We start from the raw sequence: 44,078 nt of genomic DNA, 5'->3' as shown, positions 1-44,078 counted from the left end.
GGCCTCGTCTTCGTACGGGTTGCTCATGGGGTGAGTTCTAGCCGATGACGAGCAGAATGGAAGCGGCGGAGCGGCGCAGGGGCAGGCCGCCGCAGGCTTTTCCACGCCCGGTCAGCCGGGCTTGCCTCCCCCCGGCATCTCCTGTATAGCCCCGCCGAACCCGGAATTCGGAAGTCCCTGTGCGGGGCGTTTCCCGCCATCGAGAGAGTATTCGCCATGAAGCAAGGCATCCATCCCGACTACCACATGATCAACGTCGTCATGACCGACGGCTCGACCTTCAAGACCCGCACCACCTGGGGCAAGGAAGGCGACACCATGAACCTCGACATCGACCCGAAGTCGCATCCGGCATGGACCGGCGGCCAGCAGACGCTGCTCGACCGCGGCGGTCGCGTGTCCAAGTTCAACCAGAAGTTCTCGTTCCTCAACAAGTAACTTCGGCTTCAGCGGATTTTGGAAGCCCGGCCCCGGTGGCCGGGCTTTTTCGTTTGCCCGGAAGCGCCTGCCACAATGCAAAAGAGCGCCCGTTCGGGGCGCTCTTGGATGTTTGGGCCGTGGCTCAGGCTCAGTTGCTGCTGACCTGGCTGCCGCCTTCATTGCTGGCCATGGTGTTGCCGCCCGTGCTGGGGCCGTCATAGGTCGGCAGCGGCGGATCTTCGATCTTGGGCTCGTTGGACGAAGCGCCCTTCGGTCCGCGCTTGGAGGTGCCAACCGAGACGAAGGCCGACTTCACCGATGTGGTGTTGCCAGCGCGCTTGCCGCTGTCCTTGGAGCTCTCGCTCAGGGGCACGAGGCCATAGACGACGTAGGAGGAGTTGTGCAGGCGCTCTTCAGCGGCCTTTGCAGGGGTCGCACCAGAAATGAGAAGTATCGACACACCGTTGACTGCGCTCAGCAGCGCCGCAACTCGAAATGTCTTCAGTTTCTTTTCCACTTGCCGGCCCCTCACTGCGGTGGGCGTCTGCCCGCCACTAGTAACCTTGATATATGAATTACTAGCTTTCAATGACAGCGATGCACGTAAAATGCAAGAAAAAAGCTTAAACCGGCTTTAAGTATCCTCTCACAGGTGTCGGTAACTCTCGCTGGTTGTAGGTAAAACCACTTATTCACAGATCAAGCGGCAGCCGGGCCCTTTCCTATTGGGCGGTGCCCTGTTCCAGCTTGGTGAGTCTCTGGCGGATCATTTCGGCGCTTGTGGCCGGCGGGTTGCGGTCCAGGGCGGCCTTGAAATCGGCGATTGCCGCCTTGGTGTCCTTCTTCTGGGCCTCGACCATGGCGCGGAGCGAGTAAAGTCCCCAACGTTCCGGCGCAAGCTCGATCGCCATGGTGAGGTCGGCGATGGCCTTGTCATATTGCATGGCGCGGTTGTAGCCGAGGGCCCGGAAGGCATAGGCCTCCATCAGCTTCGGATCGAGTTCGATGGCCTTGGAAACATCCGCCATGACGAGTGCCTGGTCGGCCTTCGGGTTGGCGGAGCCGACCATGGCCCGCTTGTAGTAGGCGTAGGCCGTGTCGGTGGTGCTCGTCTGCTTGCCGTCGATCACGGCGGTGCAGGCCTTGAGGCGGGCCTCGTTGGGGACCTGCTCCTTGCTGCGGCAGTCATCGATGTCGCCGGCATGGGCCAGTGCGGGAATCGCAAACAGGAACAGGGCCGTGGCCATGGTTTTGAAGGTGGTGCTGGTCGTCACGGGCTGCCTCTTCATCAAATCACTGCGGTTGCGCACTAGACCATAGGCGCGGAAGCGACGCAAACCGGCGTGGTTCAGTTCCGCGCCACGAGACAAGTGCCGCCACGCGCCGTGAGATCACGGCAGAGCTTCTGCGCTTCCGCACGGCTGTCACGGCCGATCATCACGCGCACCATCTTGCGGCGACCCATCGAGCGATTGAGTTTCCTCACCACCAGCGGGTCTTCGTCCTTGATGATGTCAAAGCGGTTGCGGATGACGCGAAAGGCCTGCAGCGCGCGGGCCTGTGAAAAGCCTGCCGTCAGCACGACGCCCCATGGCTTCCAGTTCGCCTGCTTCACCTCGACCGCTTGCGGTGAAAGCTCGCGCATCACCAGACTCTTGCACTGGTCGGTGAAGCTTCCGTCCTTGCCCAGCGCCGGGATGTCGAAGCTGGCAGTCTCGACCTTCCAGTCTTCATGGCCGTGGCCGGTGATGGAGTAGACATAGTCCTGCGTTTCGTATGGCAGGCTGCCCTTGCCGGCGAGCCACTTGCGCACGCGGTCCTCGCCCGCATTGTAAGCTGCTGCGGCCAGCCCGAGATTGCCGAAGGTGGTGCGCAGCTCGGCGAGATAGCTGGTGGAGGCGGCGAGCGCCTTCTTCGCATCGAAGGGGTCATCCAGGCCGCGGAGCTTTGCGGTGCCGGGCATGAACTGCGCAATACCCTGCGCCCCCTTGGGGCTGACGGCGCCGGGATCGAACAGGCTCTCCTTCCAGATCAATCGGGCGATGAAGGATTGCGGCAGGCCATGCTCGGTGGCGCGCGTGTCGATCTCGGTACACACGGTCTCGGCGAAGGCCTTGCGGTCATCCTCGCTCTGCGGCAGCGGCGGCGGCGTGTTGGCGCCTGCTGCGAGGGGCAGCAGGAACAACAGGGCGGCAAGAATGGTCAGTCGCTGGCGCAAGGGCATATCCGGGCATTGGGCAGACTGCTTCTGCCGGTTACGCGCGGATGAGGCAACAGCTGGAAAAAATTCAGGAGCGGGCGCCGAATACCGCGTTCAGGCGGTCCATCTGGCTCGACACCGGGCTGGGGGCAGGCGGCGACACCTCGGCCTTGGCCTGCATGTTGAGCATGGCATCGAACTTCAGGACGCGCTGGTGCAGCGAAAGGGAACGCTCGACAATGTCGTTGAGGGCGACGGGAAGCTGCTCGGAACCATTCAGCGGCTTGCCACGACCGATGTCGGCGAGGCTGATGCGATGGCGCTCCTTCCTGACGTCGTCCTGGGTCATCTCTCCCGCACCGATGGCGCGCTGCAGCAGAAGCCACGAGGCCAGCTGCATCAGGCGCGTGGTGAGCCGCATGCTTTCGGTGGCGTAGGCCACGGCACCATGGCGGTCGAGCAGGCGGGCATCCTGGCGGCCGGGACCATCCAGGTAATTGGCGGTTTCCTCGACGAGGCCCATGCCTTCCTTGAACACCTTGTCGAATTGCTCGGACGCCGTGAAGCGTGACATGAAATCGACAGTGACGGGGGAGGCTTTGGCAGGCGGCATTACGGGCATTTCCTCGGGGCTCTCGTTTATCTCGGTACGGAGCTTCGCTGGATCATGAACCGGGTTCCACCCGAGGTCAATGATCGAGCGCCACCCCCGAAATCCCTAAGCAAGAGCGATGCCAGAGCGCGACCCAAAAAAAGCCGCGCAGTAGTCGCGCGGCTTGAAAGTTTCAAACAGGGAGGCGTCAAACAGAGTGGTGGAGTACCACTCGGAGCAATCCGGTCAAGGATTACACTTCCACAAATATCGTTAATTCCTTACTCAATCCTTAACACGCGCAACCGCAGGGCTTGGGTTGTGCCAAATTGAGCGGCCTAACTGCGAAAAAATGCGTCCGCGGCGCTTTTCGATGCCTGCTTGGACTGGATTGCCGCCTTTACCCGCAGGATTTCCGACTCGAGCTGGCTGACCCGGTGTTCCAATTCGGACACCGACAGCAGGTCGAGGTTCTCGCCCAGCGCGACACCGGCTGGCTTCTTCGGCAGGTCTTCGAAACTCATGGCGGTGCTCCTTCACTGACGGTAGCCATTTTGTCATTGCGGGGCCATGGGGTTCAACACAAACTGCAAACTCCCAAAGTGCCTCAGAGGACGTGCCCATGAAGAACATGACCGCCATTGCCATCACCACCCCGGGTGGGCCCGAGGTGCTGAAGCCGGTGACCATCCCCGTGCCGGTGCCGAAGCCGGGGGAAATCCTGGTCAAGGTGAAGGCGGCTGGCGTCAACCGCCCAGATGTGCTGCAGCGCCAGGGGGGCTATCCCCCGCCGCCCGGCGCCCCTGATACGCCCGGCCTCGAGATTGCCGGCGAGGTGGTGGCGCTGGGCGACGGCGTGAAGCGCTATGAGGTGGGTGACCGGGTTTGCGCGCTCGTTCCCGGCGGTGGCTATGCCCAATATGCGGTGGTGCATGAGGATAACGCGCTGCCGGTTCCGCCCGGCCTGTCCTTCACCGAGGCGGCGGCCATCCCCGAGACCTTCTTCACGGTGTGGACGAATGTGTTCGACCGCGGTCGGTTGAAAGAGGGCGAAACGCTGCTGGTGCATGGCGGGTCATCCGGCATCGGCACCACGGCCATCATGCTGGGCAAGGCCTTCGGCGCGATCGTGGTGGTGACGGCGGGCTCCGAGGACAAGTGCCAGGCGTGCCGTGACCTCGGCGCCGACCTTGCCATCAACTACCGCGACCAGGACTTCGTGACGGTGCTGGCCGAGAAGGGCATCAAGCCCGACGTGATCCTCGACATGGTTGGCGGCGACTATGTTGCGAAAAACCTGAAGGCGGTGGCGATGCATGGCCGCATCGTGATGATCGCCTTCCAGAAGGGCTCGCGTGTCGACGTGGACTGGATGCCGATCATGATGAAGCGGCTGACCTTCACCGGCTCCACCCTGCGCGCCCGCAGCGTTGCCGAGAAGGCGGAGATCGCCCGCGCGCTCGAACGCAACGTCTGGCCGCTGTTCGGGGCGGAGACGCTGAAGCCCATCATCTTCCGCACCTTCCGGCTGAAGGAGGCCGCGGCGGCGCATGCGCTGATGGAGTCGAGCGAGCACATCGGCAAGATCGTGCTGGTGAATGATTAGGGGATTGCTCCCACCACGGAAGGAGTGTGCTTCCCGGCCGGCCGATGATTTCTTGCGCGGCGTTGCCTAGATAGATGTGATCACAAGGAACACGCTCATGACGCTGCCCGTCCTGTTCATCGCCCATGGGGCACCCGACCTGCCGCTGTCGCGCACGCCGGCCCGCGCCTTCACCGAGGGCCTCGGTCAGCGCCTTCCGGGCGTGAAGGCGATCCTCGTCATTTCCGCCCATTGGGAGGCGCGTGTGCCCACCATTGGCACCGCTCCCGCGCCCGAGACAATCCATGACTTCGGCGGCTTCGACGACCGGCTTTATTCCATGCGCTATCCGGCGCGGACGTCTGCCGACGTCGTTTCGGAGGTTGCCGCCGCGCTGAAGGCCGCCGGCATCGCCTATGCCGAGGATGCGCAGCGTGGCTATGACCATGGGGTGTGGATCCCGCTGATGCTGGCCTTTCCCAAGGCGGATGTGCCGGTCGTTCAGCTGTCGCTGCGCCATGGCGCGTCGGCGGCGGAGAATGTGGCACTCGGCAAGGCGCTGGCGCCGCTGCGTGACAAGGGCGTGCTGATCGTCGGCTCCGGGGCCATCGTCCACAACCTGCGCGCCATCGCCCGCGAGGGGACGCCTGCACCCGACTGGGCCAAGGCCCTCGACGATGCGATCGTCACCGCCGTCGAGACGGGCGACGAGGCCTCGCTGCTCAAGGTGCCGGAGACACAGGCCGGGCGCATCGCCCATCCGACGCCGGAGCATCTGATGCCGCTTTATGTGGCGCTGGGTGCGGGCGGCGGCACGGGCCATGCCATCCACCGCAGCTTCTCCTGGGGCTCGATCAGCATGACGAGCTTCGCCTTCGGCGAAGCGCAGAAGGAGGCCGCGTGACTTAGCTGGCGTGCGGGGCTGCCTGCTTTGGCGGCGCGCCCAGCTTCACGAAGAGATAGCCCTTGGCCTGGAGCGCCACGATGCCCTGCACCACGCCTGCACCCGATGTGCGGTCCGGCTTGTTCACATGGGCGATGATCACGTCGCCGTCTTTCGCGGCAGCGATGCGCCGGGCTACGGCGGCAGCAGGCAGCGTGGCGCCGTCATCGGCGCGGATCGAGTAGCCGGCGATGGCCTCGCCCGAGCCCCGGATCTGCGCCATGGCGGTCGTGTCATAGCGGCCCGTTGCGCCGCGAAACCACAAGGGCGCGCGACCGGTGGCGGCGATGATCGCAGTCTTGCCGCCCTCGACCTCGGCCTTGACCGCATCCGGCGAGCCAGCCGTGGCGATGCCATAGACCTTCATCGGCACATCCACCGCCGGCACGTGCTTCGCGCCGTGGTTCTCGATCTGGAAGAGGTCGGGGTGGGCGAGCATCAGCTTTACCGTGTCGCCATTGCGCCGCAGCCAGCGGGCGGTGACGAAGACCGTGGCAGGAATCTTGCTGGCGACGAGCGCCTGGAAGATGCGCTGATCGGCCTTGCCGCTGCAGGCATCGAGCGTGAGCGCCACATGCGGCTGCTGGTGTGCCACCGCATGGGGTAGCGTCAGCCGGGGTTCGCTCAACGGCGTTCCTGCCGCCACGGGCAAGGCGGAGGACAGGAGAATCAATCCGGCAGCGAAAGCAGTTCGGGTCATGGGCCCATTTGCACCTGCCGCGTGCCCCAGGCAAGCGCCCGGAACGGCTCCCGCAGGTGCTGAAATTCGGGGATTGCACCGGGCGGCGGCCCCCTCTATATCAGGGATATCCCAAACAAGCTGTCGTAAAGACAGGGAACCTGAAACACCGGTTCTCAAGGAGTTGAAAGCCATGTCCCGCATACCGCTGATGCCCAAGGCCACCGCCGTCTGGCTCGTCGAGAACACCGGGCTGACCTTCCGCCAGATCGCCGAATTCTGTCACCTCCATGAGCTTGAGGTGAAGGGCATCGCCGATGGCGACGTGGCGGCCGGCATCAAGGGCATGGACCCGATCACCGGCGGCCAGCTGACCCGCGAGGAAATCGAGAAGGCGGAAAAGGATTCCGACTATCGCCTCAAGATCCTCGAATCCAAGGTCAACATCCAGGTGCAGAAGTCGACCGCCGGCCCGCGCTACACGCCGGTGTCGCGCCGTGGCGACCGCCCGGACGCCATCGCCTGGCTGCTGCGCTATCACCCGGAACTGTCGGACTCGGCCGTCATGAAGCTCGTCGGCACGACCAAGTCGACGATCGCCTCGGTGCGCGACCGCAGCCACTGGAACGCTGGCAACATCAAGCCGGTGGACCCGGTGTCGCTCGGCATCTGCTCGCAGCTCGACCTTGACTTCGCGGTGCAGAAGGCCGCCCGCAAGGCTGGCAAGCCTGCCAATGAAGCCGTGCCCGTGCGAACGCTGATCCCGGCGTCGGAAGTCGAGGGCACGGCGGCTCACGCCGCCTCGCAGGTTGACGAGACGCAGCCGACCTTCGCGCCCTCCGAGCCCAAGGCCCGTGAGGCAGAGCCCCGCTATGACGCCGACTCGGTGTTCGCCAAGCTGAAGCCGCTCCGCCGCGGCCAGGAAGACGAGGAATAAGATGCGCATTCTCATCGTTGGTGGATCGGGAACGGTCGGCAAGGCCGCGGCAGCGGAACTGGGCCGCCGCCACGAGATCATCCGCGCGGGCCGCACCTCGGGTGACCTCACGGTCGACGTGATGAGCGAGGACTCGGTGAAGGCCATGTATGCCAAGCTCGGCAAGGTGGACGCCGTCGTCACCTGCGTGGGCCACGTGCATTTCGGCCCCGTCGCCAGCATGACGCCGGAGCAGTTCCGGAAAGGTCTCAACGACAAGCTGATGGGCCAGGTGAACCTGGTGCTTCTCGGCATGGACAATGTGAACGACAATGGTTCCTTCACGCTGACCAGCGGCGTCCTTGACCGTGACCCGGTGCGGGCCGGCGCCAATGCCGCTGCCGTCAACGGCGCCATCGGCGCTTTCGTGAAGGGTGCGGCGATCGAGATGCCGCGTGGCATCCGCATCAATGCGGTGAGCCCTGGCCTGCTCGAGGATTCCGTCGCGAAATATGACGGCTTCTTCCCCGGCCACGAACCCGTTTCGGCGGCGCGCGTCGGCCTCGCCTATGCCAAGAGTGTGGATGGTGCGCTCACCGGCCAGGTGATCTGCGCCGGCTGATTGCCTGAACGCTGCGAAGACTGTTAGCCTCTCCCCAAAAGGGAGAGGCTTTTTCATGCCCCGTGACAGCCGTTTCGACATTCTCTTCGAGCCCGTGAAGATCGGGCCCGTGACTGCGCCCAACCGCTTCTATCAGGTGCCGCATTGCACCGGCATGGGATACCAGCTGCCTGACACGCTGGCCATCATGCGCGGCGTGAAGGCAGAGGGTGGCTGGGGCGTGGTCAATACCGAGTATTGCTCCATTCATCCGTCATCTGACGATATTCCCCATCCCTTTGCCAGCCTGTGGGACGAGGGCGACGTGCGCAACATGGCGGCGATGGCGGATGCGGTGCATGCGCACGGCAGCCTGGCTGGCACCGAGCTGTGGTATGGAGGCGTCCGCTCCTCCAACCATCTCTCGCGCGAGGTGGCGCTGGCACCGTCGAGCTATCCCGCCGCCGAGTCGCCTTGGCAATGTGCGAAGATGGATCTGGATGACATCCGGACCTTCCGCGGCTGGCACCGCGCGGCGGCGCTGAGGGCGAGGCAGGCGGGCCTCGACATCGTCTATGTCTATGCCGCGCACACCTATCTCCTGGCGCAATTTCTCGACGCCGACATGAACACGCGCACGGATGAATATGGCGGCACGCTCCAGCAGCGTGCAACGCTATTGCGCGAGGTTCTGTCCGAGACGCGCGATGCCATCGGCGACAAGTGCGCCGTTGCCCTCAGGATCGAGGTGGACAACGAGGATGGCGGCGGCTTCGAGGAACGTTCCGAACTGCTCGCCTCGCTGGCGCCGATGGTCGATCTCTTCGACGTCACCATCGCGGACTATTCGCAGGAGATGGGCGGCTCGCGTTTCGTGAAGGAAGCCTCGCTGGAGCCGTCCATCGCACATGTTCGGAAAATCACCGGCAAACCCGTGGTGAGTGTGGGCCGCTTCACGTCACCCGAGACCATGCTGTCGCAGGTCAAGCGTGGCGTGGTTGACTTCATTGGCGCGGCACGGCCGTCGATTGCCGATCCCTTCCTGCCTGCCAAGATCAGGGATGGCCACGAGGACGACATCCGCGAGTGCATCGGCTGCAACATCTGCTATGCGCACAACAGCCGGGCGGCCGCCATCCGCTGCACCCAGAACCCGACAATGGGCGAGGAATGGCGGCGCGGCTGGCACCCGGAGAGGATCGCGCTGGCAAGGCAGCGCGAGCAGGTGCTGGTGGTGGGGGCGGGGCCAGCAGGTCTCGAGGCTGGCCTGATGCTGGCGAAGCGCGGGCATGAGGTGAAGATCGCCGATGCCGGCAAATCCCCCGGCGGGCGCCTGCAGTGGGAGACGACGCTTCCCGGCCTTGCCGAGTGGGCGCGCGTGCGCGACTGGCGCCTGCACCAGATTTCCAAGCTCTCCAACGTCGAGATCTTTCGCGACAGCCGCATGAAGGCGGATGACGTGATGGAGCTCGGCATCGCCAATGTCGTGTTGGCAACGGGTAGCCACTGGCGGACCGACGGGCGTGGGCGCAGCATCCGAGCGCCGATTGAATCCTTCGCCGACCCGCGCACGCTGGCGCCGGAGTCGGTGCTGACGGCCGAGGTGAAGGGGCCTGCCGTCATCTTCGACGATGATCACTATTACCTCGGCGCCGCCATCGCGGAACAGCTGGTGCAACGCGGCGTGCCCGTCACCTATGTGACAAGTGGCGGCAAGGTGGCCGAGTGGTCGGACCTTACCGCCGAGCAACCGCGCACCCATGCCCGCCTGCTGGAGCTTGGCGTGACGGTGATCGTCAATTCGCTGGTTTCGAACCTCAGGCCCGGCGGTGTCGTATTGCGCTGCGTCTACTCAGGTGCGGAGCGGGAGATCGCGGCGGGCTGCTTCGTGCCCATCACATCGCGCGATGGCGATGATGCGCTGTATCATGCGCTGAAGGGCAGGGGACTGGCCACGCTGTCACTGATCGGCGATGCGCGCGCGCCGGGCCTGATCGTGCATGCCGTCTATGCCGGTCACAAGCTGGCGCGCGAGTTCGGCGAGGATGAGGTGATGGTCAGGCGCGAACGTCCCCTCGCCTGACACACGCTATCAATTGAGGTTCGCGCTTCCCGACTGGACGGACGTGGCGAAAGCAACCACCGCGCCGGTCGCGGCGGCGATACGCGCAGGTGGCATGGCATGAGCGGCTGTGTAGCGAACCCGGCTGACGTTGGTGTGACGGGTCGTTGTGCTGCTCGTGAACAGCAGCAGGTTCGCGGGCTGAGCCTGTGTGGAAGGGCATTTGCCGCTGGCCGTGCCATCATCGCTCAATGCCGCGCCAGCCGACAGAATCAGAGCCGAGGCACCCAATGCAATGCGGATCACTGTCACGTTCATGACCGGGTTCTCCAAGGGTGAGAGGTACGGGCGGCAGGGGAACCTAAGGCGAAGGATGCCCGGGCGTCTGTGAGATTCGCCACACAGGCCGGGCTGAATCTCACAGCGCATGGTGGTGCGTCAGGCGTTAGAGCCCCTTCCTGAGCACGGCGTCCTCAGCGAAATGCCCGGCCGTCTCGTCCGTCTCCTGCCAGCCCCGGCGGCGGTAGAAGGCGAAGGCCTTGGTGTCACGCCCTGTGGTGAGGCGTGCCTTGGCGTGGCCCTGCTCCCTGAACCACGTCTCGCAAGCGGCCAGTAGCGCGCTGCCATGGCCCTTGCCCTCGTGGGCGGCATCCATGAACAGCGCGAAGATGCTGCCGTCGCGCCGGTCGGCCATGGAGAAGCCGGTGACCTCGCCGCCATCTATGGCAACCCAGCAGCCAAGGTCGCCTTCGGTCATCTCGGTGGCAATCGAGTTCTCGGTGATGCCGATCTCCGCCATCTGCTCAACCGACAGATGGTTCTCGGTCACCGCCGTGCGGATGCGCATGATGGCGGGAAGATCGGCGACCTGTCCGGGCCGGATCATCCCTTGACGGGCACGGTATAGTTCAGCGGCATGCGACCACCATCGACATAGATCGTCTCGCCCGTCACATAGCTTGCGTCGTCGGACACCAGGAAGGCGGCGATGGCGGCGACTTCCGATGGCAGTCCCGCGCGGCCAAGGGGCGTGCGCGACATGGCACGGTCCATCGCCGCCTTGTCCGCGAGCACGCCACGCGCCATGTCGGTGTCGATGGTGCCGGGGCCGATGGCATTGACGCGGATGCCATGAGGCGCGAGTGCGATGGAGGTGGCGGCCGTCAGCTGCGAGACGCCGCCCTTCGACATGCAGTAGGTGACGATGCCGGGAATGGCGAGCTTATCATTGACCGACGACATGTTGACGATGGCACCGGGCTTCCGGCCTGCCTGCGCCTGCTTTACCATGTGGCGCGCGCAGGCCTGCAGCATGAGGAAGGAACCTTTGAGGTTGATGTCAATGACGCGGTCGAACTCGGCTTCCGTGACATCGAGGAAGTCGTTGTTGGCGGAAACGGCGGCGTTGTTGACGAGGATGTCGATGGCACCAAATTTCCGGACCGTGAAGGCGACGAGCGCCTTGACGTCGGCAGTCTTCGAGACGTCACAGTGCTTGAAGGCGCCGCCAAGCCTCTTCGCCGAGGCCTTGCCGTCCTTGTCGAGCACGTCGGCGAGCACCACCGTGGCACCATCCTTCGTCAGCCTTTCGGCGATGGCAAGCCCGATGCCGCGGGCCGCTCCGGTGACGATGGCGATGCGCTTCTTCAGTTTCAATGTGTCAGCTCCTACTGGCGGGCTCAGGTGAGGCCGCCGTTATCGGGGTCGATAATGATCGAGGCAAGCGTCACGTGGCGCGGGCGCTCGAGGGCGAAGAGGATGGTGTCGACGATGTCGCGGTTGGTGACCGCCGAATTGGCATCGCGGGCTGTGTTCCATGCAGGGTCCAGCGGCGACAGGTCTTCGATGTAGGGCGGGAAGACGGCCTGCACGCGGACCGGGCGGCCCTTCAGTTCCTGCCGCAGCCCATCGCTGATCGCGGCCTGCGCATGCTTGCTGGCGGCATAGGCCACCGAGGCCGTCTGCAGCCTGGCATTGGGCAGGCCGGAGATCGAGACGACCGTCATGATGTCGCCCGCGCCCGAGGCTTCGAGCAGCGGCACGAGGCCGCGCGTCAGCAGCATGGTGCCGGTGACGTTGGCGGCGATGGTCTGGCTGATCGAAAGTGCGTCATGCTCAGTCATGAGGCCCGGCAGCCATTGCGCGGCATTGTTGATGAGGATGTCAACAGGCTTTCCCAGGTCGCGCAGCGCCTTGGCGAAGAGTGTCACCTCGGAGGCATCGGCCATGTCGAGGAGCTGCATGTCCGGTTTGCGGCCGGTGCGCTGCTTGATTGCTTCAGCAATGGCGGTGAGGTTCTCGCGGCTGCGGCCGGTGAGCAGCAGGTTCGCTCCCTTGTCCGCCAGCACGATCGCCAGTGCCGCGCCGAGGCCCCGGCCGGCTCCCGTGATAATGATCCGCTTGCCGTCGAATGTCATGGCCGTCTCTCCCTCAATAGGTGTCAGCTGCCTTCACTGCGCGTGCAAACACGGCGATGATAAGCGCTGCGACGACGGTGAGGAAGAGGGCTGTGTTGAGGTTCGTTACCTGGGCTGCAAGGCCGATCAGGGGCGGGCCGGAGAGGAAGCCTGTATAGCCGAGCGTCGTCACCGCGGCGATGCCGCGGCCAGGTGCCGTGGGCTCCAGCCTGCCACCGCCGGCAAACATGACGGGCGCGATATTGCCGATGCCGATGCCGGCGAAGGTGAAGGCGACGATGGCGAGGGTGGGCGAGGGGGCGACAAGGCCGAGCGTCGTGCCCAGTGCCGTCAACAGCGCGCTGACGAACACCATGGGGACTGCACCCACCTTCAATCGGATCCAGTCGCCGGTGAAGCGTGACAGCGCCATGCCGCCCTGGTAGGTGGCGAAGCACATGGCGGCGACGCCGGCCTCGACCAGGAATTTCTCGCGCATCAGGATCGCCGCCCAGTCGATGACCGAGCCCTCGATCATCAGGGCGAGGTAGCAGAGCAGGCCCAGCCCGATGGTGGCGCGGGTTGGCCACGCGAAGTGCGAGCCTGAGAGCCCCTTGTCGACGCTGCCCGGCAGGAAGAACCGCGCGGCGGCAAGGTGCAGTACCAGGCAGAGTGCCGCCATGATGAAGGCCTGGTTGCGCCCGCCAAGCGCCTCGATCAGGTATCCGCCAAGGAAGGCGCCGAACACGCAGCCAAGGCTGTAGACGCCGTGCAGCATGGAGAGCACCGGGCGGCGCAGCGCCTTTTCGATGGCGATGGCATGGGCGTTCATCGACACGTCCATGCTGCCAATGCACATGCCCATGAGCGCGCCACCGATGACGAAGGCGACAAGGTTGGGCGCCAGCACCGGACCGAGGAAGGCCGCGCAGAACAGGACGCCGGTGATCCGTGTCATCACCGCACTTCCGAGGCGGTTGATCAGCACTCCGGCAATGGGCATGGCCACCACGGCGCCACCCGCAATCGACAGCAGTGCCAGGCCGAAGATTCCGGGCCCCACGGCGAGCCGCTCCTTGATGAGGGGCACATGCGGAACCCAGGCGCCAATCACCAGGCCCATGACCAGAAAGGGAGCAATAATGGCCCAACGGGCGCGGACCAGGGAGGCGGGAGACATCGATTCAGCATCTTATGTTGCGCTGCATCCCTAGCGGATTGCGGCGTGGGCCGCCATACGGCATTCTCCTGCCATCGCGCGTCGAGGTTGGGGAACGGCGGCGTGCGGATGGGGCGAGGCGGCCGCCCATGGGAGAAGGCATGAACAGCGTCACCGAAGACACCACTGTGTCCCCGCGGCCTCCGGCCGTGAAGATCAACACCATCGGTTTCGCGGATGTGCGGGCGGCACTTGCCGCAGGCTGGCGGGACTTCCTCAAGGCGCCGCTGATCGGGCTGTTCTTCGGCGGCATCTATGCCGCCGGCGGCATCGCCATCTTCCTGCTGCTGAAGGTCTATCACGAGCCGTGGTGGATCATTCCCATTGCCGTGGGTTTTCCGCTTATCGGCCCCTTCGTGGCGGTTGGTCTTTATGAGACGAGCCGCCGCATCGCGGCGGGACAACCCCTGAAGCTCAGTGAAATCCTCCTGGTGATTTTCGCGCAACGCAAGCGGCAGGTGGCATGGATGGCCTTCGCCGTGCTGTTCATCTTCTGGATGTGGCTCTACGAGGTGCGGATGCTGCTGGCTGTCTTCCTTGGCTTCAAGTCGTTCTCGTCGGTGGAGGCCTTCATCAACGTCATCACGACGACACCGGAGGGAATTGGCTTCCTTTGCGTGGGCACTGCGGTGGGTGCCGGCATTTCTTTCGTGCTGTTCTGCACCACGGTTGTCGGCATCCCATTGTTGCTGGACCGCGAGATCGACCTCATCACGGCTTCCATCTACAGCTTCAAGGCGGTGTTCCAGAACCCCGTGCCGATGATCGGCTTCGGCATCATTGTTGTGGTGCTTACCTTCCTGGCTTTCTTGCCGATGTTCTTGGGCTTGCTGGTGGTGCTTCCGGTGCTTGGTCACGCAACGTGGCACCTCTACAAGGCGGTGGTGGCGCCGGAGAGGTGAGGTGGCCGTCCGATCACTACCCTCCATTCATCATCGCCGGGTCAAGCCCGGCGATGATGAATGAGGGAGTTGCGGGAACGCGTCCCTAGACCCCGATTCCCTTCGCTCCCAGCGCGGCGCGGATCTCATCCAGAATGACCGGATCATCGATCGTCGCCGGCGTCTTGAACTCTTCCTTGTCGGCGATCTTGCGCATGGTGGCGCGCAAGATCTTGCCCGACCGCGTCTTGGGCAGGCGCGGCACGACGACGACGGTCTTGAGGGCTGCCACGGCGCCGATCTTCTCGCGGATGCGCTTCACGCATTCGGCCTCGATGTCGGCGGCGGGACGGTCGACGCCGGACTTCAGAACGACGAAGCCGACCGGCACCTGGCCCTTGAGCTGATCGGCAATGCCGATCACGGCCGTCTCGGCGACGTTCGGATGGCCGGCGAGCACTTCCTCCATGCCGCCCGTGGAGAGGCGGTGGCCGGCGACGTTGATGATGTCGTCGGTGCGGGCCATGATGTAGAGGTAGCCATCCTCGTCCATGTAGCCCGCGTCCGCCGTCTCGTAATAACCGGGGAAGTGCGAGAGGTAGCTCTTGCGGAAGCGCTCGTCGTTGTTCCACAGCGTGGGCAGGCATGAAGGCGGCAGCGGCAGCTTCACGCAGATGGCGCCCAGCGTGCCGCGCGGCACTTCGTGGCCGCCTTCGTCCAGCACCTGAACGTCGTAGCCCGGCATCGCCACGGTGGGCGAGCCGTGCTTCACCGGCAGCATGCCGAGACCCAGCGGATTGCCTGCGATCGTCCAGCCGGTTTCGGTCTGCCACCAATGGTCGATGACAGGAACCTTCAGCATCTCCTCGGCCCACTTCACCGTGTCCGGGTCGGCGCGCTCGCCGGCGAGGAACAGGGTGCGCAAGGCGGTGAGATCATATTTGCGGATGAAGTTTCCTTCCGGGTCTTCCTTGCGGATGGCGCGGAAGGCGGTGGGGGCGGTGAACAGTGCGGAGACGCCGTATTCCGAGATGATGCGCCAGAAGGTTCCCGGATCGGGCGTGCCGACGGGCTTTCCTTCGAACACAATGGTGGTGGCCCCGTGCAGCAGCGGCGCATAGACGATGTAGGAGTGTCCCACCACCCAGCCCACGTCGGACGCCGCCCAGAATACTTCGCCCGGCTTGATGTCGTAGATGTTGTCCATCGACCACTTCATCGCAACCATGTGGCCGCCGTTGTCACGCACCACGCCCTTGGGCTGGCCTGTCGTGCCCGACGTGTAGAGGATGTAGAGCGGGTCGGTGGCCTTGACGCTCACGCAGTCCGCCTTGCGCCCGAAGCCCCTGGCGACATGGCAGATGCCCTCCCAGTCATGGTCGCGACCGGTCTTCAGTTCGGCTGCCACCTGTTCGCGCTGGAAGATGACGCAGGCCTCAACCTTGTGCGCGGCGATGTCGAGTGCCTGGTCGAGCAGCGGCTTGTAGGGGATGACGCGGTTGGGCTCGATGCCGCAGGAGGCGGTCATGATGACCTTGGGCTTGGCATCGTTGATGCGGGTGGCGAGTTCCGGCGGCGCGAAGCCGCCGAAGACGACGGAATGAATGGCGCCGAGGCGGGCGCAGGCCAGCATGGCGAACAGCGCCTGCGGGATCATCGCCATGTAGAGGATGACGCGGTCGCCCTTGCGGACCCCTAAGTCCTCCAGCGCCGCGGCAAGCGTCGCCACCTCGTCGAGGAGCTGGTTGTAGGTATAGCTGGCCTTGGCGCCGGTGATCGGGCTGTCATAGATGACGGCGAGGCGCTCGCCGTGGCCGGCCTTCACGTGGCGGTCCACCGCGTTCCAGCAGGTGTTGCATTCGGCATTGACGAACCAGCGGTCGAGCCCGTCGACCCGGGCATAGACGTCGCTCCATGGCTTGATCCAGTCGACGCCCCTTGCGGCCTCGGCCCAGAAGCGGTCGGGGTCCTGTTTCCAGGCGGCATAGGTCTGGTGATAGCGGCTCATGGCGGCGGCCTTTCGCAACAATTGTGAGGGGGTTATCTCCATCCTGCCCCGCTTCTGGCAAGGGGCGCCGCCTCGTCTTTTGGTATGGGTCGGCGTAATCCATTTCCACGTTCCGGCGGCAAGCTCCGCTAAAACTCTGGGTCGTATCATGGCTCCGCTTTGGAGGGGGTATGGGCGCGGGCTTGTGGATTCTGCTGTGGCTGAGCACGCGGGCGCAGGCCCCGCTTCTGGGGCTCGCCCTGCTGTTCGCCGCAGCACAGCTGTTGCTGGGCAGCTACTATCCGGACATGGACATGCCGGCGGAAAGCGCAGTGCTGCTGGTACTGATCTCGACGCTGCTGACAGTGGCCATCGTGCTTGTCGCCACGCTCTTCGTGCAGATGGCGATGACGGAACGGCCAAAGCACCCGACATTGCATCTCCTCGGCATGATCTGGCGCTTCCTGCGCGACGCGCGAACGACGGCACTGGGGCTGCCGGTGTTCGCGAGCCTTGTGGTGTTCATCTATGCCTTCTCGAATGTGAAGGGCAACATTCCGGTGCTCCAGCCCTTTGCCTGGGACTCCACGCTCGACCACCTGGACATGGTGCTGCATTTCGGGCGGCGGCCATGGGAGTGGCTGCAGCCGCTGCTCGGCCACTGGCCCATCACCTTCGTCCTAAACGTGCTCTATAACCTGTGGTTCGTCGTGATGTTCAGCGTATGGCTGCACTACGCCTTCAGGACCGCGCCCGGCGCTCCACGCACCCGGTTCTTCTTCGCCTTCATGCTGCTGTGGATGGTGGGTGGCGGACTGTGCGCGGTGCTCTTCTCCTCCGCCGGCCCCTGCTTCTACGGGCCTGGCTATCTCGGCCTCACGCCCGACCCCTACGCGGCGCTCATGACCTATCTGCACCGCGCCAATGATATCGTGCCGATCTGGGCAGTGAGCACCCAGGAAGAGCTGTGGCGACTCCATGCCGAGGGCTCGGCGGAAGCGAGCGTCTCTGCCATGCCCAGCATGCACAATGGCACGACGCTGCTGTTTGCGCTGGCGAGTGCCGGATGGCCCGCCTGGATCAGGCGCGTGCTGTGGGCCTATGTGGGGGTGATCTTCGTCGGCTCCGTGCATCTTGCCTATCATTATGCGGTGGATGCTTATGCAGGCTGGGCGCTGGCGCTTGCCATGTGGTGGGCCGCGGGCCGGCTCGCCCGGCGCTGGGAGACGACAGCTGCCGCCACGCGCTTCCGCAACGCCTTCGCCCAAAGTTCGGCTTCGCTTTGACGGCGGAATGGTGTGGGCTAGAACAACCGCACAAGAACCAAAGGGTGCCCGGATGTCCGTCTACGAGACCGATCTCGACAAGAATGCCGCCAATTATCAGCCGTTGACGCCGCTCACCTTTCTGGCGCGCTCCGCCGCCGTCTATCCGGACCAGGCGGCGATCATCCATGGCAAACAGCGCACCACCTATGCGCAATTCTATGCGCGCTGCCGGCAACTGGCCTCGTCGCTCGCCAAGGCGGGGATCCGGAAGGGCGAGACGGTGTCGGTGCTGCTCGCCAACACGCCTGCCATGCTGGAGTGCCACTACGGCGTGCCGATGACGGGGGCCGTGCTCAACACGCTCAATACGCGCCTCGATGCCGCGACCATCGCCTTCTCGCTCGCCCATGCGGAAACCAGGATCCTGATCGTCGACAAGGAATTCTCGAAGCTCGCCAAGGATGCATTGGCGCTGATGCAGGGGCACCACCCCATCGTCATCGACTATGTCGACCCGGAGTTCGCGGTTGAAGGCGAGCGCGTTGGCTCCATCGACTATGAGACGTTCGTGGCGAGCGGTGATGCGGCGTTCGAATGGTTGTGGCCAGTGGATGAGTGGGAGGCGATCTCGCTCAACTATACCTCCGGCACCACGGGAAACCCGAAGGGCGTCGTCTATCATCATCGCGGCGCCTAACTGCTGGCCCAGGGCAATGTGCTGACAGCTTCGATGCCGAAGCATCCGGTCTATCTCTGGACGTTGCCGATGTTCCATTGCAATGGCTGGTGCTTCCCATGGTCGATGTCGGTGGTGGGCGGCACGCATGTGACGCTGCGCTGGGTGCGCCCCAAGCTGATCTGGGAAGCGCTCTCTGAGCACAAGGTCACGCATCTCTGCGGTGCACCCATCGTCATATCGACCATCCTCAACGCACTGGCGGAAGACAAGAAACAGCTGACGCAGAAGGTGGACTTCTTCACCGCCGCGGCACCCCCGCCGGAACCGGTGCTGGCAGCCATGTCGGAGGCGGGTTTCAACGTCACCCATCTCTATGGCCTCACCGAAACCTATGGCCCCGCGGTGGTGAATGACTGGAAGCAGGACTGGGACCTGCTCGATGGCCCGCAGCGCGCGCAGAAGAAGGCGCGGCAGGGCGTGCGCTACCACGCGCTGGAAGACCTGACCGTGATGGACCCTGACACCATGCAGCGCGTGCCAGCCGATGGCGAGACGATGGGCGAGGTCATGTTCCGCGGAACCATCGTGATGAAGGGCTATCTCAAGAACCCCAAGGCCAGTGGAGAAGCTTTCCGCGGCGGCTGGTTCCACTCAGGCGATCTGGGCGTGCTGCACCCGGATGGCTACATCCAGCTCAAGGACCGATCCAAGGACATCATCATCTCGGGCGGCGAGAACATCTCCTCGATCGAGGTCGAGGACATTCTCTACTAGCACCCGGCGATCCAGGCGGCCGCCGTGGTGGCGCGGCCTGACGAGAAGTGGGGCGAGACGCCCTGCGCCTTCGTCGAGTTGCGGCCCGGCAAGAGCGCGACGTCGGAAGACATCTTCACGTGGTGCCGCGAGGGTCTGGCGCATTTCAAGGCGCCGAAGCACGTGGTGTTCACCGAGCTTCCGAAGACGAGCACCGGCAAGATCCAGAAGTTCAAGCTGAGGGACTTTCCAAAGGAGGTTTGAGGGGCGCTGGACCACCGCGCCACTTCTTGAACACTCATCATGCGCGAGCTTGACCCGCGCATCTTCTTTTGTGGCGACGACAAAGGATGGCCGGGTCTCGCCCGGCCATGATGATGAATTGGGTCTTCCGCTGACCTACTTCACCGCCACCGGCTTGAAGGCGTCAGCCCTGGCCTGGGCCTCCTGCTTCTGGGCATCGGTGAGCTTCGCCAGCATCGAGTCGAGTTCCGCATCGGCGCGGCCTGCCTTGCCGGCAAGGATGTTCCACTTCATGGCTTCAACCGGGTCCTGCTCCACGCCCTTGCCGAAGACATAGAGCCGCGCGACGCGGTTCTGGGCAATGGGGTTGCCGCGCTTCGCTGCGAGGATCAGCCATTGCGCGCCGATCTTCTCGTTCTGCTGCACGCCTTCGCCGCGGAAGACCAGCACGCCATAGTCCAGCATGGCATCCGGGTTGCCTTTGTCGGCGGCTACCCCAATGAGCTCTGCCGCCTTCACCGGATCCTTGGGAACGCCCTGGCCCTCGAGATAGAGCACGCCGAGGTTATATTGCGCGGCAACCTGGCCCTGGGCCGCCGCCTTCTGCAGCCAGTCGGCGGCATTCACGTAGTCGGGCGCGTCACCGAAGGCGCCGGAGGCGAGCAGGCCCATGTTGTATTGCGCATCCGCAAGGCCCGCTTCGGCAGCCTGGCGCATCAGCCCCAGTCCCTTGGCATAATCGTAGCGCGCGTCCTTCTGGTTCAGCCAGATGAGGCCAAGGGCATATTGCGCCTCGGCATCGCCCTTGTCGGCGGCGGGTTTCAGCCAGGTGATGGCCGTGTCGGTGTCAGCTGCCACGCCCTGGCCCTGACGGTACATGAGGCCGAGCAATCGCATGGCGGTGACGTCGCCTGCTTCGGCAAGAGGCTTCACCTCTGTCAGGGCCGTGGCAAAGTCACCCGCGTCATAGGCCTTCTGGACATCGGCGATGGTGGCCGCTCCGGCCGGCGTGGCGAGGAGCAGAAGGGCGAGGGCGGCGGCCGTGCGTTTCATGTTTATCCGAGACGTTGCGACAGCGCCGAGACGATGCGGCGGGCATCATCCGCCCCTTGCCACATCGCGTCGGACGGACGGATGAAGTCCGGCTTCTGCGGCAGCAATATGTCGAGGTCTTCAGGCTCCACCGGCGTGAAGGCGACGCAGGGGATTTCCATCATGTCGGACCACCAGCGGATGATCGGCTCGCCGCCGATCGAGGCGGCCTTCTGGTCGAAGGCGACGTAGTCGGCCCCGGCCTCGGCGGCCTCCATGGCGAAATGGCGTGAGCCACCGGCATGGGCGCCGACGAAACGGTCCTTGCCCACCTGCTCGCGCGCGGCGGCCACGGCCTCGGTGTCGGCTTCGACCTGGATGCCATCGGCTCCGGCACGTGCTGCATCGCGGGCCTCGCCCGAGACCAGCACGGCAACGCCGAGTTCCTGCGCCACGGCTGTCACATCCTTGGCGACGGATGCCGGCACCAGCAGGCTCGCCACGTCGCCCGCTTCGCAGGCGGCCTTGAGACAGGCGAGAAGTGCGGGCGCCGTGATGCCCTCCGGTGCGGCGAGGAAGAAGCGGGGTGCCATCACTTACTCTCCAGCGCCTTGACGCCCGGCAGCGGCTTTCCTTCAAGCCATTCGAGGAAGGCGCCACCAGCGGTGGAGATGTAGGTGAAGTCCTGCGCGACGCCAGCGTGGTTCAGTGCCGCCACCGTGTCGCCGCCACCTGCCACCGAAACGAGCTTGCCCGCCTTGGTGCGCTTGGCGGCATGTTTCGCGGCCGCAACCGTCGCCTGGTCGAATGGGTCGATCTCGAAGGCGCCGAGCGGGCCGTTCCAGACCAGCGTATGGGCGTCGTCGATCGCCGAATTGATGCGGTCGACCGACATCGGGCCGACATCGAGGATCATGCCGTCGGCGGGAATGGCGTCGACGCCATAATCATGCGAGGCGGCACCTGCCTTGAACTCCTTCGCCACGATGCCGTCGACGGGCAGGATGATGGCGCACTTGGCATTTTCGGCAGCCTGCAGGATGTGGCGCGCGGTATCGACGAGGTCACGCTCCGCGAGCGACCTGCCCACGCCGTGGCCATAGGCCAGCAGGAAGGTGTTGGCCATGGCGCCGCCGATCACCAGCGCATCGACCTTCTTCACCAGGTTGCCGAGCAGGTCGAGCTTGGTCGACACCTTGGCACCGCCGACGATGGCGATCACCGGGCGCTTCGGTGTTTCGAGCGCCAGCTGCAGCGCCTTGAGCTCTGCTTCCATCGCACGGCCCGCGTAGGCGGGAATGAAGTGGGCGATGCCCTCGGTCGAGGAGTGCGCACGGTGTGCGGCCGAGAAGGCGTCGTTCACGTAGATGTCGCCGAGCGAGGCGAGCATCTTGGAGAAGCCCTCGTCGTTCTTCTCTTCGCCCGCATGGTAGCGGGTGTTTTCCATCAGCACGCATTCGCCGGGCTTCACGTCAAGCTTCGGTGCCGTCTGCCAGTCGGTGAACACGAACTTCACCGGCACGCCGAGGTGCTTCTCCAGTTCCGCCGCGACGGGCTTGAGCGACATCTCGGGCACCACCTTGCCCTTGGGCCGGTCGAAGTGGGCGAGCACGATGAGGGCACCGCCCTTGTTCATGATCTCGCGCAGGGTGGGCACCACACGCTCGATGCGCGTGGCGTCCGTCACCTTGCCGTCGGCAATGGGAACGTTGAGATCGACCCGGCAGAGCACGCGCTTGCCGGAAACATTAACGTCGTCGAGCGTGCGGAAACCGGGCATGTGATCCCTCCCTTAGCTTGCTGCCTTCACCGCCGCGTCGGCGGTGATGCCGAAATGCTCGTAAAGCTGCTCGGCGGGTGCGGAGGCACCGAAGCCGGTCATGCCGATGAAGGTGCCATCGACGCCGATGAAGCGGTCCCAGCCGGTGCGCACGCCCGCCTCGATGGCGATGCGGTGCTTCTCGGTGCCCAGCACCTTCGCCTGGTAGGCCCTGTCCTGTGCAGCGAAGTTTTCCATCGACGGCACGGAGACGACGCGGGTGGGCTTGCCCGCCGCATCGAGCTTTGCCTTGGCGGCGATGGCGATCTCGACCTCGGAACCCGAGGCGAAGATCACGACGTCCGTCTTCCTGTCCGACGAAGCGATCTCATAGGCGCCCTTGGCGCAGAGGTTCTCTGCCGTGTAGGCGATGCGTGCGGGCTTCAGCTTCTGGCGGGTCAGCGCCAGCACCGAGGGGCGGGTCTCGTCCTTCAGGGCCAGCTGCCAGCACTCGGCAGTCTCCACCGCGTCGCAGGGGCGATAGACGGCGAGGTTGGGGATGACGCGAAGTGCGGCCACATGCTCCACCGGCTGGTGGGTCGGGCCGTCCTCGCCGAGGCCGATCGAGTCATGCGTCATCACGTAGATGACGCGCGTGCCCATCAGGGCCGAGAGGCGGATCGAGGGGCGGCAATAGTCGGTGAAGACGAGGAAGGTGCCGCCATAGGGGATGACGCCGCCATGCAGCGCCAAGCCGTTCATCGCCGCGGCCATGCCATGCTCGCGGATGCCGTAGTAGATGTAGCGGCCGCCATAATTGTGGGCGTCCAGCGGCTTCATCTCCTTCGACTTGGTGTTGTTGGAGCCGGTGAGGTCGGCCGAGCCGCCAACCGTCTCCGGCACGGCGGCGTTGATCACGTCGAGGGCGTTCTGCGATGAATTGCGGGTGGCAAGCGCTGGTGGGTTCTTGGCCAGCTCCTGCTTGTAGCCGGCGATCACCGCGTCGAAATCGGCGGGCAGCTTGCCAGACATGCGGCGGGTGAACTCTTGCTTCTTCGGGCTGGCGGCAAGGCGTGCGGCCCAGGCGGCGCGCTCGGTAGCACCGCGCGAACCGGCCTTGCGCCAGGCGTCCATCAGGTCATTCGGAATCACGAAGGGCTCGTAGTTCCAGCCCAGCGCCTTGCGGGCGCCGGCGATCTCGTCGGGCCCCAGCGGCGAGCCGTGGCTTCCGGACGTGCCCGCCTTGGTCGGCGCGCCATATCCGATGGTGGTCTTGCAGGCGATGAGCACCGGGCGGTCGGCGTGCTGTGCTGCCGACAGGCAGGCGGAGATTTCACCCGCGTTGTGGCCGTCGCAGGCCGAAACCGTCCAGCCGGATGCCGCGAAGCGGGCAAGCTGGTTGGTCGAATCCGACATCGACACCTTGCCGTCGATGGTGATGCCGTTGTCGTCCCACAGCACGATGAGGTTCTTGAGATTCAGGTGGCCAGCGAGCGCAATCGCCTCCTGGCTGATGCCCTCCATCAGGCAGCCGTCACCGGCCAGCACATAGGTCTTGTGGTTGACGACGTCGTCACCGAACTCGGCATTGAGGTGGCGTTCGGCGATGGCGAAGCCAACCGCGTTGGCAATGCCCTGGCCGAGCGGGCCGGTCGTCGTCTCGATGCCGGTGGCGTGGCCGAACTCTGGGTGGCCCGCAGTCTTGGCGCCCATCTGGCGGAAGTTCTTCACCTCATCCAGCGTCATGTCGGCGTAGCCGGTGAGGTGGAGCAGCGAATAGAGCAGCATGGAGCCGTGGCCGGCGGAGAGGATGAAGCGGTCACGGTCCGCCCAGTGCGGGTCAGACGCGTCAAACTTCAGGAACTGCGTGAACAGAACGGTCGCAACATCTGCCGCACCCATCGGCAGGCCAGGGTGGCCGGAGTTGGCCTTCTGCACGGCGTCCATGGACAGGGCGCGGATGGCGTTGGCCATGTGGCGGGTCTGTTCGGCGGTGTAATGGGTCATGGCCTGGGCGGGTCCCTCTGGAGCGCTGAAAGATGGGCGAGGTGATAGCGCCTTGGCCTCTCAAGTCAATTGGAACCATGGCTTGTGCATGGCTTGTGCCCCGGCCTATCGGGGGCGTTGCGTGAGTCGCTCATTCGGCATATGGTGCGTGACGGTAACGGGCGTCAAATTCCGCAATTATACCAGAGGCTTTGATGTCGGACATTCAGAAACTGGATGAGGCGTTCCAGCGGTTCGAGGCGGCCCTCGGCCGTGTCGAACAGGCGGTCGGCAACAAGTCTGACGGGCGGGTGCGCATCGTCGAACTGGAGAGCGAGGCCGAATCCCTGAAGCGTGACCGGGCGCGCCTTGCGCATGAGCTTGATCTGGTGCGCAGCAAGGCCGGGGAGCTCGTCGACACGTCCAAGACGGCGGCCGGAAAGATCGATGCCGCGATGTCCCGCATCCGTGCAGTTCTGCACTCAAACACGCCGGAGTGATTGAATGGCGCATGTCATCGTCCAGGTGAACGGCCGTCCCTACACCATGCAGTGCCCTGAAGGTGAGGAGCCGCATCTCCGGGACCTGGCCGAACTTCTCGACAACGAGGTGCAGCGCGTAAAGTCGACTGTCGGCAATGTGGGCGACATCCGCATGCTGGTGATGGCGGGGCTGATGGTCGCCGACCGCCTGTCCGAGGCGATCTCGAAGATACAAACCCTCGAAGAGCAGGTGAACGGCCTGCGCGAGGCGAAGAACAACGCCCAGCTGGAAGCACTCGAAGTGCAGGCGGCACTGGGGGAGCGGCTGATGCTCGCCTCCGAGCGGCTCGAGGTCCTGGCGCAGGCGCTGGGGAAGTAGAAACCTCCAATTCTGCTTCCGCCGTGCTCTTTCATGGACATCCAGCCCCATCGCACCTAAATAAGACCCCGGCGGGCTGCCCGGTGCGTGAGCTGACATTTTTTCCCTGGGGCCTATGCGATTCTGAATGGGAGCTGTCCCTGGGCTTGGCCGTGGCCTTGCTCACACGGCGCCCACCTACACTTGTAGGGACCCGGGATCGTTAGTCACTCACGGCCCATGGTGGCTCGCCACAGTTTTCGTCCCTGGCCTGAGGATTTGATGGATATCGCCGAAGTGAAGCGCAAGGCGCGCACCGCCGCATCGAAGCGCCGCGCGGAGGCCCACGAGGCCCTGAAGGATACCGCCGGCGTGATGATGGCCGAACGCGGCCTGCCACCGGAGATCGGCATCACCTCCGGCATCGTTTCCGGCTTCATTCCTTACAAGAGCGAGATCACCACGGTGCCGATGCTGAACCGGCTGCGCCGCGACGGCTGGCAGACCTGCCTGCCCATCGTCATCGCGCAGGAGGAGCCGCTGATGTTCCGCGCCTGGGCACCCGGTGACCCGCTGGTGCCCGGAGCCTGGGACATTCCCGTTCCACTCGAGACGGCGCCCGAGCTTGTGCCCGACGTGCTGCTGGTGCCGATGCTGGCCTTCGACCACAAGGGCTTCCGGCTGGGCTATGGCGGCGGCTTCTACGACCGCACGCTGGAAAAGCTCCGTATGCTGAAGAAAGTCGTGGCGATCGGCGTCGCCTATCATGCGCAGATGGTGGATGAGGTTCCGGTCGGCATCCATGATGCGCCGCTCGACTATGTGATGACCGAGCGGGAAAGCTTCGCATGCGCCTGATCTTCCTGGGTGACGTGGTGGGCCGGGCCGGGCGCGATGCCATCACGCGCGAACTCCCAGTGATCAGGGAACGCTACAGGCCCGACCTCGTCGTGGTGAACGGCGAGAACGCGGCGCATGGCTTCGGCATCACAGAGGAAATCTTCCTCGGCTTCCTCGCGGCGGGGGCAGATGCGGTGACGCTGGGCAACCACTCCTTCGACCAGCGCGAGGCGCTGATCTTCATTGAGCGCTACCCCAACCTGCTCCGGCCGGTGAACTGGCCCAAGGGCTGCCCGGGCCGTGGCTCGGCGCTGATCGATAGCCAGAGCGGCAAGCGCGTGCTGGTGATGCAGGCGATGGGCCGGGTGATGATCGAGCCAATGCTGGATGACCCCTTCCCGGTGGTTGACCGCGAACTCGAGGCCTGCCCGCTGGGCACCGCCTGCGACGCGGTGCTGATCGACTTCCATGCCGAGGCCACCTCCGAGAAGATGGCCTTCGGCCATTTCTGCGATGGCCGCGCCAGCCTCGTCGTCGGCACCCACACCCATGTGCCCACCGCCGACCACCAGATCCTATCGGGCGGCACCGCCTACATGTCCGACGCCGGCATGTGCGGCGACTATGACTCGGTCATCGGCATGGGCAAGGAAGAGCCGTTGCAGCGCTTCCTGCGCAAGCTGCCGGTGGAGCGCATGCGCCCCGCCGAAGGGCCCGCAACCGTGGCGGGCGTTGCGGTGGAAACCGATGACCGCACTGGCCTTGCGACCATGATTGCCCCCATCCGCATCGGCGGGCGCTTGTCTCCCGCGATGGTTTCCGCATGGGAAGGCTGATGGATGACGGAATTTCCCGGTTGCTAGTAGAAAAACTCTAGTGACGCGCCGCAAAAAACCGTTAGTATCTGTTGCAGCGCTTATAAAAAAACGGGTCGGCCGGCGTTCCGCACAGCGTTGCGATCAGCGTCTCCTCACCGATAACAAGCGTATAAATGGGGAGGAATTTGAAGCTTTGACACGCGCCATGCGTTTGCGCGCCAACGAGCGCTTATCCTCCCCCGATGTCAACAAGCCGGGCTGACCGGCACACTGGAGGAAGCTCTCGTATGAAGAAATTTGCTACTTTGTTCGGCGCGGCCCTGATGGCCGGTTCGGCGCTTTGCGCCTCGCAGGCCTATGCGGCTGACGAACTGACCATCACCTCCTGGGGCGGTGCCTATCAGGAAAGCCAGCGCAATGCCTTCTTCACCCCCTTTGTCGCTGCCGGCAACAAGGTGACGGAAGCCGAATACAACGGTGAAATCGCCAAGATCCGCGCCATGGTCGAAGCCAAGGCCGTGACCTGGGACGTCGTCGACGTCGACACGCAGACGGCTCTCGCTGGTTGCGCCGAAGGCACCTTCGAGACCATCGACTGGGCCAAGCTCGGCCTCGACAAGACCAAGTTCATTGGCGGCGACGTGACCGAATGCGCCGTGCCGAACATCCTTTACTCGACGGTCGCTGCCTATGACACGACCAAGACCAAGGACCCGGCCAACCTCTTCGAGGCGCTGTTCGACACCGCCAAGTTCCCCGGCAAGCGCGCCCTGCAGAAGAGCCCCTTCGTGAACCTCGAATGGGCGCTGATGGCTGACGGCGTTGCTCCGGAAGACGTCTACAAGGTGCTCGGCACCGATGAGGGCGTTGCCCGCGCCTTCAAGAAGCTCGACACCATCAAGAAGGACGTCGTCTGGTGGGAATCGGGCGCCCAGGGCCCGCAGCTCTTGGCTGACGGCCAGGTGGTGTTCGCCACCTCGTGGAACGGCCGCTTCTATAATGCCATCAAGACCGACAAGAAGCCCTTCAAGATCATCTGGGACCGCCAGGCTCCGGATTGGGACTGGTGGGCGATCCCGAAGGGCACGCCGAAGCTCGATGGCGCTTACCGCTTCATCACCTTCGCGTCGGACCCGCAGCGCATGGCTGACCAGACCAAGTGGATCTCCTATGGCCCGGCCAACAAGGACTCTGCTCCGCTGATCGACCCGGCCATCCTGCCGGACCTGCCGTCGGCTCCCGACAACCTCAAGACCGTGTTCTATCCGGACCCGCAGTTCTGGGGTGACAAGGGCGACGAGCTGCGTGAGCGCTTCAACGCCTGGCTCGCCCAGTAAGCATCAGAACCAAGGCCGGGGAGGGAGATCTCCCTCCCCGGTATTCGTGATTTCGTGATCGAAGGCGTTCCGACATGGCCATGGCCCAGGCACTCCCAAATGATGGCGTGATGCGCGCTGCGGACGGCACGCCGCTGAAGGTGGCGCTGGCCCGCGCCGAGCGCCGCGAGAAGCTCAAGGCAATGGCCCTCGTGCTACCGCTCTTCGCCTTCATCATCTTCTCCTTCGTCGTTCCGATCATCCTCATGCTCTACAACGCCGTCTATGATCCGGACGTGGCCGAGAACATGCCGCAGACGGTCGTTGCCCTGAAAACCTGGGACGGCAAGGATGTGCCCTCCGAGGAGGTGTTCGCCGCCTTCGTCGCCGACATGAAGGAGGCCCAGAAGAACAAGCAGACGGCGCTGATCGGCAAGCGCCTGAACTATGAGATGTCAGGCATCCGTTCAAAGGTGGTTGCCACCGGCCGCAAGGTGGCCGCGGTTGATCAGCCGCCCTATCGCGATGCGGTGATCGGCATCGACAAGGTGTGGGGCGACCCCGAAACCTGGGCCACCATCAAGCGCTCGTCCTCGGACTATACGCCTTTCTACATCCTCTCCATGCTGGACCTGCGCCAGAGCCCCGACGGCTCGATCGAAAACGTGCCGGCCGACCGCGCCATCTACAAGAGCATCCTGGTGCGCACGCTTGGCATCTCGCTGTTCGTCACCGTGCTCACCCTGGTGCTGGGCTATCCGGTGGCCTATCTGCTCGCCACCTCGCCGCAGAAGACGGCATCGATCCTGATGATCTTCGTGCTGCTGCCATTCTGGACCTCGCTTCTCGTGCGCACCACCGCCTGGATGGTGCTGATGACGGATGGCGGCGTGTTCGCCGGCCTCATGCATTTCACCGGCATCACCTGGTTCCTCAATCTCGTGGGACTGCTCAACGGCGAGCCGGAGCTGTTCAAGACGCGCTTTGCCACCATCGTGGCGATGACGCACATCCAGCTGCCCTTCACGCTGCTGCCGATCTATTCGGTGATGAAGACCATCTCGCCCACCTACATGCGCGCCGCGAAATCGCTGGGCGGCACGCCGTTCTATTCATTCCTGCGTGTCTACGTGCCGCAAACACTGCCCGGCGTGGCAGCAGGTTGCCTTCTCACCTTCATCCTATGTCTCGGTTACTACATCACGCCTGCCATCGTCGGCGGCCCGACCGACCAGATGATCTCCGGTTTCATCGAGCGCGCGATCAATTCCGAAAACAACTGGGGCAAGGCCTCGGCGCTAGGCGTCATCCTGCTCACCGCCACGCTGATCCTCTATTATGTCTACAACAAGCTGGTCGGCATCGACCGCATGAAGCTGGGTTAAGCGCCATGGCCGTTCCTGCCTATTACACCCGCGGCGAAACCGTCATGTATTACGCAGTGCGCGTCTTCGTGGCGCTGGTGCTGCTGTTCCTGATAGCACCCATCCTCGCGGTGATGCCGCTGTCCTTCAACTCGGAGAGCTTCTTCACCTATCCGATGCCGGGCTTCTCGCTCAAATGGTATGAGGACTTCTTCTTCAATCCGCGCTGGTCGGGGGCAGTGAAGATGAGCTTCCTCGTCGCCATCGCCACTACCATCCTGGCGACGGCCCTCGGCACGCTCGCGGCACTGGGCCTCGCCCGCACCAACTTCCCGGCCAAGGCCACCATCATGGCAATCCTCATCTCGCCGATGATCGTGCCGGTCATCATCTCCGCCGTCGGCATGTTCAAGTTCTATGCCTCGATGGACCTTGTGGGCACCCGGCTCGGCATCATCCTCGCGCACACTGCCCTCGCCACGCCCTTCGTGGTCATCACGGTGACGGCAACACTGTCGAGCTTCGACAAGACGCTGATGCGCGCCGGCGCGTCCTGTGGCGCTGCTCCCCACACCGTGTTCTTCAAGGTGGTGATGCCGCTCATCCTGCCGGGCATGATCTCGGGTGCGCTCTTCGCCTTCGTCACCTCTTTCGACGAAGTCGTGGTGGTGCTCTTCCTCGCCAGCCCCGAAGATCGCACGCTTCCCTTGCAGATGTTCTCAGGTATCCGCGAGATGATCTCGCCGACGATTACCGCCGCAGCCACCGTGCTGGTTCTGATCTCCACGGCGATGCTGGTCACGCTGGAACTGCTGCGCCGGAGGTCCGAGCGTCTGAGGGGCGTGGCGCCGATCTGAGGCTTACGCGAAGATGGCCTTGCGCCGGCCATGATGCACGGCAGGAACTGGATGACACGCAAGGATGATCGCAACCCTGCCATGAAGCGGATCGGTTGATTTTCCCGCCCGGCAAGCCGATGAGGATTGGCATGCAGGAACCGCGCCCTTGACCGACGATCACCACGACCACGATCACACTGCCCATGGCGGTCACGCCCATGCGCCTGCCTCCTACGGCACGGCCTTCGCCATCGGCACTGCCCTGAACCTGGGCTTTGTCGTCGTCGAGGCGGTGTTCGGCTTCCTAGGCAATTCGGTGGCCCTGCTCGCGGATGCCGGACACAATCTGGGTGACGGACTCGGCCTCGTCATGGCCTGGGGTGCCTATGTGCTGTCGCGGCGCCGGCCCACCGCCGCTTACACATTCGGACTGGGCAAGAGCTCCATCCTCGCTGCACTGTTCAACGCCTTGCTGCTGCTGGTCGCCGTTGGCGCCATCGCCTGGGAGGCGGTGCAGCGGCTGATCCATCCCGAACCGGTCGTGGCGGGCATCGTCATGGCGGTGGCGGCGGTGGGAATCCTCATCAACGGCGCCACGGCCATGCTATTCGCCTCTGGCCGCAAGGGCGACCTCAACGTCCATGCTGCCTTTATGCACATGCTGGCTGATGCCGGCGTATCGGCGGGCGTTGTATTAGCGGGGCTCGTCATCTCATTCACCGGCTGGCTGTGGGTCGACCCGGTGGTCAGCCTCGTCGTCAATGCGGTGATCGTCTTTGCCACATGGGGCATCCTGCGCCAGTCGGTGACGATGGCCGTGGCGGGCGTTCCGGACTCGATTGACCTTGCGGCGGTAAAGCGGCACCTGGCCGAAATGCCCGGCGTCACGGACGTGCACGACCTGCACATCTGGCCCCTGTCGACAACCGAGACGGCACTGTCGTGCCATCTCGTGATGCCTACGGGCCATCCGGGAGATGCCTGGCTCGTCGCGGCCGGGGTGGAGTTGAAGGAGCACTTCCGCATCGGCCACCCGACCTTCCAGATCGAGACGGACCCGACGCACGCCTGTCCCTTTGCACCCGACGAGGTGGTGTGAGACCCGTGATCCTGTCCCGCTGAATGAGCGGGAGAAGACGCTCGTTTGGGACGTGGGGCTTGCGTCTCAGCGCGCCGCGCGGCGTTTCTTCGGCACCGGAATGTGTTCGCCTTCGGAGATTTCGGCCAGGCCATCCATGTGCAGCAGCGCCTCGCTGATGCGGTTGGCGGCATTGTCGTCGTTCTTGCCGATGTCCTGGGCGCCTTCTTCCAGCGCCCGGGCGGCCTTGGCGGACATGTCGGAAAGGGTGGAAATCGCCCCGAAAAGGCGGCCGGAGGGCGCGCTCTCCATGATCGAGCCGAGCTTCCGGAGCGACGCGGAGGCGGCCGTTCCGGACAGCCCTTCCGCCGCAAAGCACAGTTCACCGAGCATTCCGCGTCCCGCCTTCATTCTCAAGAACTCCACACAACTCACGGGCAGAGCTTGGCCGGGCCGGGTTTAAGAGATGGTTAAGCGGCTTGTTTCCCCCGGGGTGGCTTGTCTATAAGGCGGCCCGACACATGTTTTTCATTCGTTCCCGAGGGTTCCATGGCCGGCCATTCACAATTCAAGAACATCATGCACCGCAAGGGCAAGCAGGACGCGGTGCGCGCCAAGGCCTTCTCCAAGCTGTCGCGCGAAATCACCGTCGCCGCCAAGGCCGGCCTGCCGGACCCTGATGCCAATGCCCGCCTGCGCTTGGCCATCCAGAACGCCCGGGCCGAAAGCATGCCCAAGGACAATATCGAACGCGCCATCAAGAAGGCGATCGGCGGCGATGCCGAGAACTATGACAACGTCCGCTACGAGGGCTATGGCCCGGGCGGCGTTGCCGTCATCGTCGAGGCACTCACCGACAACCGCAACCGCACCGCCTCCAACGTTCGCTCGCTGTTCGCCAAGTACGGCGGCAACCTGGGTGAATCGGGCTCGGTGGCCTTCATGTTCACGCGCGTCGGCGAGATCGTCTATCCGGCCTCCAAGGCCAGCGGCGACGCGATGCTGGAAGCCGGCATCGATGCGGGGGCCGACGACGTCGTCTCGGACGAGGCCGGCCACACCGTCACCTGCGCTTTCGAATCCATCGGCGAGGTGTCCTCCGCGCTCGCCAAGGCCTTCGGCGATGCCACCTCCGTCAAGATCGTGTGGAAGCCCCAGACCATGGCCCCCGTCGATTTCGAGAAGGCCGAAAGCCTGATGAAGCTCGTCGACTCGCTGGACGAGGATGACGACGTGCAGGTGGTGTTCTCCAACGCCGACATCCCCGACGACGTGATGGCGAAGCTCAACGGCGAGTGATGTGCTAGATTCTGGCCATGGTCAGAATCATCGGCATCGACCCCGGCCTGCGCAACACTGGCTGGGGGGTCATCTCGCAGGAGGGCACCAAGCTCACCTATATCGCCGATGGTGCCATCCATTCGGATGGTGACGTCTCGCTGGCCGAGCGCCTGCTGCAACTCCACGCCCAGCTGATCGACATTCTCAAGCAATTCGACCCGGACGAGGCGGCGGTAGAAGAGACCTTCGTCAACACCGATGCCCGCGCCACGCTGAAGCTGGGGCAGGCGAGGGGTGTTCTTATGCTGGCACCTGCCATGCTGAAGCTGCCCGTCTCGGAATATGCCCCGAACACCGTCAAGAAGGCCGTGGTGGGCGCTGGCCATGCCGAGAAGGCGCAGGTCAAGCACATGGTCAAACTGCTGCTGCCCAAGGCCACAATGCGCACGGCGGACTCGACCGACGCGCTGGCGGTTGCCATCTGCCATGCGCACTATCGCGGATCGCAGCGGCTGGCCGACATTCTGGCGCGTTCTTGACTTGTTCTCTTCCAGCCCTTAGCAAGTCCTTGAGAAGGGCGACCAGATGATTGCAAAGCTGAAGGGCCGGATCGATGCCGCGGGCGCGGACTGGCTGGTGATTGATGTCAACGGCGTGGGCTACCACGTCGCCTGTTCGTCCAGGACGCTGGCCTCACTGCCGGGCCCCGGTGAATTCGCCGAAATCCACACCGAGATGCTGGTGAGCCAGGACATGATCCGCCTCGTCGGCTTCGCCACGGTCAACGAGCGCGAATGGTTCCGGCTGCTGCAGTCCGTGCAGGGGGTGGGCACCAAGGTGGCGCTGGCCATTCTCTCCACGCTGTCGACGCCTGAGATCGGCAACGCCATTGCCCTGCAGGACAAGGCGATGATCGGTCGGGCCAATGGCGTGGGCAAGAAGCTGGCCGAACGCATCGTGCTCGAGCTCAAGGACAAGACGCCTGCCTTCGCACCGCTTTCGCAGGATGTGGCGAAGCTTGCCGCCGAACTCGACGCACCGCGGCCTACCGCTGCGGCCGATGCCGTCTCCGCTCTCGTCAATCTTGGCTACGGGCAGGCGCAGGCCGGTGCTGCCGTGTCCGCCGCCATGCGCAAGGCGGGCGATGATCAGCCTACGGAGAAACTGATCCGCCTGGCGCTCAAGGAGCTGGCGCTGGCATGAGCACGCCGATCCGCGAACCCGAGAAAACGCCGGAAGACGCGATCGACACGCATCTCCGCCCGCAGCGGCTGGAGGAATTCATCGGCCAGTCCAAGGCCAAGCAGAACCTGCGCATCTTCATCGAGGCTGCCAAGGCGCGCGGCGAAGCGCTGGACCATGTGCTGTTTGCGGGCCCCCCCGGCCTTGGCAAGACCACGCTGGCGCAGATCATGTCGCGCGAGCTGGGCGTCAACTTCAAGGCGACCTCGGGCCCGATCATCGCCAAGGCGGGCGATCTTGCGGCGCTGCTGACCAACCTCGAAGAGCGCGACGTGCTGTTCATCGACGAAATCCACCGCCTCAACCCGGCGGTGGAGGAAGTGCTCTATCCCGCGATGGAGGATTTCCAGCTCGACCTCATCATCGGCGAAGGCCCTGCCGCACGCTCGGTGAAGATCGACCTCGCCAAGTTCACGCTCGTTGGCGCCACCACGCGCACCGGGCTCCTCACCACGCCGTTGCGTGACCGTTTCGGCATTCCCGTCCGCCTCGATTTCTACAATGAGGTGGAGCTTCTCGAGATCGTCAAGCGCGGCGCCCGCGTCATGCAGATCGGTATTTCGGAAGATGGCGCGGTTGAAATCGCTAGGCGTGCCCGCGGCACACCGCGCATTGCCGGAAGGCTGTTGCGCCGGGTGCGCGACTTCGCGGCGGTGGAGCGGGTGGCGGTCATCGACGTGAAGCTCGCCGATCGGGCGCTCTCTGCCCTCGACGTCGACTCGAAGGGCCTCGATTCGCTCGACCATCGCTACCTGAAATGCATTGCGCTCAATTTTGGCGGCGGCCCCGTCGGTATCGATACCATTGCTGCCTCATTGTCGGAATCGCGCGACGCGCTGGAAGAGATCGTCGAGCCTTATCTGCTGCAGATGGGATTCCTCAACCGCACGCCGCGTGGGCGTTTGCTCACGGCGCATGCTTTCCGCCACATGGGCTTCGCCGTGCCGCAACGGCCGGAGATCACCCAAGGCATCCTTCCGCTGGACGAATCCGATGCCTGAAACGGCATGGCCGGGCATCTCGGGCCGCATCCAGAACGGCATCCACATCATGCCAATTCGCATCTACTATGAGGACACGGACGCCGGCGGCGTGGTCTACCACGCGCGCTACGTGGCCTTCTGCGAACGCGCCCGTTCGGACTGCCTCAGGCTTCTCGGCATCCATCAATCCACCTTCCAGGACATCAACTTCGTCGTCCGCCGCATGACCTGCGACTTCCTCAAGCCTGCCCGTTTGGACGACCTGCTGGAAGTCCATACCCGCTTCGTGGACATGGCCGGGGCGCGCATCGAGATCGGGCAGGAGGTGATGCTCAATGGCAACACCGTGTTCAAGGCTGACGTGACCGTGGCGCTGGTCGACGGTCGTGGACGGCCAAAAAGGCTGCCTGAAAGCATGGCAGACCGCTTCCGGCATATGCCCGAAAGCTGAATCGTAACAATCCCTTAACCATAATTGATTCATGTGGGGTCAGGCTCCACCCGGTGGGGTGAGCCGCTGCGTGGGCTCGGGGAAACGGCCCCGAATCGCCGCAGTTTCGACAGATTTGGCATGTTTGCACGGGCTCTTCTCAAATGAGGGCAGTGCAGGGACGCCGGGCCGGCTCAGGCAGGGGCCTCCGGCGCAATTGGAAGGACAGGATGATAGCTTTTGCAGTGACGGCGGCACCGGCAGGCGAACTCTCACTCTGGCATCTGGTCATTCAGGCCAGCTGGGTGGTGAAGCTCGTGATGTTCGGCCTGGCGGCCGCATCCGTATGGTGCTGGGCGATCATCATCGAAAAGTTCTTCGCGGTCCGCAAAATGAACGCCGCCAACGACCGTTTCGAACAGTATTTCTGGTCCGGCCAGTCACTGGAGGACCTGTTCGCCTCCATGGGCAACCGCAACAATATCGGTCTGGCCGCAATCTTCATGGCGGCGATGCGCGAGTGGAAGCGCAGCCAGGACGCAGCACTGCGCGCCGGCTTTCAGGGCGTCCAGCGCCGCATCGAGAAGGTGATGGATGTGCAGATCCAGAAGGAAATGCACGATCTTGAATCACGCCTGCTGTTCCTCGCCACGACTGGTTCTGCAGCGCCCTTCGTCGGGCTGTTCGGAACGGTATGGGGCATCATGGTGTCGTTCCAGGCCATTGCGAATTCGCAGAACACCTCGCTCAACGTCGTGGCGCCGGGCATCGCGGAAGCGCTGTTTGCCACGGCCATCGGCCTCGTTGCGGCCATACCGGCGACAATCTTCTACAATATGTACTCGGCCGATGCGGGCAAGATCGGCGCCAGGCTCGAGAATTTCGCGGATGAATTCTCCGCGATCATCTCCCGCCAGCTGGATGAACGGGTGTAGCGGATGGGTGCTTCAACAGGGGGCGCAAGAGGCGGTTACCAGCGGCGCAACGCAAGGCGGCGCTCGTCCGCCGGCGTGATCAGCGAGATCAACGTGACGCCGCTCGTCGATGTCATGCTGGTGCTGCTGATCGTGTTCATGGTTGCGGCCCCGCTGATGACGGTGGGTGTTCCCATCGACCTCCCCAAGACTGATGCCAAGCCGCTCAACAGCCAGGTTGAACCGCTGTCCGTGTCGATCAAGCCTGATGGCTCGATCTATCTCATGGAGCAGGCGATGACGATCGAGGAGCTTACCACCAAGCTCCAGGCGCTCTATGGCATTGACCCCGAGAAGGAGATCCGCGTGCGTGGTGATCTGGCTGCCAGCTACGGCCCCATCGCGCAGGTGCTTGGCGCCATCAATGCCGCGGGCTTCAAGAAGATCGGCCTCGAGACACTGCCGGGTGCCGGCGGTGGTGCACCTGCTGCGCCTGCCGACGACACGGGCGCAACCAAGGCTGATGACCCGGCAGAGGGTCAGAACTGACCATGAAGCGCGGGCTCGCAGCATCCATCACCTTCCACGCGGCGATCCTCGCCGCGGCGCTGGTGGTGCTGCCGAAGCCGCACTACGACCCGGCACCTGTCGAATCGATCAACGTCGACATCTCGAACATCACCGACTCCAACAAGCTGGCCGCCACCGCGCCGGATGCACCCGACAAGGTAGAGAAGCCGGCACCCAAGAAGGCCGAGATCATCAAGAAGGCCGACGAGACGCTGAAGGTTGCCGAAAAGGAAGTGACCGCCGCCAAGGAAGTGGTGGAGCCGCCGCCACCGCCACCTGAGGCAACACCAGAGCCGCCGAAGGAAACGCCCAAGGCCGAGCCGCCTCCGCCGGATGACGCCAGCCTGGCCGACCTGTTGAAGAAGGTCGAGGACACGCCTGCGCCGCCCAAGCCGCAGCCGCCGAAGCCTGCACCGCCCAAGCCTGCAAAGAAGCCGCCGCCGCCCAAGAAGGTGGCCAAGCTCGACACCGACAAACTCGAGGCTCTCCTCAACAAGGAGAACGACGAGAAGACAACCAATGCCTCCGAGGCCACAACCGACGGCAACCCCACCAAGGGCGAGAAGACGCTGCAGGGCAAGGACCAGGCACTGTCGGCTACCGCCATTGCCGCCTTCGTGCAGAAGATCCGCGAATGCTGGATCATTCCGCCCGGCGCGCGTGAGGGCAACATCACGGTGAAGGTGCACATCCTCCTCAACGAGGATGGATCGGTGAACGGCCAGCCCGAGGTGATGAACGGGCCTGGCGACTATCTGTTCAGCACCACCGCGCAATCGACCGTTACCGCCATTCTCGGCTGCCAGAACTACGACTTCCTTCCCAAGGAACAATACGACGTGTGGAAGGATCTCGTCCTCAACTTCAACCCCAACATGTTCCCTGACACTGCGACGCAGTGATGGGCACACGGAACACGACCAGCATGAATTCGATCGCTTCCCATCTCAGCCAGATGCGCCGCTCCTTTGCCGCGGTGTTCGTGATGCTCGCCATGTTCGGACTGACGAACGCGGCCGTGGCGCAAACCGAAATCGACATCACCGGTGGACGTGTCGATCCGTTGCCGATCGCCATTTCGCCATTCCTGGCGGGGGGTGGTGCGGAGGAATCGGCGGCCACGATCTCGGCGGTGATCACCAATGACCTCGGTCGTTCGGGTTATTTCGCACCGCTCGACCCGGCCACCTTCATCGAAAAGATCGCGAGTTTCGACCAGACGCCGGATTTCGCCAGCTGGAAGCAGATCCAGTCCAAGGCGCTGGTCACTGGCCAGGCTTTCGATGACGGCGGCAAGATGCGCGTCGAGTTCCGGCTTTGGGACGTCAACACCGGCCAGCAGCTTGCGGCCCAGCAATTCACCACGAGCCCCAAGAACGACCGCCGCATCGGCCACATGATCGCCGACATCATCTACAAGCAGCTCACCGGCATCGATGGCTATTTTGACACGCGCATCGTCTTCGTGACCGAAGAGGGGCCGAAGGACAAGCGCATCAAGAAGCTCGCCATCATGGATCAGGACGGTTTCAACATCCGCGCGCTCACCGACGGCAAGGACCTGGTGCTGACGCCGCGCTTCTCGCCGTCGACGAACGAGATCACCTACATGTCCTTCGGCAATGCAGAGCCGCGCGTCTACCTGATGAACATCGATACCAAGCAGCGCGAGATCGTGGGCCAGTTCCCCAACATGAGCTTTGCGCCGCGCTTCTCACCCGATGGCCAGCGGGTGATCATGAGCCTGCAGGACGGCGCCAACGCCAATATCTTCGAGCTCGACCTGCGCTCGCGCAACCTCCGCCAGCTCACCAACGAGCCGTCGATCAACACCGCGCCCAGCTACTCGCCGGATGGCAGCCAGATCACCTTCGAGTCTGACCGCGGCGGCACCCAGCAGGTTTATGTGATGAGCGCTGACGGCTCCAACCAGAACCGCATCAGCTTCGGCAACGGCCGCTATTCGACGCCGGTGTGGTCGCCCGATGGCCAGTGGATCGCTTTCACCAAGCAGTCGAGCGGCAAGTTCGCCATCGGCGTGATGAAGCCCGATGGCTCGGGCGAGCGCATCCTCACCGAGGGCTATCACAACGAGGGTCCGACCTGGGCGCCGAACAGCCGTGTGCTGATGTTCTTCCGCGACACCCAGGGCGAGAGCGGCGGACCGCAGCTCTGGTCGGTGGACATCACCGGCTACAACGAGCAGCGCGTGCCGGTCGAGGGCTTCGGCTCCGATCCCGCATGGTCGCCGAAGCTCAACTGAGCCGATGTGACTGACATCTGAATTCGGGGCTCGGGGGCCCTAAGACAGCGGCGGCCGGCTGCAGGGGATGCAAACGGTGGCCTGATGACCACGATAAAACGGGAAGTGAAGACAAATGAACAGACGTGACAGTTTCAAGATGGCCGCTGGCCTCGCCTCGCTGCTGGCGCTCGCCGCCTGCTCGAAGAAGAAGACCGACCTCGACGCCAATTCCGGCCCGGGTGCAGCGGCCGTTCCGGGTTCCGAACAGGATTTCGCCACCAATGTTGGCGACCGCGTTTTCTTCCTCGAAGATCAGTCGACGCTGACGCCTGAAGCGCAGGAAACGCTGCGCCGCCAGGCGGCATGGCTGCAGAAGTGGCCGGCCGTGACCGTGCAGGTGGAAGGCCACGCCGACGAGCGCGGCACGCGTGAATACAACATCGCGCTTTCCGCCCGCCGCGCCACGGCGACACGCGAATTCCTGATTGCACAGGGCGTCAAGGGCTCGCGCATTTCCTCGATCGCATATGGCAAGGAGCGCCCCGCAGCGCTGTGTGATGCCGAGCAGTGCTGGTCACAGAACCGCCGCGCGGTGACCGTCATCACTGGCGGTGCAAAGACGTCGTAACTGGCGCATCGCGCTTCGCCCCGTCCCGGATGTGTACCGGGGAAGGGGGCTGAATCTTGCGGTGAGGGAATGTTAACCCTGTTGCGTCAGAGTGGCAGTTGTGCAAGTCCCGGCGACGGGACTTTCAAGGTTTACGTTGGCCGGTGGAGCGGCCCCGGTACAAGGAGTGGGTAGATGATTTCTCGATTGGCGAGCCTCAAGTTCGTTGCCGTTCTCGGCTGCTTCCTGGCGCTGGCCGCCTGTTCGAAGAAGAATACGCCCGACCTCAATGCCAACACCGGTCCCGGTGCCGTGGCGGTTCCCGGTTCCGAGCAGGACTTCACCACAAATGTCGGCGACCGCGTCTTCTTCATGGAAGACCAGTCGTCGCTCACTCCTGAGGCCCAGGAAACGCTGCGCCGCCAGGGTGCCTGGTTGCAGAAGTACCCCCGCGTCACGGTGCAGGTCGAAGGCCACGCCGACGAACGCGGTACGCGTGAATACAACATTGCGCTCTCCGCCCGCCGCGCCACGGCCGCGCGCGAGTTCCTGATCGCCCAAGGGGTGAAGGGTTCGCGAATCTCGTCCATCGCCTATGGCAAGGAGCGCCCGGCGGCATTGTGCGACGCTGAACAGTGCTGGTCGCAGAACCGCCGTGCTGTAACCGTCATCACCGGTGGCGCAAACCAGTAGCCGGTGGTGAACGCACTGCGGATCATGCCTCCCGGAGCCTCAATTTCACCGTGATTCCGGTTCAGTTGCGGGGCTGACGAGAACAATCCGCCCCCGAAGAGGGCCGCTGGGTGCAGAGCATGCTGAAGTTCGTGAAATCCGCCGCCGCCGCCGCCCTTCTGGGCATCTGCCTCATGTCGCCGGCCTTGGCGCAGAGCGCGTCCGAAATGGCCGTCCGCATGCAGCAGCTCGAAGAGCAGGTTCGCCAGCTCACCGGCCAGGTGCAGGAGCTTTCATTTCAGGTGAAGCAAATGCGTGCACAGGGCGCCGCCGTTCCGCAACAGAGCGGTGAGGCCCAGCCGCTGAAGCCTGCAGCCTCCGTGGCCGTTGCCGCCGCGCCGGTTGCCTCCCAGCCCCAGCCAACGCAACAGAAGCGCCTCGCCGCAGCCTCGGCTGGTGCGCCGATTCCCGACAGCAACGATGTCGAGACCATCGAGCAGGCACCTCTCGAGCCGCCCGCCACCACCATGGCTCCCGTGCCCGCCCCCGCTCCTTCTGGAGAGGCCGTGCAGCAGGACGTTCCGGGCAGCGTACCCACGGCGAAGGTTTTCGGTGCACTCGACAATGCGGCAGCCCAACCGAATGATGGCGGCTTCCAGGGCCAGGTTCTGGTACCGCCCTCACAGCAGGAGCCGGGCGAAGACTATGTTCAGCAGGGCAGCGCCGCACCGCAGCCCCCGGCAGGCGATAACGCGATTGAGACCGTGTCTTTGCAGCCCGACGCCGCCACGCAGACCGAAACACCAGAATCGCTCTACGAACGCTCCAACGAGAGCCTGCTACGCCGCCAGTTCGGCGAGGCGGAGACGGGATTTTCAAATTTCCTGCAGAAATATCCGGACCACAGCCTCGCAGGCAGTGCCCAATACTGGCTGGGTGAGACCTATTACGCGCAGAACGACTACAAGCGCGCCGCCGCTAATTTCCTGCAGGGCTACAAGAAATACCCGACCAGCCGCCGCGCGCCTGACAGCCTGCTGAAGCTCGGCGTCTCGCTGAACCGCCTCGGCCAGGAAGAGCAGGCCTGCGCGGCCTTCGCCGCCGTAAGCACCGAGTATCCGAAGGCAGTGGATGCCCGAAAGCGCGCCCAGGCGGAAGCCAAGCGTGCCGGCTGCGCCTCCTGACATCGCGGCTGACTTTGCGCCGCTGGTGCCCGAGCGCCACGTGGCGCTGGCCGTTTCAGGCGGATCCGATTCAACAGCACTGATGCGCCTGGCGGCGGACTGGGCCCGAACCAACCATCCGGGACTTGAACTGACCGTGCTCACCGTTGACCACGGCCTCCGCGCCGGGGCGACAGCGGAAGCCGCGCGCGTTGGCCAGTGGGCCGCCGGTCTTGGGCTTGCCCATCATGTTTTGCGCTGGGTGGAGGAACCGAAGCCCGTTACCGGCATCCAGGCCCTGGCGCGCGCTGCCCGGTATGGTTTGATGGCGCAGTGGTGCCGGGCTCACGGCGCCACGGCGCTGCTCACCGCCCATACCCTCGACGACCAGGCCGAAACCGTGCTGATGCGCCTTGCCCGCACAACCAGCCCCGACAGTCTTGCGGGCATTCGCCCGGTTGGCGACTGGGAGGGCTTACGGCTGCTCCGGCCATTGCTTCGCGTCAAACGGCAATCTTTGCGCGATTGGCTCACCATTATTGATCAGGCGTGGATCGAAGACCCGTCGAACGAAGATGCCCGTTTCGAACGGGTGCGGGTGCGTCGCTCGCTTGCCACGATGGGCCCGCAGAGCAGCGAACGGCTGGCGACACTGGCCGACCGGTGTGCCCATGCAACCGCGCTTCTGGAACGCCTGGCGCGGCGCTGGATTTCACTGTCGCTTCGGGAACATGAGACCGGCATCTGCCATGTTGCGGTGGACGAGTTCCGCGGCTGTCCCGCTGCCTTGCAGGAGCATATCCTCGCCATCGTCATCGAACGCTATGGCGGCGGGCATTCGGTTCCTGAGGCTGAGGAATTGCGCCGCATCGCGCGTTGGGCTTGCAGTGCGGAGGGACCTGTGCGTTGCACGCTGGGGGGCGCCCTGTTGGGCCGCCGGAAGACCGGGTTCTGGGTAACGCGCGAATTTGCGCGCATCCCGGCTGACCCCGAAATTGTCCCTGAAACAGGTAAGTTATTGTGGGACAATCGTTTTTCTGTCGAAGCCGTGCCGGGTAGCAGGGTGACGGCCAGTGCCTCCCGGAAGCTTCCGGCGATCCCGGGCGTACCGGTCTATGCCCAGCGTGCCTGCCCATGGGTCGAGCAGCCGCCGGGGGCTCCGGCGCCGCGCGTCCGCTTCTTTCGCCTCAATTCGGCTGGCTGAGCAATTTACGCTAAGGCCATTCTTGGAAATACTTCGTACCCAACCTATGTTATTGGGCAATCTAGGGACTGAGTTGCCGTCCGCCGGTCTGGCTGGACGGCCATTTGTGAGGATCACGTGAACCAATTCCGCAATTTCGCCGTCTGGATCGTCATCGCGCTGCTGCTCTTCGCGCTGTTCAGCGTGTTCCAGGGTCAGGTCCGCAGCCCCTCGAGTTCCGAGCTCAGCTATTCCGAATTCCTCGACAAGGCGAATTCGGGTGCCATCCAGTCGATCGTGATCACCGGCGACAGCATCACCGGCAAGCTCTCCGACGGCAACAGCGTGCAAACCACCGGTCCCCTGATGTATTTCGAGGACCAGTTGAAGGAACTGCGCGGCAAGAACGTCTCCATCAGTTTCCGCACGGCGCAGAACGACTCTGTGCTGACCAACGCTCTCGTCTACTGGCTGCCCATGCTGCTGCTGATCGGCGTGTGGGTGTTCTTCATCCGCCAGATGCAGTCGGGCTCCGGCAAGGCCATGGGCTTCGGCAAGTCCAAGGCAAAGCTCCTCACCGAACGCCATGGCCGCGTGACCTTCGAGGATGTGGCCGGCGTCGAGGAAGCCAAGGACGACCTCGTTGAGATCGTCGACTTCCTGAAGGACCCGCACAAGTTCCAGCGTCTTGGCGGCAAGATTCCGAAGGGTGCGCTGCTCGTCGGCCCTCCGGGCACCGGCAAGACGCTGCTGGCACGCGCCATCGCGGGCGAGGCCAACGTGCCCTTCTTCACCATCTCGGGTTCTGACTTCGTCGAAATGTTCGTCGGCGTCGGCGCGTCCCGCGTACGTGACATGTTCGAGCAGGCGAAGAAGAACGCGCCCTGCATCATCTTCATCGACGAAATCGACGCCGTCGGCCGCCATCGCGGCGCAGGCCTCGGCGGTGGCAATGACGAGCGCGAACAGACGTTGAACCAGCTGCTCGTCGAGATGGACGGCTTCGAGGCAAACGAAGGCGTGATCCTCATCGCCGCCACCAACCGCCCCGACGTTCTCGACCCCGCGCTGCTGCGCCCCGGCCGCTTCGACCGCCAGATCGTGGTGCCGAACCCGGACGTGCAGGGCCGCGAGAAGATCCTCAAGGTGCACATGCGCAATGTGCCGCTGGCACCTGACGTCGACGCCAAGACCATCGCGCGCGGCACGCCGGGTTTCTCTGGCGCCGATCTCTCGAACCTCGTCAACGAAGCAGCCCTGCTTGCGGCGCGCCGCAACAAGCGCATCGTCACGCAGTCGGAATTCGAAGAGGCCAAGGACAAGGTGATGATGGGTGCGGAGCGCCGCTCCATGGCCATGTCCGAGGACGAGAAGCGGTTGACCGCCTATCACGAGGCAGGACACGCGCTGGTCGCGATGAACGTGCCGAAGTCCGATCCGGATCGGACTTCGGCACGTTCATCGCGACCAGCGCGTGTCCTGCCTCGTGATA

The 44,078-nt window shown here is 64.2% G+C and carries 47 protein-coding genes, 1 other RNA gene and 1 pseudogene; 32 read left to right on the top strand and 17 right to left on the bottom strand.

Translation table 11 applies throughout. The features are described from left to right. The first annotated feature begins 216 nt into the window (after positions 1-216). Entirely contained in the window at positions 217-438 is a 222-nt protein-coding gene (gene rpmE, locus WCJ41_RS09705) for a 50S ribosomal protein L31 (protein ID WP_336905651.1), read from the top strand. A 130-nt stretch (positions 439-568) separates the two neighbouring features. On the opposite strand, the gene WCJ41_RS09700 is transcribed toward rpmE, so the two are convergent. The 5 genes from WCJ41_RS09700 to WCJ41_RS09680 form a co-directional block, all read right to left on the bottom strand. Next, complete coding sequence (locus tag WCJ41_RS09700) at positions 569-937, bottom strand: hypothetical protein (protein ID WP_336905650.1); 369 nt, start codon at positions 935-937, stop codon at positions 569-571. 205 nt (positions 938-1,142) lie between these two features. Beyond that, a complete protein-coding gene (locus tag WCJ41_RS09695) occupies positions 1,143-1,694 on the bottom strand; it encodes a tetratricopeptide repeat protein (protein WP_336905649.1) in 552 nt (183 codons plus the stop codon). Between the two features lie 74 nt (positions 1,695-1,768). After that, complete coding sequence (locus WCJ41_RS09690; RefSeq protein ID WP_336905648.1) at positions 1,769-2,638, bottom strand: lytic transglycosylase domain-containing protein; 870 nt, start codon at positions 2,636-2,638, stop codon at positions 1,769-1,771. A gap of 70 nt (positions 2,639-2,708) precedes the next feature. Further along, positions 2,709-3,233, bottom strand: coding sequence for a DUF1465 family protein (locus tag WCJ41_RS09685; protein WP_336905647.1), 525 nt, complete (start codon positions 3,231-3,233; stop codon positions 2,709-2,711). 317 nt (positions 3,234-3,550) lie between these two features. Next, on the bottom strand, positions 3,551-3,736 hold the full coding sequence (locus WCJ41_RS09680) for a DUF1192 domain-containing protein (RefSeq protein ID WP_336905646.1): 186 nt from the start codon (positions 3,734-3,736) through the stop codon (positions 3,551-3,553). A 107-nt stretch (positions 3,737-3,843) separates the two neighbouring features. On the opposite strand from WCJ41_RS09680, the gene WCJ41_RS09675 reads away from it, so the two are divergent. Beyond that, entirely contained in the window at positions 3,844-4,818 is a 975-nt protein-coding gene (locus WCJ41_RS09675) for an NAD(P)H-quinone oxidoreductase (protein ID WP_336905654.1), read from the top strand. A 97-nt stretch (positions 4,819-4,915) separates the two neighbouring features. Then, on the top strand, positions 4,916-5,701 hold the full coding sequence (locus tag WCJ41_RS09670; protein ID WP_336905645.1) for a class III extradiol ring-cleavage dioxygenase: 786 nt from the start codon (positions 4,916-4,918) through the stop codon (positions 5,699-5,701). A 1-nt stretch (position 5,702) separates the two neighbouring features. Here WCJ41_RS09670 and WCJ41_RS09665 read toward each other — a convergent pair whose 3' ends face one another. Continuing rightward, positions 5,703-6,440 (bottom strand): polysaccharide deacetylase family protein, encoded by a 738-nt coding sequence (locus WCJ41_RS09665; RefSeq protein WP_336905644.1) that lies wholly within the window; start codon positions 6,438-6,440, stop codon positions 5,703-5,705. 172 nt (positions 6,441-6,612) lie between these two features. Here WCJ41_RS09665 and WCJ41_RS09660 point away from each other — a divergent pair, with 172 nt between their 5' ends. From WCJ41_RS09660 to WCJ41_RS09650, 3 genes are read left to right on the top strand one after another with little or no spacing between them, the layout of a single operon-like run. Continuing rightward, entirely contained in the window at positions 6,613-7,356 is a 744-nt protein-coding gene (locus WCJ41_RS09660; RefSeq protein ID WP_336905643.1) for a cell cycle transcriptional regulator TrcR, read from the top strand. A 1-nt stretch (position 7,357) separates the two neighbouring features. Next, entirely contained in the window at positions 7,358-7,957 is a 600-nt protein-coding gene (locus WCJ41_RS09655; RefSeq protein ID WP_336905642.1) for a short chain dehydrogenase, read from the top strand. 55 nt (positions 7,958-8,012) lie between these two features. Beyond that, positions 8,013-10,019, top strand: coding sequence for an FAD-dependent oxidoreductase (locus WCJ41_RS09650; protein ID WP_336905641.1), 2,007 nt, complete (start codon positions 8,013-8,015; stop codon positions 10,017-10,019). Positions 10,020-10,028: 9 nt separating this feature from the next. Here the strand turns inward: WCJ41_RS09650 and WCJ41_RS09645 are convergent, their stop codons facing one another. The 5 genes from WCJ41_RS09645 to WCJ41_RS09625 form a co-directional block, all read right to left on the bottom strand. After that, positions 10,029-10,316: a hypothetical protein gene (locus WCJ41_RS09645; RefSeq protein ID WP_336905640.1), complete on the bottom strand. Its 288-nt coding sequence runs from the start codon at positions 10,314-10,316 to the stop codon at positions 10,029-10,031. A gap of 127 nt (positions 10,317-10,443) precedes the next feature. After that, positions 10,444-10,884 carry a GNAT family N-acetyltransferase gene (locus WCJ41_RS09640; RefSeq protein WP_336905639.1) on the bottom strand — a complete coding sequence of 147 codons (441 nt, stop codon included), beginning with the start codon at positions 10,882-10,884 and terminating at the stop codon, positions 10,444-10,446. Continuing rightward, positions 10,881-11,654, bottom strand: a complete 774-nt coding sequence (locus WCJ41_RS09635) for an SDR family oxidoreductase (RefSeq protein ID WP_336905638.1) — start codon at positions 11,652-11,654, stop codon at positions 10,881-10,883. The genes WCJ41_RS09640 and WCJ41_RS09635 overlap by 4 nt, the downstream gene beginning before the upstream one ends. A gap of 23 nt (positions 11,655-11,677) precedes the next feature. Then, the gene (locus tag WCJ41_RS09630; RefSeq protein ID WP_336905637.1) at positions 11,678-12,415 is read right to left on the bottom strand and encodes an SDR family NAD(P)-dependent oxidoreductase; all 738 of its coding nucleotides are present in this window, start codon (positions 12,413-12,415) and stop codon (positions 11,678-11,680) included. 13 nt (positions 12,416-12,428) lie between these two features. After that, a complete protein-coding gene (locus WCJ41_RS09625; protein WP_336905636.1) occupies positions 12,429-13,574 on the bottom strand; it encodes an MFS transporter in 1,146 nt (381 codons plus the stop codon). A gap of 140 nt (positions 13,575-13,714) precedes the next feature. Between WCJ41_RS09625 and WCJ41_RS09620 the strand changes: the two genes are divergently transcribed. Beyond that, complete coding sequence (locus tag WCJ41_RS09620; RefSeq protein ID WP_336905635.1) at positions 13,715-14,515, top strand: DUF2189 domain-containing protein; 801 nt, start codon at positions 13,715-13,717, stop codon at positions 14,513-14,515. A gap of 85 nt (positions 14,516-14,600) precedes the next feature. On the opposite strand, the gene WCJ41_RS09615 is transcribed toward WCJ41_RS09620, so the two are convergent. Continuing rightward, entirely contained in the window at positions 14,601-16,502 is a 1,902-nt protein-coding gene (locus tag WCJ41_RS09615; protein ID WP_336905634.1) for a propionyl-CoA synthetase, read from the bottom strand. Between the two features lie 170 nt (positions 16,503-16,672). Here WCJ41_RS09615 and WCJ41_RS09610 point away from each other — a divergent pair, with 170 nt between their 5' ends. Both WCJ41_RS09610 and WCJ41_RS09605 read left to right on the top strand, forming a co-directional pair. Continuing rightward, positions 16,673-17,767 (top strand): phosphatase PAP2 family protein, encoded by a 1,095-nt coding sequence (locus WCJ41_RS09610; RefSeq protein WP_336905633.1) that lies wholly within the window; start codon positions 16,673-16,675, stop codon positions 17,765-17,767. Positions 17,768-17,819: 52 nt separating this feature from the next. Next, positions 17,820-19,445, top strand: a pseudogene (locus WCJ41_RS09605) (acyl-CoA synthetase). Between the two features lie 135 nt (positions 19,446-19,580). Here the strand turns inward: WCJ41_RS09605 and WCJ41_RS09600 are convergent. The 4 genes from WCJ41_RS09600 to tkt are packed head-to-tail and all read right to left on the bottom strand — an operon-like array spanning position 19,581 to position 24,222. After that, positions 19,581-20,477, bottom strand: coding sequence for a tetratricopeptide repeat protein (locus WCJ41_RS09600; RefSeq protein ID WP_336905632.1), 897 nt, complete (start codon positions 20,475-20,477; stop codon positions 19,581-19,583). A 2-nt stretch (positions 20,478-20,479) separates the two neighbouring features. Continuing rightward, positions 20,480-21,049 (bottom strand): thiamine phosphate synthase, encoded by a 570-nt coding sequence (locus WCJ41_RS09595; protein WP_336905631.1) that lies wholly within the window; start codon positions 21,047-21,049, stop codon positions 20,480-20,482. Then, positions 21,049-22,236 (bottom strand): phosphoglycerate kinase, encoded by a 1,188-nt coding sequence (locus WCJ41_RS09590; RefSeq protein WP_336905630.1) that lies wholly within the window; start codon positions 22,234-22,236, stop codon positions 21,049-21,051. Before WCJ41_RS09590 ends, WCJ41_RS09595 begins: the two co-directional genes overlap by 1 nt. 12 nt (positions 22,237-22,248) lie before the next feature. After that, complete coding sequence (gene tkt / locus WCJ41_RS09585; RefSeq protein WP_336905629.1) at positions 22,249-24,222, bottom strand: transketolase; 1,974 nt, start codon at positions 24,220-24,222, stop codon at positions 22,249-22,251. 194 nt (positions 24,223-24,416) lie between these two features. Here tkt and WCJ41_RS09580 point away from each other — a divergent pair, with 194 nt between their 5' ends. The 9 genes from WCJ41_RS09580 to WCJ41_RS09540 all read left to right on the top strand — a co-directional run bounded on the left by WCJ41_RS09580 (position 24,417) and on the right by WCJ41_RS09540 (position 31,317). Beyond that, complete coding sequence (locus WCJ41_RS09580) at positions 24,417-24,701, top strand: DUF4164 family protein (RefSeq protein ID WP_336905628.1); 285 nt, start codon at positions 24,417-24,419, stop codon at positions 24,699-24,701. A 4-nt stretch (positions 24,702-24,705) separates the two neighbouring features. Further along, entirely contained in the window at positions 24,706-25,062 is a 357-nt protein-coding gene (locus WCJ41_RS09575; RefSeq protein ID WP_336905627.1) for a cell division protein ZapA, read from the top strand. Positions 25,063-25,132: 70 nt separating this feature from the next. Continuing rightward, positions 25,133-25,295, top strand: a non-coding RNA gene (gene ssrS, locus WCJ41_RS09570) — 6S RNA. Positions 25,296-25,323: 28 nt separating this feature from the next. Beyond that, the gene (locus tag WCJ41_RS09565; protein WP_336905626.1) at positions 25,324-25,899 is read left to right on the top strand and encodes a 5-formyltetrahydrofolate cyclo-ligase; all 576 of its coding nucleotides are present in this window, start codon (positions 25,324-25,326) and stop codon (positions 25,897-25,899) included. After that, positions 25,890-26,717 (top strand): TIGR00282 family metallophosphoesterase, encoded by an 828-nt coding sequence (locus WCJ41_RS09560; protein WP_336905625.1) that lies wholly within the window; start codon positions 25,890-25,892, stop codon positions 26,715-26,717. The genes WCJ41_RS09565 and WCJ41_RS09560 overlap by 10 nt, the downstream gene beginning before the upstream one ends. Positions 26,718-26,986: 269 nt before the next feature. Beyond that, entirely contained in the window at positions 26,987-28,036 is a 1,050-nt protein-coding gene (locus WCJ41_RS09555) for an ABC transporter substrate-binding protein (RefSeq protein WP_336905624.1), read from the top strand. Positions 28,037-28,110: 74 nt separating this feature from the next. Next, the gene (locus WCJ41_RS09550; RefSeq protein ID WP_336905623.1) at positions 28,111-29,400 is read left to right on the top strand and encodes an ABC transporter permease; all 1,290 of its coding nucleotides are present in this window, start codon (positions 28,111-28,113) and stop codon (positions 29,398-29,400) included. A gap of 44 nt (positions 29,401-29,444) precedes the next feature. Next, positions 29,445-30,236 carry an ABC transporter permease gene (locus WCJ41_RS09545; RefSeq protein WP_336905653.1) on the top strand — a complete coding sequence of 264 codons (792 nt, stop codon included), beginning with the start codon at positions 29,445-29,447 and terminating at the stop codon, positions 30,234-30,236. A 148-nt stretch (positions 30,237-30,384) separates the two neighbouring features. Continuing rightward, positions 30,385-31,317 carry a cation diffusion facilitator family transporter gene (locus WCJ41_RS09540; protein WP_336905622.1) on the top strand — a complete coding sequence of 311 codons (933 nt, stop codon included), beginning with the start codon at positions 30,385-30,387 and terminating at the stop codon, positions 31,315-31,317. 66 nt (positions 31,318-31,383) lie between these two features. Here WCJ41_RS09540 and WCJ41_RS09535 read toward each other — a convergent pair whose 3' ends face one another. After that, positions 31,384-31,707, bottom strand: a complete 324-nt coding sequence (locus WCJ41_RS09535; RefSeq protein ID WP_336905621.1) for a hypothetical protein — start codon at positions 31,705-31,707, stop codon at positions 31,384-31,386. A 138-nt stretch (positions 31,708-31,845) separates the two neighbouring features. On the opposite strand from WCJ41_RS09535, the gene WCJ41_RS09530 reads away from it, so the two are divergent. The 14 genes from WCJ41_RS09530 to ftsH all read left to right on the top strand — a co-directional run. Continuing rightward, on the top strand, positions 31,846-32,595 hold the full coding sequence (locus WCJ41_RS09530; protein ID WP_336905620.1) for a YebC/PmpR family DNA-binding transcriptional regulator: 750 nt from the start codon (positions 31,846-31,848) through the stop codon (positions 32,593-32,595). A gap of 8 nt (positions 32,596-32,603) precedes the next feature. Then, positions 32,604-33,116 carry a crossover junction endodeoxyribonuclease RuvC gene (ruvC, locus tag WCJ41_RS09525; RefSeq protein ID WP_336905652.1) on the top strand — a complete coding sequence of 171 codons (513 nt, stop codon included), beginning with the start codon at positions 32,604-32,606 and terminating at the stop codon, positions 33,114-33,116. Positions 33,117-33,162: 46 nt separating this feature from the next. After that, on the top strand, positions 33,163-33,780 hold the full coding sequence (ruvA, locus tag WCJ41_RS09520) for a Holliday junction branch migration protein RuvA (protein ID WP_336905619.1): 618 nt from the start codon (positions 33,163-33,165) through the stop codon (positions 33,778-33,780). Continuing rightward, the gene (gene ruvB / locus WCJ41_RS09515; protein ID WP_336905618.1) at positions 33,777-34,820 is read left to right on the top strand and encodes a Holliday junction branch migration DNA helicase RuvB; all 1,044 of its coding nucleotides are present in this window, start codon (positions 33,777-33,779) and stop codon (positions 34,818-34,820) included. Before ruvA ends, ruvB begins: the two co-directional genes overlap by 4 nt. Next, the gene (gene ybgC, locus WCJ41_RS09510) at positions 34,813-35,253 is read left to right on the top strand and encodes a tol-pal system-associated acyl-CoA thioesterase (RefSeq protein WP_336905617.1); all 441 of its coding nucleotides are present in this window, start codon (positions 34,813-34,815) and stop codon (positions 35,251-35,253) included. The genes ruvB and ybgC overlap by 8 nt, the downstream gene beginning before the upstream one ends. Positions 35,254-35,462: 209 nt before the next feature. Next, positions 35,463-36,167: a protein TolQ gene (tolQ, locus tag WCJ41_RS09505; protein ID WP_336905616.1), complete on the top strand. Its 705-nt coding sequence runs from the start codon at positions 35,463-35,465 to the stop codon at positions 36,165-36,167. Between the two features lie 3 nt (positions 36,168-36,170). Further along, positions 36,171-36,695 (top strand): ExbD/TolR family protein, encoded by a 525-nt coding sequence (locus WCJ41_RS09500; protein ID WP_336905615.1) that lies wholly within the window; start codon positions 36,171-36,173, stop codon positions 36,693-36,695. Between the two features lie 2 nt (positions 36,696-36,697). After that, a complete protein-coding gene (locus WCJ41_RS09495) occupies positions 36,698-37,618 on the top strand; it encodes a hypothetical protein (RefSeq protein ID WP_336905614.1) in 921 nt (306 codons plus the stop codon). 23 nt (positions 37,619-37,641) lie between these two features. After that, entirely contained in the window at positions 37,642-38,979 is a 1,338-nt protein-coding gene (gene tolB / locus WCJ41_RS09490; RefSeq protein WP_336905613.1) for a Tol-Pal system beta propeller repeat protein TolB, read from the top strand. A gap of 115 nt (positions 38,980-39,094) precedes the next feature. Then, positions 39,095-39,589, top strand: coding sequence for a peptidoglycan-associated lipoprotein Pal (pal, locus tag WCJ41_RS09485; protein WP_336905612.1), 495 nt, complete (start codon positions 39,095-39,097; stop codon positions 39,587-39,589). A gap of 174 nt (positions 39,590-39,763) precedes the next feature. Then, entirely contained in the window at positions 39,764-40,261 is a 498-nt protein-coding gene (gene pal / locus WCJ41_RS09480) for a peptidoglycan-associated lipoprotein Pal (protein WP_336905611.1), read from the top strand. 119 nt (positions 40,262-40,380) lie between these two features. Then, positions 40,381-41,424, top strand: coding sequence for a tol-pal system protein YbgF (gene ybgF, locus WCJ41_RS09475; RefSeq protein ID WP_336905610.1), 1,044 nt, complete (start codon positions 40,381-40,383; stop codon positions 41,422-41,424). Then, positions 41,405-42,607, top strand: a complete 1,203-nt coding sequence (gene tilS, locus WCJ41_RS09470) for a tRNA lysidine(34) synthetase TilS (protein WP_336905609.1) — start codon at positions 41,405-41,407, stop codon at positions 42,605-42,607. Before ybgF ends, tilS begins: the two co-directional genes overlap by 20 nt. 117 nt (positions 42,608-42,724) lie before the next feature. Beyond that, a partial coding sequence (ftsH, locus tag WCJ41_RS09465; RefSeq protein ID WP_336905608.1) for an ATP-dependent zinc metalloprotease FtsH occupies positions 42,725-44,078 on the top strand: 1,354 nt, incomplete at its 3' end.

It is taken from the genome of Aestuariivirga sp., from assembly GCF_037139295.1.
Classification (GTDB): Bacteria; Pseudomonadota; Alphaproteobacteria; order Rhizobiales; family Aestuariivirgaceae; genus Aestuariivirga.
This window is presented reverse-complemented; position numbering and strand designations above follow the sequence as displayed.

What these genes read in the sequence shown, in the direction of transcription:
- rpmE (WP_336905651.1), top strand. Translation starts at nt 217, where the DNA reads ATGAAGCAAGGCATCCATCCCGACTACCACATGATCAACGTCGTCATG.
- WCJ41_RS09685 (WP_336905647.1), bottom strand. Translation starts at nt 3,233, where the DNA reads ATGCCGCCTGCCAAAGCCTCCCCCGTCACTGTCGATTTCATGTCACGC.
- WCJ41_RS09680 (WP_336905646.1), bottom strand. Translation starts at nt 3,736, where the DNA reads ATGAGTTTCGAAGACCTGCCGAAGAAGCCAGCCGGTGTCGCGCTGGGC.
- WCJ41_RS09675 (WP_336905654.1), top strand. Translation starts at nt 3,844, where the DNA reads ATGACCGCCATTGCCATCACCACCCCGGGTGGGCCCGAGGTGCTGAAG.
- WCJ41_RS09670 (WP_336905645.1), top strand. Translation starts at nt 4,916, where the DNA reads ATGACGCTGCCCGTCCTGTTCATCGCCCATGGGGCACCCGACCTGCCG.
- WCJ41_RS09665 (WP_336905644.1), bottom strand. Translation starts at nt 6,440, where the DNA reads ATGACCCGAACTGCTTTCGCTGCCGGATTGATTCTCCTGTCCTCCGCC.
- WCJ41_RS09660 (WP_336905643.1), top strand. Translation starts at nt 6,613, where the DNA reads ATGTCCCGCATACCGCTGATGCCCAAGGCCACCGCCGTCTGGCTCGTC.
- WCJ41_RS09655 (WP_336905642.1), top strand. Translation starts at nt 7,358, where the DNA reads ATGCGCATTCTCATCGTTGGTGGATCGGGAACGGTCGGCAAGGCCGCG.
- WCJ41_RS09650 (WP_336905641.1), top strand. Translation starts at nt 8,013, where the DNA reads ATGCCCCGTGACAGCCGTTTCGACATTCTCTTCGAGCCCGTGAAGATC.
- WCJ41_RS09645 (WP_336905640.1), bottom strand. Translation starts at nt 10,316, where the DNA reads ATGAACGTGACAGTGATCCGCATTGCATTGGGTGCCTCGGCTCTGATT.
- WCJ41_RS09640 (WP_336905639.1), bottom strand. Translation starts at nt 10,884, where the DNA reads ATGATCCGGCCCGGACAGGTCGCCGATCTTCCCGCCATCATGCGCATC.
- WCJ41_RS09630 (WP_336905637.1), bottom strand. Translation starts at nt 12,415, where the DNA reads ATGACATTCGACGGCAAGCGGATCATTATCACGGGAGCCGGCCGGGGC.
- WCJ41_RS09625 (WP_336905636.1), bottom strand. Translation starts at nt 13,574, where the DNA reads ATGTCTCCCGCCTCCCTGGTCCGCGCCCGTTGGGCCATTATTGCTCCC.
- WCJ41_RS09620 (WP_336905635.1), top strand. Translation starts at nt 13,715, where the DNA reads ATGAACAGCGTCACCGAAGACACCACTGTGTCCCCGCGGCCTCCGGCC.
- WCJ41_RS09615 (WP_336905634.1), bottom strand. Translation starts at nt 16,502, where the DNA reads ATGAGCCGCTATCACCAGACCTATGCCGCCTGGAAACAGGACCCCGAC.
- WCJ41_RS09610 (WP_336905633.1), top strand. Translation starts at nt 16,673, where the DNA reads ATGGGCGCGGGCTTGTGGATTCTGCTGTGGCTGAGCACGCGGGCGCAG.
- WCJ41_RS09600 (WP_336905632.1), bottom strand. Translation starts at nt 20,477, where the DNA reads ATGAAACGCACGGCCGCCGCCCTCGCCCTTCTGCTCCTCGCCACGCCG.
- WCJ41_RS09595 (WP_336905631.1), bottom strand. Translation starts at nt 21,049, where the DNA reads ATGGCACCCCGCTTCTTCCTCGCCGCACCGGAGGGCATCACGGCGCCC.
- WCJ41_RS09590 (WP_336905630.1), bottom strand. Translation starts at nt 22,236, where the DNA reads ATGCCCGGTTTCCGCACGCTCGACGACGTTAATGTTTCCGGCAAGCGC.
- tkt (WP_336905629.1), bottom strand. Translation starts at nt 24,222, where the DNA reads ATGACCCATTACACCGCCGAACAGACCCGCCACATGGCCAACGCCATC.
- WCJ41_RS09580 (WP_336905628.1), top strand. Translation starts at nt 24,417, where the DNA reads ATGTCGGACATTCAGAAACTGGATGAGGCGTTCCAGCGGTTCGAGGCG.
- WCJ41_RS09575 (WP_336905627.1), top strand. Translation starts at nt 24,706, where the DNA reads ATGGCGCATGTCATCGTCCAGGTGAACGGCCGTCCCTACACCATGCAG.
- WCJ41_RS09565 (WP_336905626.1), top strand. Translation starts at nt 25,324, where the DNA reads ATGGATATCGCCGAAGTGAAGCGCAAGGCGCGCACCGCCGCATCGAAG.
- WCJ41_RS09560 (WP_336905625.1), top strand. Translation starts at nt 25,890, where the DNA reads ATGCGCCTGATCTTCCTGGGTGACGTGGTGGGCCGGGCCGGGCGCGAT.
- WCJ41_RS09555 (WP_336905624.1), top strand. Translation starts at nt 26,987, where the DNA reads ATGAAGAAATTTGCTACTTTGTTCGGCGCGGCCCTGATGGCCGGTTCG.
- WCJ41_RS09550 (WP_336905623.1), top strand. Translation starts at nt 28,111, where the DNA reads ATGGCCATGGCCCAGGCACTCCCAAATGATGGCGTGATGCGCGCTGCG.
- WCJ41_RS09545 (WP_336905653.1), top strand. Translation starts at nt 29,445, where the DNA reads ATGTATTACGCAGTGCGCGTCTTCGTGGCGCTGGTGCTGCTGTTCCTG.
- WCJ41_RS09535 (WP_336905621.1), bottom strand. Translation starts at nt 31,707, where the DNA reads ATGAAGGCGGGACGCGGAATGCTCGGTGAACTGTGCTTTGCGGCGGAA.
- WCJ41_RS09530 (WP_336905620.1), top strand. Translation starts at nt 31,846, where the DNA reads ATGGCCGGCCATTCACAATTCAAGAACATCATGCACCGCAAGGGCAAG.
- ruvA (WP_336905619.1), top strand. Translation starts at nt 33,163, where the DNA reads ATGATTGCAAAGCTGAAGGGCCGGATCGATGCCGCGGGCGCGGACTGG.
- ruvB (WP_336905618.1), top strand. Translation starts at nt 33,777, where the DNA reads ATGAGCACGCCGATCCGCGAACCCGAGAAAACGCCGGAAGACGCGATC.
- ybgC (WP_336905617.1), top strand. Translation starts at nt 34,813, where the DNA reads ATGCCTGAAACGGCATGGCCGGGCATCTCGGGCCGCATCCAGAACGGC.
- tolQ (WP_336905616.1), top strand. Translation starts at nt 35,463, where the DNA reads ATGATAGCTTTTGCAGTGACGGCGGCACCGGCAGGCGAACTCTCACTC.
- WCJ41_RS09500 (WP_336905615.1), top strand. Translation starts at nt 36,171, where the DNA reads ATGGGTGCTTCAACAGGGGGCGCAAGAGGCGGTTACCAGCGGCGCAAC.
- WCJ41_RS09495 (WP_336905614.1), top strand. Translation starts at nt 36,698, where the DNA reads ATGAAGCGCGGGCTCGCAGCATCCATCACCTTCCACGCGGCGATCCTC.
- tolB (WP_336905613.1), top strand. Translation starts at nt 37,642, where the DNA reads ATGAATTCGATCGCTTCCCATCTCAGCCAGATGCGCCGCTCCTTTGCC.
- pal (WP_336905612.1), top strand. Translation starts at nt 39,095, where the DNA reads ATGAACAGACGTGACAGTTTCAAGATGGCCGCTGGCCTCGCCTCGCTG.
- pal (WP_336905611.1), top strand. Translation starts at nt 39,764, where the DNA reads ATGATTTCTCGATTGGCGAGCCTCAAGTTCGTTGCCGTTCTCGGCTGC.
- ybgF (WP_336905610.1), top strand. Translation starts at nt 40,381, where the DNA reads ATGCTGAAGTTCGTGAAATCCGCCGCCGCCGCCGCCCTTCTGGGCATC.